Annotated in this window: 51 protein-coding genes, 1 tRNA gene and 1 pseudogene (2 of these 53 running past the window's edge); 32 read left to right on the plus strand and 21 right to left on the minus strand. The window is 70.1% G+C overall.

Features of this window, described 5'->3' with window-relative positions; translation table 11 throughout:
- The 4 genes from AB0O21_RS00255 to AB0O21_RS00270 form a co-directional block, all read left to right on the plus strand.
- A protein-coding gene (locus AB0O21_RS00255; protein ID WP_365164308.1) for a low molecular weight protein-tyrosine-phosphatase crosses the window boundary here: on the plus strand, positions 1 to 228 show its 3' end. The gene continues 270 nt to the left of window position 1, outside the view; only the last 228 of its 498 coding nucleotides appear in the window; its start codon lies beyond the left edge, outside the window; it ends in the stop codon at positions 226 to 228.
- Positions 225 to 1,388 carry a cystathionine gamma-lyase gene (locus AB0O21_RS00260; RefSeq protein WP_365164311.1) on the plus strand — a complete coding sequence of 388 codons (1,164 nt, stop codon included), beginning with the start codon at positions 225 to 227 and terminating at the stop codon, positions 1,386 to 1,388. The genes AB0O21_RS00255 and AB0O21_RS00260 overlap by 4 nt, the downstream gene beginning before the upstream one ends.
- A 193-nt stretch (positions 1,389 to 1,581) precedes the next feature.
- On the plus strand, positions 1,582 to 2,478 hold the full coding sequence (locus AB0O21_RS00265; protein ID WP_365164314.1) for a LysR family transcriptional regulator: 897 nt from the start codon (positions 1,582 to 1,584) through the stop codon (positions 2,476 to 2,478).
- A 59-nt stretch (positions 2,479 to 2,537) separates the two neighbouring features.
- A complete protein-coding gene (locus AB0O21_RS00270; protein WP_365164316.1) occupies positions 2,538 to 3,017 on the plus strand; it encodes an NUDIX hydrolase in 480 nt (159 codons plus the stop codon).
- A gap of 37 nt (positions 3,018 to 3,054) precedes the next feature.
- Here the strand turns inward: AB0O21_RS00270 and AB0O21_RS00275 are convergent, their stop codons facing one another.
- Positions 3,055 to 4,242 (minus strand): globin domain-containing protein, encoded by a 1,188-nt coding sequence (locus AB0O21_RS00275; RefSeq protein ID WP_365164319.1) that lies wholly within the window; start codon positions 4,240 to 4,242, stop codon positions 3,055 to 3,057.
- A 143-nt stretch (positions 4,243 to 4,385) separates the two neighbouring features.
- Positions 4,386 to 5,036: an HAD-IB family phosphatase gene (locus tag AB0O21_RS00280; protein ID WP_365164322.1), complete on the minus strand. Its 651-nt coding sequence runs from the start codon at positions 5,034 to 5,036 to the stop codon at positions 4,386 to 4,388.
- Positions 5,037 to 5,174: 138 nt separating this feature from the next.
- On the opposite strand from AB0O21_RS00280, the gene AB0O21_RS00285 reads away from it, so the two are divergent.
- From AB0O21_RS00285 to AB0O21_RS00295, 3 genes are read left to right on the plus strand one after another with little or no spacing between them, the layout of a single operon-like run.
- Positions 5,175 to 6,062: a GNAT family N-acetyltransferase gene (locus AB0O21_RS00285; protein WP_365164325.1), complete on the plus strand. Its 888-nt coding sequence runs from the start codon at positions 5,175 to 5,177 to the stop codon at positions 6,060 to 6,062.
- A 14-nt stretch (positions 6,063 to 6,076) separates the two neighbouring features.
- Positions 6,077 to 6,538, plus strand: coding sequence for a GNAT family N-acetyltransferase (locus tag AB0O21_RS00290; RefSeq protein WP_365164327.1), 462 nt, complete (start codon positions 6,077 to 6,079; stop codon positions 6,536 to 6,538).
- Positions 6,539 to 6,595: 57 nt separating this feature from the next.
- The gene (locus AB0O21_RS00295; protein ID WP_365164330.1) at positions 6,596 to 7,771 is read left to right on the plus strand and encodes a winged helix DNA-binding domain-containing protein; all 1,176 of its coding nucleotides are present in this window, start codon (positions 6,596 to 6,598) and stop codon (positions 7,769 to 7,771) included.
- 9 nt (positions 7,772 to 7,780) lie between these two features.
- On the opposite strand, the gene AB0O21_RS00300 is transcribed toward AB0O21_RS00295, so the two are convergent.
- Both AB0O21_RS00300 and dnaB read right to left on the minus strand, forming a co-directional pair.
- Positions 7,781 to 9,166 (minus strand): serine hydrolase domain-containing protein, encoded by a 1,386-nt coding sequence (locus AB0O21_RS00300; protein ID WP_365164332.1) that lies wholly within the window; start codon positions 9,164 to 9,166, stop codon positions 7,781 to 7,783.
- A gap of 9 nt (positions 9,167 to 9,175) precedes the next feature.
- On the minus strand, positions 9,176 to 10,657 hold the full coding sequence (gene dnaB, locus AB0O21_RS00305; protein ID WP_365165390.1) for a replicative DNA helicase: 1,482 nt from the start codon (positions 10,655 to 10,657) through the stop codon (positions 9,176 to 9,178).
- Between the two features lie 452 nt (positions 10,658 to 11,109).
- Between dnaB and AB0O21_RS00310 the strand changes: the two genes are divergently transcribed.
- Positions 11,110 to 12,447, plus strand: coding sequence for an MATE family efflux transporter (locus AB0O21_RS00310; protein WP_365164334.1), 1,338 nt, complete (start codon positions 11,110 to 11,112; stop codon positions 12,445 to 12,447).
- A gap of 70 nt (positions 12,448 to 12,517) precedes the next feature.
- Here AB0O21_RS00310 and rplI read toward each other — a convergent pair whose 3' ends face one another.
- The 4 genes from rplI to rpsF form a co-directional block, all read right to left on the minus strand.
- Entirely contained in the window at positions 12,518 to 12,964 is a 447-nt protein-coding gene (gene rplI, locus AB0O21_RS00315) for a 50S ribosomal protein L9 (protein WP_365164337.1), read from the minus strand.
- 18 nt (positions 12,965 to 12,982) lie between these two features.
- Positions 12,983 to 13,219, minus strand: a complete 237-nt coding sequence (gene rpsR, locus AB0O21_RS00320) for a 30S ribosomal protein S18 (protein ID WP_005315025.1) — start codon at positions 13,217 to 13,219, stop codon at positions 12,983 to 12,985.
- A 43-nt stretch (positions 13,220 to 13,262) separates the two neighbouring features.
- A complete protein-coding gene (locus AB0O21_RS00325) occupies positions 13,263 to 13,859 on the minus strand; it encodes a single-stranded DNA-binding protein (protein WP_365164339.1) in 597 nt (198 codons plus the stop codon).
- A gap of 72 nt (positions 13,860 to 13,931) precedes the next feature.
- A complete protein-coding gene (rpsF, locus tag AB0O21_RS00330; RefSeq protein ID WP_015034882.1) occupies positions 13,932 to 14,222 on the minus strand; it encodes a 30S ribosomal protein S6 in 291 nt (96 codons plus the stop codon).
- A gap of 249 nt (positions 14,223 to 14,471) precedes the next feature.
- Between rpsF and AB0O21_RS00335 the strand changes: the two genes are divergently transcribed.
- The 3 genes from AB0O21_RS00335 to AB0O21_RS00345 all read left to right on the plus strand — a co-directional run bounded on the left by AB0O21_RS00335 (position 14,472) and on the right by AB0O21_RS00345 (position 17,114).
- On the plus strand, positions 14,472 to 14,786 hold the full coding sequence (locus tag AB0O21_RS00335) for a hypothetical protein (RefSeq protein ID WP_365164341.1): 315 nt from the start codon (positions 14,472 to 14,474) through the stop codon (positions 14,784 to 14,786).
- 140 nt (positions 14,787 to 14,926) lie between these two features.
- Positions 14,927 to 16,045, plus strand: coding sequence for a peptidoglycan bridge formation glycyltransferase FemA/FemB family protein (locus tag AB0O21_RS00340; protein ID WP_365164343.1), 1,119 nt, complete (start codon positions 14,927 to 14,929; stop codon positions 16,043 to 16,045).
- A 37-nt stretch (positions 16,046 to 16,082) separates the two neighbouring features.
- Positions 16,083 to 17,114 carry an alanine racemase gene (locus tag AB0O21_RS00345; protein ID WP_365164345.1) on the plus strand — a complete coding sequence of 344 codons (1,032 nt, stop codon included), beginning with the start codon at positions 16,083 to 16,085 and terminating at the stop codon, positions 17,112 to 17,114.
- A gap of 36 nt (positions 17,115 to 17,150) precedes the next feature.
- Here AB0O21_RS00345 and AB0O21_RS00350 read toward each other — a convergent pair whose 3' ends face one another.
- Positions 17,151 to 18,611, minus strand: a complete 1,461-nt coding sequence (locus tag AB0O21_RS00350) for a glycosyltransferase 87 family protein (protein ID WP_365164347.1) — start codon at positions 18,609 to 18,611, stop codon at positions 17,151 to 17,153.
- A gap of 98 nt (positions 18,612 to 18,709) precedes the next feature.
- Complete coding sequence (locus AB0O21_RS00355; protein ID WP_365164349.1) at positions 18,710 to 21,142, minus strand: transglycosylase domain-containing protein; 2,433 nt, start codon at positions 21,140 to 21,142, stop codon at positions 18,710 to 18,712.
- Between the two features lie 424 nt (positions 21,143 to 21,566).
- Between AB0O21_RS00355 and AB0O21_RS00360 the strand changes: the two genes are divergently transcribed.
- From AB0O21_RS00360 to AB0O21_RS00370, 3 genes are all read left to right on the plus strand, one after another.
- Positions 21,567 to 22,169: a PadR family transcriptional regulator gene (locus tag AB0O21_RS00360; RefSeq protein ID WP_069921079.1), complete on the plus strand. Its 603-nt coding sequence runs from the start codon at positions 21,567 to 21,569 to the stop codon at positions 22,167 to 22,169.
- Between the two features lie 49 nt (positions 22,170 to 22,218).
- Entirely contained in the window at positions 22,219 to 23,301 is a 1,083-nt protein-coding gene (locus AB0O21_RS00365) for an inositol-3-phosphate synthase (protein WP_189737960.1), read from the plus strand.
- 106 nt (positions 23,302 to 23,407) lie between these two features.
- Positions 23,408 to 24,676, plus strand: a complete 1,269-nt coding sequence (locus AB0O21_RS00370) for an MFS transporter (RefSeq protein ID WP_365164351.1) — start codon at positions 23,408 to 23,410, stop codon at positions 24,674 to 24,676.
- A 45-nt stretch (positions 24,677 to 24,721) separates the two neighbouring features.
- On the opposite strand, the gene AB0O21_RS00375 is transcribed toward AB0O21_RS00370, so the two are convergent.
- Entirely contained in the window at positions 24,722 to 26,164 is a 1,443-nt protein-coding gene (locus AB0O21_RS00375; protein ID WP_365164353.1) for a CCA tRNA nucleotidyltransferase, read from the minus strand.
- 186 nt (positions 26,165 to 26,350) lie between these two features.
- Between AB0O21_RS00375 and AB0O21_RS00380 the strand changes: the two genes are divergently transcribed.
- From AB0O21_RS00380 to trxA, 7 genes are all read left to right on the plus strand, one after another.
- On the plus strand, positions 26,351 to 28,606 hold the full coding sequence (locus AB0O21_RS00380; protein WP_365164355.1) for a DUF6049 family protein: 2,256 nt from the start codon (positions 26,351 to 26,353) through the stop codon (positions 28,604 to 28,606).
- Positions 28,607 to 28,652: 46 nt separating this feature from the next.
- Positions 28,653 to 30,827, plus strand: a complete 2,175-nt coding sequence (murJ, locus tag AB0O21_RS00385; protein ID WP_365164357.1) for a murein biosynthesis integral membrane protein MurJ — start codon at positions 28,653 to 28,655, stop codon at positions 30,825 to 30,827.
- A 117-nt stretch (positions 30,828 to 30,944) separates the two neighbouring features.
- Positions 30,945 to 32,669 (plus strand): protein kinase family protein, encoded by a 1,725-nt coding sequence (locus AB0O21_RS00390; RefSeq protein WP_365164359.1) that lies wholly within the window; start codon positions 30,945 to 30,947, stop codon positions 32,667 to 32,669.
- 13 nt (positions 32,670 to 32,682) lie between these two features.
- Positions 32,683 to 33,384 (plus strand): RNA polymerase sigma factor SigM, encoded by a 702-nt coding sequence (gene sigM / locus AB0O21_RS00395; protein WP_365164361.1) that lies wholly within the window; start codon positions 32,683 to 32,685, stop codon positions 33,382 to 33,384.
- Positions 33,381 to 34,352, plus strand: a complete 972-nt coding sequence (locus AB0O21_RS00400) for a hypothetical protein (protein ID WP_365164364.1) — start codon at positions 33,381 to 33,383, stop codon at positions 34,350 to 34,352. The genes sigM and AB0O21_RS00400 overlap by 4 nt, the downstream gene beginning before the upstream one ends.
- Before the next feature lie 123 nt (positions 34,353 to 34,475).
- Complete coding sequence (trxB, locus tag AB0O21_RS00405; protein WP_365164367.1) at positions 34,476 to 35,435, plus strand: thioredoxin-disulfide reductase; 960 nt, start codon at positions 34,476 to 34,478, stop codon at positions 35,433 to 35,435.
- 50 nt (positions 35,436 to 35,485) lie between these two features.
- Positions 35,486 to 35,827, plus strand: coding sequence for a thioredoxin (trxA, locus tag AB0O21_RS00410; RefSeq protein WP_365164370.1), 342 nt, complete (start codon positions 35,486 to 35,488; stop codon positions 35,825 to 35,827).
- 68 nt (positions 35,828 to 35,895) lie between these two features.
- Here the strand turns inward: trxA and AB0O21_RS00415 are convergent, their stop codons facing one another.
- From AB0O21_RS00415 to rpmH, 9 genes and pseudogenes are all read right to left on the minus strand, one after another.
- A complete protein-coding gene (locus AB0O21_RS00415; RefSeq protein WP_365164373.1) occupies positions 35,896 to 36,519 on the minus strand; it encodes a GNAT family N-acetyltransferase in 624 nt (207 codons plus the stop codon).
- Positions 36,520 to 36,603: 84 nt separating this feature from the next.
- On the minus strand, positions 36,604 to 37,692 hold the full coding sequence (locus AB0O21_RS00420) for a ParB/RepB/Spo0J family partition protein (RefSeq protein WP_365164375.1): 1,089 nt from the start codon (positions 37,690 to 37,692) through the stop codon (positions 36,604 to 36,606).
- The gene (locus tag AB0O21_RS00425) at positions 37,689 to 38,774 is read right to left on the minus strand and encodes a ParA family protein (protein WP_365164377.1); all 1,086 of its coding nucleotides are present in this window, start codon (positions 38,772 to 38,774) and stop codon (positions 37,689 to 37,691) included. The genes AB0O21_RS00420 and AB0O21_RS00425 overlap by 4 nt, the downstream gene beginning before the upstream one ends.
- A gap of 264 nt (positions 38,775 to 39,038) precedes the next feature.
- Positions 39,039 to 39,779: a 16S rRNA (guanine(527)-N(7))-methyltransferase RsmG gene (gene rsmG, locus AB0O21_RS00430; RefSeq protein ID WP_365164380.1), complete on the minus strand. Its 741-nt coding sequence runs from the start codon at positions 39,777 to 39,779 to the stop codon at positions 39,039 to 39,041.
- Between the two features lie 75 nt (positions 39,780 to 39,854).
- Positions 39,855 to 40,367, minus strand: coding sequence for a R3H domain-containing nucleic acid-binding protein (locus tag AB0O21_RS00435; RefSeq protein WP_365164382.1), 513 nt, complete (start codon positions 40,365 to 40,367; stop codon positions 39,855 to 39,857).
- Between the two features lie 15 nt (positions 40,368 to 40,382).
- Positions 40,383 to 41,486, minus strand: coding sequence for a membrane protein insertase YidC (gene yidC / locus AB0O21_RS00440; protein ID WP_365164385.1), 1,104 nt, complete (start codon positions 41,484 to 41,486; stop codon positions 40,383 to 40,385).
- A 30-nt stretch (positions 41,487 to 41,516) separates the two neighbouring features.
- Positions 41,517 to 41,771 (minus strand): annotated as a pseudogene (yidD, locus tag AB0O21_RS00445) (membrane protein insertion efficiency factor YidD); the annotation flags it as partial.
- Positions 41,768 to 42,142, minus strand: a complete 375-nt coding sequence (gene rnpA, locus AB0O21_RS00450) for a ribonuclease P protein component (protein ID WP_365164387.1) — start codon at positions 42,140 to 42,142, stop codon at positions 41,768 to 41,770. The pseudogene yidD and the gene rnpA, both read right to left, overlap by 4 nt.
- Before the next feature lie 21 nt (positions 42,143 to 42,163).
- The gene (gene rpmH / locus AB0O21_RS00455; RefSeq protein WP_018547628.1) at positions 42,164 to 42,301 is read right to left on the minus strand and encodes a 50S ribosomal protein L34; all 138 of its coding nucleotides are present in this window, start codon (positions 42,299 to 42,301) and stop codon (positions 42,164 to 42,166) included.
- A 355-nt stretch (positions 42,302 to 42,656) separates the two neighbouring features.
- Here rpmH and dnaA point away from each other — a divergent pair, with 355 nt between their 5' ends.
- The 11 genes from dnaA (at position 42,657) to AB0O21_RS00510 (ending at position 56,837) form a co-directional block, all read left to right on the plus strand.
- Positions 42,657 to 44,450 carry a chromosomal replication initiator protein DnaA gene (gene dnaA / locus AB0O21_RS00460; protein WP_365164389.1) on the plus strand — a complete coding sequence of 598 codons (1,794 nt, stop codon included), beginning with the start codon at positions 42,657 to 42,659 and terminating at the stop codon, positions 44,448 to 44,450.
- Between the two features lie 887 nt (positions 44,451 to 45,337).
- Positions 45,338 to 46,468: a DNA polymerase III subunit beta gene (gene dnaN / locus AB0O21_RS00465; protein ID WP_365164391.1), complete on the plus strand. Its 1,131-nt coding sequence runs from the start codon at positions 45,338 to 45,340 to the stop codon at positions 46,466 to 46,468.
- A 44-nt stretch (positions 46,469 to 46,512) separates the two neighbouring features.
- Positions 46,513 to 47,535 carry a phosphogluconate dehydrogenase (NAD(+)-dependent, decarboxylating) gene (gnd, locus tag AB0O21_RS00470; protein WP_365165393.1) on the plus strand — a complete coding sequence of 341 codons (1,023 nt, stop codon included), beginning with the start codon at positions 46,513 to 46,515 and terminating at the stop codon, positions 47,533 to 47,535.
- A gap of 64 nt (positions 47,536 to 47,599) precedes the next feature.
- Entirely contained in the window at positions 47,600 to 48,736 is a 1,137-nt protein-coding gene (gene recF / locus AB0O21_RS00475; RefSeq protein WP_365164393.1) for a DNA replication/repair protein RecF, read from the plus strand.
- Positions 48,733 to 49,287, plus strand: coding sequence for a DUF721 domain-containing protein (locus AB0O21_RS00480; protein ID WP_365164396.1), 555 nt, complete (start codon positions 48,733 to 48,735; stop codon positions 49,285 to 49,287). Before recF ends, AB0O21_RS00480 begins: the two co-directional genes overlap by 4 nt.
- A 366-nt stretch (positions 49,288 to 49,653) precedes the next feature.
- Positions 49,654 to 51,672 (plus strand): DNA topoisomerase (ATP-hydrolyzing) subunit B, encoded by a 2,019-nt coding sequence (gene gyrB / locus AB0O21_RS00485; protein WP_365165395.1) that lies wholly within the window; start codon positions 49,654 to 49,656, stop codon positions 51,670 to 51,672.
- A gap of 41 nt (positions 51,673 to 51,713) precedes the next feature.
- The gene (gene gyrA / locus AB0O21_RS00490; RefSeq protein WP_365164398.1) at positions 51,714 to 54,326 is read left to right on the plus strand and encodes a DNA gyrase subunit A; all 2,613 of its coding nucleotides are present in this window, start codon (positions 51,714 to 51,716) and stop codon (positions 54,324 to 54,326) included.
- Positions 54,327 to 54,329: 3 nt separating this feature from the next.
- Complete coding sequence (locus AB0O21_RS00495) at positions 54,330 to 54,950, plus strand: DUF3566 domain-containing protein (RefSeq protein ID WP_365164400.1); 621 nt, start codon at positions 54,330 to 54,332, stop codon at positions 54,948 to 54,950.
- A 100-nt stretch (positions 54,951 to 55,050) separates the two neighbouring features.
- Positions 55,051 to 55,124 (plus strand) — tRNA-Ile (locus tag AB0O21_RS00500).
- A gap of 145 nt (positions 55,125 to 55,269) precedes the next feature.
- Entirely contained in the window at positions 55,270 to 55,404 is a 135-nt protein-coding gene (locus tag AB0O21_RS00505) for a DLW-39 family protein (protein ID WP_208809277.1), read from the plus strand.
- A gap of 122 nt (positions 55,405 to 55,526) precedes the next feature.
- Positions 55,527 to 56,837 (plus strand): hypothetical protein, encoded by a 1,311-nt coding sequence (locus AB0O21_RS00510; RefSeq protein WP_365164402.1) that lies wholly within the window; start codon positions 55,527 to 55,529, stop codon positions 56,835 to 56,837.
- Here AB0O21_RS00510 and AB0O21_RS00515 read toward each other — a convergent pair.
- Positions 56,824 to 57,671, minus strand: the 3' portion of a protein-coding gene (locus tag AB0O21_RS00515) for a serine/threonine-protein kinase (protein ID WP_365164405.1). Its footprint extends 463 nt past the window's final position; 848 of the gene's 1,311 nt are visible here — the last part of the coding sequence; the start codon falls outside the window, past its right edge; it ends in the stop codon at positions 56,824 to 56,826. The genes AB0O21_RS00510 and AB0O21_RS00515 overlap by 14 nt on opposite strands.

The raw sequence follows: 57,671 nt of genomic DNA on the forward strand, positions 1-57,671 counted from the left end.
CACCTGCGGGACCTCCGGATGCTCGCGCCCACGCCGGAGGACGCCGCCAAGGTCCGCCTTCTGCGGTCCTTCGACCCGGCGGCCACCGCCGCGGAAGGCGACGTACCCGACCCCTACTACGGATCGCTCGACGGGTTCGAGGAGTGCCTGGAGCTGGTCGAGGCGGCAACCCCCGGACTCCTGGACGCCGTACGCGAGGCCCTGGCCCTGAAGGAGCACAGCGCGTGAACGACCATCCGCACACCGACGGAACCGCGGCGGCCCGGCTCGGCGACGGCACCCTCGCCGTCCGCGCCGGGCTGCCCGCACCCGTCAAGAACGAACCGACCCTGCCCGGACCGGCCTTCGCCGCCCACTTCCACCTGCCCGGCGACGTCGAGGGCCCGTACACCTACGGCCGCGACACCAACCCCACATGGACCCTGCTGGAGCAGGCGATCGGGGAACTGGAAGCCCCCGGCCAGGACGTGCACACCGTGGTCTTCGCCTCCGGCATGGCCGCGGTCTCCGCCGTACTCCTCTCCCAGGCCCGCCACGGCGACACCGTCGTCCTGCCCGACGACGGCTACCAGGCACTGCCGCTGCTGCGCGAGCAGCTGGAGGCGTACGGAATCCACGTGCGCACCGCTCCGACCGCCGACGAGGCCCAACTCACCGTCCTCGACGGGGCCCGGCTGCTGTGGATCGAGACCCCCTCCAACCCGGGCCTCGACGTCTGCGACGTAAGCCGCCTGGTGGACGCCGCACACGCCGGCGGAACCCTGGTCGCCGTCGACAACACCCTGGCGACCCCGCTCGGGCAGCGGCCCCTGGAACTCGGCGCGGACTTCTCCGTCGCCAGCGGCACCAAGGGGCTCACCGGCCACGGCGACCTGCTGCTCGGGTACGTCGTCTGCCGGGACGCCGCACTCGCCGCCCTCGTCCGCCGCTGGCGGAAGATCGTCGGCGCGATCCCGGGCCCCATGGAGGCCTGGCTCGCCCACCGTTCCCTCGCCACCATCCAGCTGCGCGCCGAGCGCCAGTGGGCCAACGCGCTGGCCGTCGCCGGGGCCCTGACCGGCCGCGCCGAGGTCACCGGGCTGCGCTACCCGGGCCTGGCCACGGACCCCTCCCACAAGACGGCAGCCCGCCAGATGCGCGGCTTCGGCTCGGTCGTCTCCTTCACCCTGCCCGACCGCGCGCACGCGGAACGGTTCATGAGCGCTCTACACCTGGTCGAGGACGCCACGAGCTTCGGCTCGGTACGGTCCACCGCCGAACGGCGCGGACGGTGGGGCGGCGACGCCGTCCCAGAGGGGTTCATCCGCTTCTCCGCCGGCGCCGAAGACACCGAAGACCTGGTCGCGGACGTCCTGCGGGCCCTCGAATCGGCCGGTGGCGGCAGCTGAAAGGACCGTGGAAAGCGGTCCGAGCCTCCCCCCTCATGGCTCGGACCGCCGCGGGTCCATCGCGGGAGAAACACCGTCGAGAACCACCCGACAAGGCTAATTGACTCTGCGTCAGAGTCCAATCACGGTAGCGACAGGGGCCTATCCGCAGATTTATGGTTGAAGGCCCCCACCGAGAGGTCGAGGTGCCGCCATGGACCTGACTCTGCTGCGCACCTTCGTCGCCGTCCACCGGGCCGGGTCCTTCACCCGCGCCGCCGCCCTCCTCGGACTGTCCCAACCCGCCGTCACCTCCCAGATCCGCACCCTCGAACGCCAGCTGGGACGCCCCCTCTTCCACCGCCGCGCCCGCGGCGTCACCCCCACCGCCGTGGGCGACGAACTCGCCCACAAGGCCGCCCCGCACCTCGACGCCCTCCTGCGGATCACCGAGACCGAGCGCGAGTCCGCCGGAGCGTTACGCACCCTCCACGTCGCCGGACCCCCCGAATTCCTGGGCCTGCGGGTCCTGCCCGCCCTCGCGCCTCTGGTCGGCCAGGGCCACACCCTGCGCGCCACCCTGCACCCCGGCGCCGAGGAGGCCCTCGACGGCCTCGCCGCCGGCCACCACGACCTCGTCGCCACCACCGCCCGCCCGCGCGGCGGCCTCTTCACCGCCACCGCCCTGTGCGACGAGGAGCACGTCCTGGTCGCCGCGCCCTACTGGGCCGCCCTCGTCGACCGGGACCGGCTGCGCGAGGAAGGCCCCGCCGCGCTCGACGGCATCCCGCTCGTCGAGGTCCACGAGAGCCTGCCCCTCGCCACCCGCTACTGGGCCGCCGTCTTCGAGGTACCGCCCGCCTCCGCCGCCACCGTGGTCGCACCCGACCTGCGCGCCGTACTGGAATGCGTACAGGCCGGCGCCGGACTCGCCGTCATCCCCCGCTACCTGTGCCAGGACGCCCTCGACAGCGGCCGGATCGTCGCCCTGTCGGAGCCCGCGGTCCCACCGCTGCGCACCTGGTTCCTCGTCGTACGGGCCGGCAGCCTCGCCCTCGCCCATCTCGCACGGGCCCACGAACTGCTGCTGCGCGCCGCCGCGCACTGGTGAGCTCCCGTTCGAGACGCCTGGCGCGTTTCAGAAGCGGAGTCGTGGGCCACTCTTCTCCCATGACCGAACGTCCCGTGGTCAAACGCACCGCCCGCGCGATCCTGCTCGACGGTGACGACCTGATCCTCATCAAGCGCACCAAGCCCGGCGTCGATCCCTACTGGCTCACCCCCGGCGGGGGAGTGGAGTCCTCGGACACCACCGTCGTCGACGCCCTCCACCGAGAGGTCCACGAGGAACTCGGCGCGAAGATCACCGATGTGGTGCCCTGCTTCGTCGACACCGTCGAGCACATCGCCGACGGGGGAGTCACCGGCGTGAAGGTGCAGCACTTCTTCGTCTGCCACCTCGAATCGATGGACCCGACCCAACGGCACGGACCCGAGGTCGACCAGCCCGAGGGCGAGTACGAGATCGTCCGCGTGCCCTTCAGCCGCGTCGGCATCGCCGCCGTCCACCTCGTCCCGCTGTCCCTGCGCCACTACCTCGACGGCAACATCGAGGGGGTCCGCGCCATGCACGCTCCCGACCTGGGCTGAACCGGGGCCCGGCACCGGCGGGACGCGCCCGCCGGTGTCAGCCCGCGACGCCCGCGAGCTCCTCCACGGCGTCGTGCCGGATCCGCTCGTCGGGGATCCCGATCCGCCTGAGCTCGTCCACCCCGTTGCGGATCATCGCGGGCGGCCCCGAGATGTACGCGTCGTACGAACTCCACGGCCCGTGCTCGCCGACCGCCTGCGGCAGCTGCCCGGCCAGACCGTCGCCGACCACCGGGCGCACCGACAGCCACGGATGCGTGCGCTGCAACCCCAGCAGGGTGTCCTTGTCGTAGAGGTCGTGGTCGCTGCGCGCCCCGTAGAACACCTCCACCGGCCGCCGCTCCCCGTGCTCGGCCACGTCCTCGATCAGCGCCTTGATCGGGGCGATGCCGGTGCCGCCGCCCAGGCACAGCATCCCGTTGTCCGTGGTGTGGTCCACGATCATCGACCCGGCCGGCGGCCCCAGTCGCAGCACGTCCCCCGGGCGGGCATGGCGCACCAGCGCGTTGGAGACCCAGCCCGCCGGAACGGCCTTGACGTGGAAGGACAGCAGCCCGTCGGCGCGCGGCGCCGAGGCGAAGGAGTAGTGCCGCCACACCCGCGGCCACCACGGGGTCTCCAGGCTCGTGTACTGGCCGGCGAGGAAGGGGTACGGCTGGTCGGGACGGACCGTCAGCACCGCGATGTCCGGGGTGCGCAGATCGTGCGAGACCACCTCCGCGTGCCACCACGCCGGCGCCTTCGCCTCGTCCTGCGCCGCCGCGTCGATCATGATCTGGGAGATCGCGGTGTACGCGCGCACCCAGGCGGCCTCCGTCTCCGGCCCCCACGTCTCCTGCGCGTACCGGGCCAGCGCCCCGATCAGGGCCTCGCCCACCGCAGGGTAGTGCCCGGCCATGGTGCCGTACTTGCGGTGGCCCGTGCCCAGCCGGCGCAGGTAGGGGGCGAGCACAGCCGGATTGTCGATGTGCTCGGCGGCGGTGAGCAGCGCCTTCAGCAGCCGGTCCCGCTGCACGTCCATCGCTGCGGGGAACATGCCCCGGACCTCCGGGTGCCCGGTGAACACCAGTGCATAGAAGTACGAGGTCACCCGGTCGGCCACGGGCGCGATCTCCGCGAGGGTCCGGCGGATCAGCACGGCGTCGGGTGAGGCCTCGGGCGCCGCGCCCTCACCGGGTATCCGGGCCGTTCCCCGTCTGGCCGATCTGGTGGGCGGAGCGTCCATGCGGTGCCTCGCTTCGGGCATCTCGGTCGGGTATGCACGCGCCACGGCCTGTGAATCCGTGGTTCCGGGCTTCACAGCGTGCCAGCCGACTCAGAGGCCTGCGGGGAAATGCGGAAAATCCGCGTTTCGAACCCACTTTCCCCTTAAGATGCCTCAACTCCCGGGCGTGCCACCCCTACGAGCTGATATGCCTCTCGAAGGTCCCTGCCCTCGTACACATGGGTCGCGCGCTCCGCCAGATACGGCCGGGCGTTGACCGCCACCGAGACCGGCACCGCCTCGAAGAGCTTCACGTCGGTCGACGAATCCCCGTACGCGACACAGTCGCCCCGCCGCACCCCGAACCGCTCGCACAGCCGGTCCGCCACCGTGACCTTCCCCTCCGGCGTCAGAATCCCGGCCGCCTCCACGGGCCGGGTGAACGGCACCTCCGGGAAGACCGAGCCGTGCGCCGCATGCGCACCCCACTCCAGGAGCAGCTCCACGAAGAAGGACGGAGACAGCGAGATCACCGCGCAGTAGTCCCCGCGCTCCCGGATCTCCCGCCACACGTCCCGGATGCCCGCCAGCCAGGGCGACCCCTCGAACGCCGCCCGGACGTGCGCGGGCGTCAGGTCCGCCCAGAGCGCGTGGGCCCCCACCGAGAACTCGTGCGGACCGATCTCACCCGCACCGAAGGACCGCTCCAGCTCGGCGATCTCGGCACCCACGCCAAGCTGACGGGAGATCTCGACCGGCGCCGCCGAGCCGTACATCAGCGTCCCGTCGAGGTCGAAGAGGTGCAGGAGGGTCATAACCGTCGAGGCTAGCCGCCCGTGATGTTTCACGTGAAACATCGACCTGTTTCGGGCCGATGTTTCACGTGAAACATCGCCCTGGTTCAGCCTCCAAATCCCCTGGACGACTCCCGGCCGGTGATCCACTCTGGGCCGGTGACACCACCACACATCACCGATCTGCCGATCCGGGCGCTGACCGTGGACGATCTCCACCGCTGCGCCGACCTGTCAGAGGACCGCGGCTGGCCCCGCGAAGACCACAAGTGGGGACTGCTCCTCGCCGCCGGAAACGGCTACGGCATGGACGCCCCGGACGGCCGGGGGCTCGCGGCCGCATGCATCGTCACCCCGTACGGCCAGGGCCACAGCGGACCGGAGCTCGCCGCCATCGGGATGGTACTGGTCGCCGACCGCTACGCCCGCCAGGGCCTGGGCCGCCGCCTGATGCGGCACGTCTGTGACGACGCCCTCAAGGGCGTCCCCCTCACCCTGCACGCCACCCCCTACGGCCGGCCCCTCTACGAAGAACTCGGCTTCCACACCACGGGCAGCGCCGAGATGCTGAAGGGCACCTTCCGGCCCGGTCCCGCAGAGCCCGCGCGGAGCTCCGCTTCGGTCCGCCCGGCCACCGGCGAGGACATCCCGCGCATTCTCCGCCTGGACTCCGAAGTCTTCGGCACCGACCGGACCCACATGATCACGAGACTTCCCGCCTTCGCGGACCGGGTACTCGTCGCCGAGGACGCCCACGGCGACCTCACCGGCTACGCGGCGATCTGGCCGAACATGGAGACCCACGTCATCGGCCCGCTCATCGCCCGCGACACCGCCGACGCCCGGGCACTCGTCACCGCCCTCGCGGCCTCGACCGACCGGCCGCTGCGCACCGACGTCGACGTACGCCACCAGGAGCTGATCGGCTGGCTCAAGGACCGCGGCCTCGGTTCCGTCGGCCTCAACGCCGTCATGACCCGGGGCCTCCCCGGCCTGCCCGGCGACTGGACGCGCCGCTGGGCACCGCTGACCGTGGCCGCGGGCTGAGAGAGGACACCCCCATGACCGACACATCCGAGCTCACCATCCGCCCCGCCGTCGAGGCCGATCTGCCCGACATCGTCGCGATGCTCGCCGACGACCCGCTCGGCGCCACCCGCGAATCCCCGGACGACCTCACCCCGTACCGCACGGCCCTGAAGCGCCTGGCCGACGACCCGAACCAGCACCTGGTCGTCGCCGTCCGCGCGGACCGGGTCGTCGGCACCCTCCAGCTGACGATCGTCCCCGGCCTCTCCCGCAAGGGATCCACCCGCTCCATCATCGAAGGCGTCCGCGTCCACGCCGACGAGCGCGGCAGCGGCCTGGGCACCCGCTTCATCGAATGGGCCGTCGAGAAGTCCCGCGCGGAGAACTGCGACCTCGTCCAGCTCACCTCGGACGCGACCCGCACCGACGCCCACCGTTTCTACGAGCGGCTCGGCTTCGCCGCCTCCCACGTCGGATTCAAACTGCAGCTCTGACAGGGCACACCGGCAGGCCGGGCCGCACTGTCCGCGGCCCGGCCTACGATCGGGAGGATGAGCCCGAGCCTCCCCCTCGTCACGACTGCCGAGCGCCGCCACCGGCTCGGCCGACGCCACCGGCTGGCCCCCTCGGCCCGCGCCGCCACGGTCGCCCAGGCGGCCGACGCCGTGGTCGCCCTGCACGCCACCGACGCCGCGACCCTCTTCCTCTCCGCCCGCGCCCGGCTGGCCGAGAGCGGACCCGACACCATCGAGCGGGCGCTGTACGAGGACGTCAGCCTCGTGCGGCTGCTCAGCATGCGCAACACGCTCTTCGCCGTCTCCACCCAGCTCGCCCCGCACGTGGACTCCTCCACCGCCCGCGGAATCGCCGTCAAGGAGCGCCGCACCCTCCTCAAGCACCTCGACGAGGACGGACAGGGCCTCGACTCCGACTGGCTGGCCCGGGCCGAGGCCGCCGCCCTCGACGCACTCGACGCCGGCGGCCCCTGCACCGGCAGCCAGCTGTCCGCGGCCGTGCCCGCCCTGCGCCAGAAGATCACCATCAGCCGCGGCAAGAAGTACGAGGCCGAGCAGGGTGTCGCCACCCGGGTCATCCGCCTGCTCGCCGCCGACGGCCGGATCCGCCGCGACCGCCCGCGCGGATCCTGGACCTCGAGCCAGTACCGCTGGGTCCACACCGAGCCGTGGCCCGCCGTACCGGCCGCCGAGGCCCGCGCCGAGATCGCCCAGCGCTGGCTGTACGCCTACGGCCCGGCCACCGAGGCCGACCTCAAGTGGTGGACCGGCTGGACCCTCACCGACGTCCGCAAGGCACTGGCCGCCGTCGGCCCCGAGCAGGTCCGCCTCGACGACGGCAGCACCGCGCTCGTCGGCCCCGGCGACACCGCGCCCGAACCGGCCGGCGAGCCCTGGGCCGCCCTGCTGCCCGCCCTCGACCCGAGCGGCATGGGCTGGGCCGACCGCGGCTTCCACCTCGATCCCGCCCACAAGAGCGCCCTCTTCGACTACGCCGGCAACATCGGCCCCACCGTGTGGTGGAACGGGGAGGTCATCGGCGGCTGGGCCCAGCGCGCCGACGGCGAGATCGTCTGGCGGCTCCTGGGCAGCCCCGGCCCCGCCGCCGAGAAGGCGGTCACCGCCGAGGCCGCCCGGCTCGCCGCATGGGTGGGGGAGGCCCGCATCACCCCGCGCTTCCGCACTCCGCTGGAGCGCGAACTCGTCGCCTGAGCGGAGCCGTCAGCCGATGCCCCGCCAGCCCTGCGGGTCCACCCCGCCGGGCACCGGGGCCTCGGCGTCGTACGGCTCCCGCGTGAACACGAAGGACGCCAGATCGAGGTGGCTCACCGAGCCGTCCTCGCGGCGCACCGCCCGCAGCGTCTCACCCGCGTAGTAGCCGGACAGTCCCGTCCAGCTGCCGTCCGCCTCGGCCCGGAACCGCGCCGAACGGCCGGCCCCGCCCACCGGCCCCAACTCCAGCGACCCGTCCGCCTTCAGCCGCACCGCCTGCGCCGACGTCCCCCAGTACCAGGGGCCGCACAGTTCCAGCGCCACCTGATCGGCCTCCGGGAACGGCCGCCACGGCTCCGGGATCCGCGGCTCGGCCTCCGCGACGATCCCCACGAGGTCCGCGGCCACCGTCAGCGCCGGCACGCCCGAGGTGCAGTTCGCGAGCACCACCGCCGCCACGTCGTCCGCCTCGCTCAGCAACAGCCCCGCGACGAACCCGGGCAGCGATCCGCTGTGGCCCGCCAGCCGCCGCCCGCCGTCGGCCACCAGCTGCACGCCCAGTCCGTAGCCGAGCTCGGCGATACCCGGCTCCGGCGGAGCAGCGGCCGTGCGCATCTCGCGTACGGACTCCGCACCCAGCACCCGCTCGTCCCCGCGCAGCAGGAAGTCCGCGAACCGCGCCAAGTCCCTGGTCGTGGACCACAGCTGACCGGCCGGCGCCATCAGCCCCAGGTCCTCCAGCGGCTCCGGCATCATCACGTCCGCCCAGGGATGCACCGCCCAGCCGCCCGCGTGCGGCGCCCGCGGCCGCCCGCTCGTCCGGCTGAGCCCGAGCGGCTCCAGCACCTCGGCCCGCAGCACCTCTTCCCACGGCTTGCCCCGCACCGCCTCGACGAGCGAACCCAGCAGCGTGTAACCGGGGTTGGAATAGTGGTGCCGGCGTCCGGGCACGTGCACGAACGGCTCGGCACCGAGTACGTCGGCCAGTTCGGGCCGCAGGTCACCGGGCGTGCGCTCCCACCACGGGCCGGGCGTCTCGGCCGCCAGCCCACCGGTGTGCGCCAGCAGTTGGGCGATCGTCACCTCGCCTGCCCCGGTCCCCGGCAGGTGCTGCTCCAGCCGGTCCGCGAGCGTGAGCAGCCCCTCGTCGCGCAGGCGCAGCACCAGAACGGCCGTGAAGGTCTTGCTGATCGACCCGATCCGGTACTGGACGTCGCCGTCCGGCCCGTGCCCCTCCACACAGGTCCGGGAACCCTCCCAGACCACCTCCCCGCCCCGCACGACGGCGGCCACGACGGACGGCGCCCGCCCCTCGCTCTGCGCGACGGCGAGCCGGTGCCTCAGCGCGCGCCGGGTGGCGGGGAGAAGTTCCAGGTCCTCAGAGAGCTCATCCATGATCGGATGCTACGTGTTGGCCATGTCCACGAACCGCGAATAGTGGCCCTGGAAGGCCACGGTGATAGTGGCCGTGGGGCCGTTGCGGTGCTTCGCCACGATCAGGTCGGCCTCGCCCGCGCGCGGGGACTCCTTCTCGTACGCGTCCTCGCGGTGCAGCAGGATCACCATGTCGGCGTCCTGCTCGATGGAGCCCGATTCACGCAGGTCGGAGACCATCGGCTTCTTGTCGGTGCGCTGCTCGGGGCCACGGTTCAGCTGGGACAGCGCGATCACGGGGACCTCGAGCTCCTTCGCCAGCAGCTTGAGGTTTCGGGACATGTCCGAGACCTCCTGCTGGCGGCTCTCGGGACGGCGCGAACCACCCGACTGCATCAGCTGGAGGTAGTCGATGACCACGAGGGAGAGGTCGCTGCGCTGCTTGAGCCGACGGCACTTGGCCCGGATCTCCATCATCGACAGGTTGGGGGAGTCGTCGATGTACAGCGGGGCAGCGGAGACGTCCGGCATCCGGCGGGCCAGCCGGGTCCAGTCGTCGTCGGTCATCGTTCCCGAGCGCATGTGGTGCAGGGCCACCCGGGCCTCCGCCGAGAGCAGGCGCATCGCGATCTCGTTGCGCCCCATTTCGAGGGAGAAGATCACGCTGGGCAGGTTGGCCTTGATGGAGCAGGCGCGGGCGAAGTCCAGCGCGAGGGTGGACTTGCCCATGGCGGGACGGGCCGCGATGACGATCATCTGGCCGGGATGCAGACCGTTGGTGAGGGAGTCGAGGTCCGTGAAGCCGGTCGGGACGCCCGACATCTGGCCGCTGCGGGACCCGATCGCCTCGATCTCGTCGAGCGCGCCCTCCATGATGTCGCCGAGCGGCAGGTAGTCCTCGGAGGTCCGCTGCTCGGTGACGGCGTAGATCTCGGCCTGGGCGCTGTTGACGATCTCGTCGACGTCGCCGTCGGCCGCGTATCCCATCTGCGTGATCTTCGTACCGGCGGCGACCAGCCGGCGCAGCACAGCCCGCTCGTGGACGATCTCCGCGTAGTACTCGGCGTTCGCCGCCGTCGGCACGGACTGCACCAGCGTGTGCAGGTACGAGGCCCCGCCGACCTTGCTGATCTCGCCGCGCCGGGTCAGCTCGGCGCCGACGGTGATCGGGTCGGCCGGCTCGCCCTTGGCGTACAGGTCGAGGATGGCCTGGTAGATCGTCTCGTGGGAGGGCCGGTAGAAGTCGTGGCCCTTGATGACCTCGACAACGTCGGCGATGGCGTCCTTCGACAGCAGCATGCCGCCGAGCACCGACTGCTCGGCGTCGAGGTCCTGCGGGGGGACTCGCTCGAAGCCGCCACCGCCGCCACCGCCGCTGCCGCCGCCGTCCCAGGAGCCGCCCTCGCGGCCCCGGTCGTGCTGCTCGTCGCCGCGGCCGCGGCCCTCACTGTTACGGCGCGGACGGGCGGGCAGACGGTCACCCGGACCGCTGTCGGCCCAGGGGTCGTCCATGGGCTCGGGCATGCTCACCGGGCCGCCTCCTCCCGTCCGCAAAGCGGACCTCGCCGTGCCACTCTTTCTACGTCACGGCTCTGACATTTGGGGCACCCGAATCGGCTGTCGGCGAGTCGGGCAACGCACCACGGTAGGGCCGCGAGCGGCGTCAGCCAATCTTGTTATCCACAGGCTGTGTGGATGAGGTGTGGACGACGGCGCCAATGCTGTGGGTAAGTCCTCGGAAGCTGTGCACGGACCGGGGGACGACGCTGTGGACAAAATCACCTGCCCCACCCACACACACCACCTGACCTGCGAATTCTCCCTTGAACAGGATCCCGGCGGAAAAATCTTGGCCACTGTCTCAAGATCACCGCGAATGAGGCCGAACGAAGGCCCCGAACGACGCCAAGGTAAGGATCCAATGACCCTTGCATCTATTACCTGTGGAAGATTAGATTGAGCCCATGACACAGGCCCCCCCAGCACCGAAGAGCGCGCCGAGACAGCACGACCGCGAGATCTTCGCACTCGCCGTCCCCGCCTTCGGCGCACTCGTCGCCGAACCCCTCTTCGTACTGGCCGACAGCGCCATCGTGGGACACCTCGGCACACCCCAGCTGGCCGGCCTCGGCATCGCCGCCGCCCTGCTCACCACCGCGGTGAGCGTCTTCGTCTTCCTCGCCTACGCCACCACCGCGGCCGTCGCCCGCCGGGTCGGCGCCGGCGATCTCCCGGCTGCCATCCGGCAGGGCATGGACGGCATCTGGCTCGCCCTCCTGCTCGGCGTGGCCGTCATCGCCGTGGTCCTGCCCACGGCCCCCTGGCTCATCTCCCTCTTCGGAGCCTCCGACACCGTCGCCCCGTACGCGGTGACCTATCTGCGGATCTCCGCCCTCGGCATCCCGGCCATGCTCATGGTCCTCGCCGCCACCGGCGTCCTCCGCGGGCTCCAGGACACCCGCACCCCGCTCTACGTCGCCATCGGCGGCTTCACCCTCAACGCGGGCCTGAACGTCGCCCTCGTCTACGGCGCCGGGCTCGGCATCGCCGGCTCCGCCTGGGGCACGGTCATCGCCCAGTGCGCCATGGCCGCCGCCTACCTCGTCGTGGTCGTACGCGGGGCCCGCCGACACGGTGCGTCCCTGCGCCCCGACGCGGCGGGCATCCGCGCCTGTGCACAGGCCGGGGCACCGCTGCTCGTCCGCACGCTGTCCCTGCGCGCCATCCTGATCATCGCGACCGCGGTCGCCGCCCGGCTCAGCGACGCCGACATCGCCGCCCACCAGATCCTGCTCGCGCTGTGGAGCCTGCTCGCCTTCGCGCTGGACGCCATCGCCATCGCGGGACAGGCGATCATCGGCCGCTACCTGGGGGCGGGGGACACCGAGGGCGCCAAGGCCGTCTGCCGACGCATGGTGCAGTGGGGCATCGGATCGGGCATCGTGCTCGGTCTGCTGGTCGTCCTGGCCCGCCCCCTGCTGATCCCGCTGTTCACCACCGATCCGGCCGTCGAGAGCGCCATCCTGCCCGCCCTGCTGGTCGTGGCCGTCTCGCAGCCCGTCTGCGGCGTGGTCTTCGTCCTCGACGGCGTCCTGATGGGCGCGGGCGACGGCCCCTACCTGGCCTGGGCCATGCTGCTGACGCTCGCCGTGTTCACTCCGGCCGCCCTACTCGTCCCGGCCCTGGGCGGCGGCCTGACGGCCCTGTGGTGGGCCATGACGCTGATGATGCTGGTCCGCATGGCGACCCTCCAGCTGCGCGCCCGCTCGGGCCGCTGGCTGGTCGCGGGGGCCACCCGGTAGGCGATGTTTCACGTGAAACAACGGCGAAGGGCCGCACCCCAGCGGGGTGCGGCCCTTCGCGTTGCAGCCCTTAGGCGGCGACGACCTCGATGCCCACGTTCGCGGCCACGTCGGCGTGCAGACGCACGGAGACCTGGTACGAACCGAGGGTCTTGATCGGGGAGCCCAGCTCGACGCGGCGCTTGTCGACCTTCGGGCCACCCGAAGCCTCGATCGCCGTGGCGATGTCGGCCGGGGTCACGGAACCGAAGAGACGACCGGCGTCACCCGCGCGGGTGGCCAGACGGACCTTGACGCCCTCGAGCTTGGCCTTGACCTCGTTGGCCTGCTCGATGGTCGCGATCTCGTGGATCTTGCGGGCGCGGCGGATCTGCGCCACGTCCTTCTCGCCACCCTTGGTCCAGCGGATCGCGAAACCACGCGGGACCAGGTAGTTGCGAGCGTAACCGTCCTTGACGTCGACGACATCGCCGGCGGTGCCGAGGCCAGTGACCTCGTGGGTCAGGATGATCTTCATTAGTCGGTCACCCTTTCCTTATCGCGCGGTGGACGTGTAGGGCAGCAGCGCCATCTCACGGCTGTTCTTGACGGCCGTGGCGACGTCACGCTGGTGCTGCGTGCAGTTGCCGGTAACGCGGCGGGCACGGATCTTGCCGCGGTCGGAAATGAACTTCCGCAGCATGTTCGTGTCCTTGTAGTCCACGTACGCGGTCTTGTCCTTGCAGAACGCGCAGACCTTCTTCTTAGGCTTGCGCACAGGCGGCTTCGCCATTGTGTCTCTCCTGTGTGATCAAGAAGTGGGGTTGCGAGCTGCCCTAGAAGGGCGGCTCGTCCGAGTAGCCACCGCCGGAGTTGCCGGAGTTTCCGCCCCAGCCACCCCCGCCGCCGCCCTGCTGCTGGCCACCGGCCGGCGCGCTGGACGCCCACGGGTCGTCGGAGGGAGCTCCGCCGCCCTGCTGCTGGCCGCCACCGGGGGCTCCGCCCCAGTTGCCGCCGCCGCCACCCTGCTGCTGACCGCCGCCGCCGTAACCACCCTGGCCACCGCGACCGGTGGTCTTGGCGACCTTGGCCGTGGCGTTCTTCAGGCTGGGGCCGACTTCCTCGACGTCCAGTTCGTAGACCGTGCGCTTGACACCCTCACGGTCTTCGTACGACCGCTGCCTCAGCCGGCCCTGCACGATGACGCGCATGCCTCGCTGGAGGGACTCGGCGACGTTCTCCGCCGCCTGCCGCCACACCGAGCAGGTCAGGAACAGGCTCTCGCCGTCCTTCCACTCGTTGGTCTGACGGTCGAAGGTGCGGGGGGTGGACGCGACACGGAACTTCGCGACCGCCGCACCCGAGGGGGTGAAGCGCAGCTCGGGGTCGTCGACGAGATTGCCGACGACCGTGATGACGGTCTCGCCTGCCATGGATGAACCTCTCGGCGGGGATTGCTGCTGGGCTGCTGTGCTACTCGATCCCGATTACCGCTGAACCGAAGTTCAGTGGGTCTCGGGGCGAAGGACCTTGGTCCGGAGAACCGACTCGTTCAGGTTCAGCTGTCGGTCGAGCTCCTTGACGACCGCAGGCTCGGCCTGGAGGTCGATGACCGAGTAGATGCCCTCGGGCTTCTTCTTGATCTCGTAAGCGAGACGACGACGGCCCCAGGTGTCGACCTTCTCGACCTTTCCGTTGCCCTCACGGACGACGGAGAGGAAGTTCTCGATCAGCGGGGAGACAGCGCGCTCCTCGAGATCGGGGTCGAGGATGACCATCACTTCGTAGTGACGCATGTGGAACCCACCTCCTTTGGACTCAGCGGCCACGGTCGTTCCGTGGCAGGAGGGTCGTGATGCGTGCGCACGGCGTCTGAGACCAGACACCGCGCAGCTGTACAGACTACCTGCTCGACTCCTTCCGGTTGAAATCCGGCGCCGAGGGGACACAATCTGTATCCATCGGGTGTGCTCGGTGCTAAAGCCCCCGGCCCCTGCCGGAGGCGGCCCGCAGCACCGCTCTGCCAAGCCAGGAGGTGCCTTCCGATGGCACAGGCCATGCGACCCCAGTCCACGCCCCAGCCGATCTCCCTCTTCTCCACCGACGGCAAGCCCCACCCGCTCCAGGACACCCTGATGGCGGCCACCCTGGTCCTCGGAGCCGTGGCGTTCATCACGGCGTTCTTCCACGACCTGCACCTGCTCACCTCGTGGGCCGGGCTGATCGGAATCCTGACCGGCGCGTACGGACAGTTCGTCTCCGTCACGACACGCGAGCGCTTCGCACTGATCATCGGCCTTGGCGCGTCTGCCATCGGCTTCTTCCTCGGCATGTTCCACGGCGGCCTCTTCGGCGGCTGACCGGCTCGAGCGGGACACCCCTGCGACGGGGCGTCGGCCGAGCACCGGCCGGCGCCCGGCCCGTCCCCCAGATGGGTGGCGCCCCCGTCGCAGTAGGCTTCGCGCCATAGCCAGCGAAGCCGCCGGAGGAGACACCCCGCATGAGCCTGTCCCTGAGCACCATCAGCCGAGAGCAGCATCTGGCCTATCTCCAGAGCCTGCCTTCGGCTAGCCACTGCCAGGTCCCGGCATGGGCCGACGTCAAGAACGAGTGGCGCTCGGAGAACCTCGGCTGGTTCGACAAGTCCGGTGAACTCGTCGGCGCCGCACTCGTGTTGTACCGCCAGCTGCCCAAGGTGAAGCGGTACCTCGCGTACCTCCCCGAGGGCCCGGTCATCAACTGGTACGCCCCGAACCTGGAGGAGTGGCTCCAGCCGATGCTGGCCCACCTCAAGCAGCAGGGCGCCTTCACCGTGAAGATGGGCCCGCCCGTCGTCATCCGCCGCTGGAACGCCACCGCCATCAAGGCCGGCATCCAGGACCCCGAGGTCAAGCGGCTGCGCGACGTGGAGGCCTCGCACATCGAGCCCCGCGCCTTCGAGGTGTCCGACAAGCTGCGCCGCATGGGCTGGCAGCAGGCCGAGGACGGCGGCGCCGGCTTCGGCGACGTCCAGCCGCGCTACGTCTTCCAGGTGCCCCTGGCCAACCGCTCGCTGGACGATGTCCTCAAGGGCTTCAACCAGCTGTGGCGCCGCAACATCAAGAAGGCCGAGAAGGCCGGCGTCGAGGTCGTCCAGGGCGGCTACGACGACCTGCCGACCTGGCAGCACCTGTACGAGATCACGGCCGAGCGCGACAAGTTCCGCCCGCGCCCGCTCAGCTACTTCCAGCGCCAGTGGACGGCCCTCAACTCCGAGGACCCCAACCGGATGCGGCTGTACATCGCCAAGCACGAGGGGGAGCCGCTGGCCGCCGCCACGATGCTCACCGTCGGCCAGCACGTCTGGTACTCGTACGGCGCCTCCGCCAACCACAAGCGCGAGGTCCGGCCTTCGAACGCGATGCAGTGGCGCATGCTGCGCGACTCCTACGCGCTCGGCGCCAGCGTCTACGACCTGCGCGGCATTTCTGACACGCTGGACGAGAACGACCACCTGTTCGGGCTGATCCAGTTCAAGGTCGGCACGGGCGGCGAGGCCGTCGAGTACGTCGGCGAGTGGGACTTCCCGCTCAACAAGGTGCTGCACAAGGCGCTCGACATCTACATGTCGCGCCGCTGACTCCACCCCCACCCCACACGAGAGGTTCCGGACGGGCATGGCGCTCACGCTCTACGTCGACACCGCGCGCTGGCGTGCGCACCAGAAGCAGGTCCAGGACCAGTTCCCCGGAATGGTCCCGGTCTGCAAGGGCAACGGCTACGGCTTCGGCCACGAGCGGCTGTGCGAGGAGGCGACCCGGATGGGCGCCGACATCCTCGCCGTCGGCACCACGTACGAAGCCGCCAGCATCAAGGACTGGTTCGGCGGCGACCTGCTGGTCCTGACCCCGTTCCGGCGGGGCGAGGAGCCGGTGCCGCTGCCGGACCGGGTCATCCGCTCGGTGGCCTCGCTGGACGGCGTCCGCGGCCTGGTCGGCGCCCGGGTGGTCATCGAGTGCATGAGCTCGATGCGCCGCCACGGCATCTCCGAGCAGGACCTGGGCCAGCTGCACGCGGCCATCGAGGACGTCCGGCTGGAGGGCTTCGCCCTGCACCTGCCGCTGGACCGCCCGGACGGATCGGACGCGGTCGAAGAGGTCATCGGCTGGATGGACCGGCTGCGCGCGGCCCGGCTGCCGCTGCACACCATGTTCGTCAGCCACCTGCGGGCCGAGGAACTGGCCCGGCTGCAGCAGCAGTTCCCGCAGACCCGGTTCCGGGCCCGGATCGGCACCCGGCTGTGGCTGGGCGACCACGAGGCAACCGAGTACCGGGGTTCGGTGCTGGACGTCACCCGCGTCGCCAAGGGCGACCGCTTCGGCTACCGCCAGCAGAAGGCGGCCTCGGACGGCTGGCTGGTCGTGGTCGCCGGCGGTACCTCGCACGGAGTGGGCCTGGAGGCCCCCAAGGCACTGCACGGCGTGATGCCGCGCGCCAAGGGCGTCGCCCGGGCCGGTCTGGCCACCGTCAACCGGAACCTTTCGCCCTTCGTGTGGGCGGGCAAGCAGCGCTGGTTCGCGGAGCCGCCGCACATGCAGGTGTCGATCCTGTTCGTGCCCTCCGACACGTCCGAGCCGAAGGTCGGCGACGAGCTCGTGGCGCACCTGCGCCACACCACCACGCAGTTCGACCGGGTGCTCGACGCCTGAGCCGGGCCGGGGCCCGTGGGCCCCGGTCCGTCCCGCTCAGTCCTTGGGGCCCGTGCCCCAGTCGACCCGCTGTCCGTCCGAGGGCGCCGCGTACCGCGGCGCCCTCGCGGCGTCCGACAGCACGAACACGTCCTCGGCGCCGTCCAGGACGCCGCCCGAGGGGTCGTCCACGCCGTCCCGGCGTACAACGTCGCGCTCGGGCAGCAGGATGTCGCGGACCACGACGGCGCACAGGTACAGGGTGGCCAGCAGGTGGGCGGTGATCGCCAGCTGGTAGCCCTCCACGGGCAGTCCCTGGTGCTTGTCCCCGCTGGTGGTGTAGGCGAGGTAGAACCAGATCCCGAGGAAGTAGACGACCTCGCCGGCCTGCCAGATCAGGAAGTCCCGCCAGCGGGGGCGGGCCAGTGCGGCGAGCGGGATGAGCCACAGCACGTACTGGGGCGAGTAGACCTTGTTGGCCAGGATGAAGGCGGCGACGACGAGGAAGGCCAGCTGCGCGAAGCGGGGGCGCCTGGGGGCCGTCAGGGTCAGCAGCGCGATGGCCCCGCACATCAGCAGCGTCAGCCCGGTCGCGTACGTGTTGGCGCCGTCCAGGGGGTTGCCGGAGCGCTGGGAGATCAGCAGCCACACGGAGCCGAAGTCGATGGGCCGCTCCTGGCTGAAGCTGTAGAACTTCGACCAGCCGTCCCAGGCGAGCAGCATGACCGGCAGGTTGACCACGAGCCAGGCGCCGGCCGCACCGAGGGCCGCGGCGCAGAACTCCCGCCACTTCCCGGCCCGCCAGCAGAGCACGAAGAGCACTCCGAGGAGCAGGACGGGGTAGAGCTTGGCAGCGGTGGCCAAGCCGATGAGGACGCCGAAGAGCACCGACCGCCCGCGGGACCACATGAGCATCCCGGCGGCCGTCAGGGCGATGGCCAGCAGGTCCCAGTTGATCGTCGCGGTGAGGGCGAAGGCCGGCGCGAGGGCGAAGAGCAGGGCGTCCCAGGGACGGCGGCGGTGGGTGCGGGCCACGCACACCGCGATGACGGCGGCGCAGGCCATGAGCATGCCCGCGTTGACCATCCAGTACATCTGCTCGCGGTGCTGCATGGAGCCGGTGCCCGGGGTCAGCCAGGAGGCGACCTCCATGAAGAGCCCGGTGAGCACCGGGTACTCCAGGTACTCCATGTCGCCGGGGAGCCGGTCGAAGTAGGGCGTCAGGTTGTCGGCGAAGCCGCGTGCCGCGAAGAGGTGCGGGATGTCGGAGTAGCAGGCGTGGGTGTACTGCGAGCCCGCCCCCTGGAACCACGCCCAGTCGTAGCAGGGCAGCTTCTGCACCATGCCGAGCGCGAACATGCCGATGGCGAGCAGCGCCACGACCCGGACCGGGCCCATCCAGTGCCCGCCGAGCCGTGCGTAGCGGCCCAGCGGGCCGCCGATGAACTCACTGCCGGCTGCGGCGACCTCGTCCTGCCGGGTGGGCAGTACGGGAGGCTCCTCGTGCACCTTCGTCATGGGGGTCATCCTGCCGTACCGGGCCGGACATGGGGGAAGGCCGTCGCACAGGGTGCGACGGCCTTCCTCTGTTCACCTGCCGGGACGGGCGGGGCCCGTCACTCGGGCGCTGTGAGCGTTCCGGTGGTGGTGCCGCCCGGGCGGCCCGGCTTGCCGGTGCTCGTCGACGTCGGCGATCCGCTGGGTCCGCCGTCGGTGCCCCCGATGAGCCCGCCCGAGGTGCTTCCGGTGGGCGTGGGGTCCGGGTCGCAGTACAGCTCCCACGGCTTGCAGGGCTTGCCGCTCCTGGAGGGCGAGGGGCGGCCGGACGGCGTGTTCGACGGCTGCATCGACGGGGACGGCGACGGCGACGCGGGCGCCGACGGGGTGGGGGAGGGGGCCCCGGAGGCGTCCGCGGTGACCCCGTACTTCTCGGCCTCGGGGAACTTCGTCACCGGAGTGCCCTTGACCGCTTCGCTCATGTACTCGGTCCAGATCTCGGCCGGGATGTCACCACCGTGGATGGAGGGGATGTCGCCGACGCCCTTCATGGACTGGAGCGCCTTGTCCTTCGAGTTGGGGTCGCTGCGGAAGAGGACGACCGAAGTGGACAGCTCCGGGGTGTAGCCGACGAACCAGGCCGACTTGTTCTCGTCCGTGGTACCGGTCTTGCCCGCGGCGGGCCGGCCCAGCTTCTTGACCTTGGTGGCGGTGCCGTTCTGGACGACGTTCTCCAGGACCTTGGTGATGTTGTCCGCGACGGCGTTGTCCATGGCCCGCTGGGCCTTGGTCGGCTCGAAGCCGGACAGCGGCTCGCCGTCCTTCTCGACCTTGATCACGGAGAACGGCTCGTGGTGCGTGCCGGAGGCCGCGAAGGTGGCGTACGAGTCGGCCATGCGGATGGCGCTGGGGGTGGAGGTGCCGAGCGCGAAGGAGGCGTCGTTGTCCTTGGCCATCGAATCCGGGAGCAGGCCCGTGGACTCGGCCACCTTGCGGACCTTGTCGTGGCCGACGTCGAAGACGAGCTGGGCGAACGGGACGTTGATGGACTTCTCCATCGCCTCGTTGAGGGTCACGTACCCGTAGGGGGTGGGGCTCTCGTTCTTCTGCTTGAACGGGGTGCCGTCCAGGCCGCGCAGCGGCCTGCCCTCACGGTTGTTGATCACGGTGAGGTCGTTGGCCTGGTACTTGCTGTCGGCGGAGATGCCCTTGCCGTTGGAGTTCTGGGTGCCGTACTGCATCGCGGCCGCGAGCACGTACGGCTTCCAGGTCGAGCCGACCGGCACACCGGTGGTGTTGGCGTTGTTGCTGAAGTACTTCTGGTCCCAGCCCGGACCGCCGTAGAGGGCCACGAGCGCCCCGGTCTTGGCGTTCACGGAAGCCGCGCCGAACTGGACGAAGGTGTCGGTGTCGGGGCGCTTCTTCTCGTCGATGAACCCGTTGCGGGTGTCCTCGACGGCCTTGGCCAGTGCGTCGACCTTCGACTTCTCGAAGGTGGTCGTGATCTCGTAGCCGCCCAGGGCCATCTGCTCGGCTGTGATGTTCTTGGTCTTCATCACGTACGCCTTGGCGGTGTCGACCAGGTAGCCGATCTGGCCGGTCATGCCGCGGGCCTGCTCCGACTCGACGCGGGCGGGGAAGTCCTTGTCGGTGTACTTCGCCCGCTCGGCCTTGTCCATCCGGCCCACCTCGACCTCGCGGTCCAGGACCCAGGCCCAGCGCTTCCGGGCGCGCTGCTCGTTGAGCTGGGGGGTGGCGGCCGCGCCGATGCCGCCGTCCGGGTTGTACAGGTTGGGGCCCTTGAGCACCGAGGCCAGGAAGGCGCACTCGGACGCGTTCAGGTCCTTGCTGTCCTTGCCGAAGTAGGCGCGGGCGGCGGCCTGGATGCCGTAGGCGTCCCGTCCGTAGTAGGCGGTGTTGAGGTAGCCGGCGAGGACGGTGTCCTTCTCCTCGGTGGTGCCCAGCTTTATCGCGATGAAGAGCTCGGTGACCTTGCGCTTGATCGTCTGGTCCGAGTCCAGGTACATGTTCTTCACGTACTGCTGCGTGATGGTCGAGCCGCCCTGGGTGGAGCCGCCCGTGGCCATGTTCCACACCGCGCGGGCGACGCCCATCGGGTCGACGCCCTTGTCCGTCTCGAAGGACTCGTTCTCCGCGGCGATCACCGCGTCCCTCATGGGCCGGGGGATGCTGGAGATCGGCACGATCTGCCGGTTCATCGAACCGCCGGTGGCCACCATCTGGGTGCCGTCGGACCAGTTGAAGACGTTGTTCTGCGCCTTGGCCGCCTTGTTCGGGTCAGGCGTGTCCACCATGGCGATGCCGATGCCTGCACCCGCGGTGATGATCGCGAAGCAGCCCAGGGCCGTACCGCCGACGAGCTTCCAGGACGGCAGGAAGCGCTTCCAGCCCTCCCGGTCCGACCGCGGGTAGTTGATCAGCCGCTTGTCGGGGAGGCCGCTGCCGCGCGCCGCCTTCGCGGCGCCCCTGCCCCGGCCACCGCCGGATCCTCTCTGGCCTGCCCGGCGCGCCTCCGACCGGCTGCCGTGCACGGAGGGTTCCGTATAGGGGCCGCTGGGTGACGCCGCGGGGACGTCACGTCCCGTCCCGGCGCCCCTGCCGGGGCGCTGCTGGGCGGCCCGACGGGCCGCGGCCCGCCCACCACTCTGGGGCTGCGACGGTTTGCGGCGGTGCTCGCTCATCGAACGACTACTCCTCGGGCAGGCGAGTGGCCTGGACGCGGCAGATGAATTCCGGTTCCCCCGGTGTCATGGCGCACAGACTACGCACGCTCAAAACCTGACCAGTGCCGAAGTTCACCCCAAAACAGGCAACTCGCCTCGTACGAATTGGTGATGTGATGCCGGTCACTACGCCACCACTTGTCGACTGAGTCGGCCCGTTCTATCGTCTGGATGTATCGAGCCGATACATCAGCTCGGTATAAAGACACAGGGTCGGAGGAGAGGCAGGCGGATGAGCAGGCGCTCAGGCATCCTCGAATTCGCCGTCCTCGGCCTGCTCCGCGAATCCCCCATGCACGGCTACGAGCTGCGCAAGCGGCTCAACACCTCGCTTGGGGTGTTCAGGGCCTTCAGCTACGGGACGCTGTACCCCTGCCTCAAGACGCTGGTCGCCAACGGCTGGTTGATCGAAGAGCCGGGCAACGCCCCGGAAGACGCGCTCGCCGCTTCACTCGCAGGGCGCCGCGCCAAGATCGTCTATCGGTTGACGGCCGCGGGGAAGGAGCACTTCGAAGAGCTCCTCTCCCACACCGGCCCCGACACCTGGGAGGACGAGTCCTTCGCCGCCCGCTTCGCCTTCTTCGGCCAGACCGAACGAGACGTGCGCATGCGGGTACTGGAGGGCCGCCGCAGCCGGCTGGAGGAGCGCCTGGAGAAGATGCGCGCCTCCCTGGCCCGCACCCGGGAGCGCCTGGACGACTACACGCTCGAGCTGCAGCGGCACGGCATGGAGTCCGTGGAGCGCGAAGTGCGCTGGCTGAACGAGCTCATCGAGAGCGAGCGGGCGGGACGGGATCGCAGACGACCCGGTCCGTCCGACGAAACTGAAAAATGAGGTCTGCATCTCGCAGACCTCGTCCGAGAACAAACAGGGAGCAACCGGAATGGGTTCGGTTCGCGTAGCCATCGTCGGCGTGGGCAACTGCGCCGCCTCGCTGGTGCAGGGCGTCGAGTACTACAAGGACGCCGACCCGGCGGCCAAGGTCCCCGGTCTGATGCACGTCCAGTTCGGCGACTACCACGTGCGTGACATCGAGTTCGTCGCCGCGTTCGACGTCGACGCGAAGAAGGTCGGCCTCGACCTTTCGGACGCCATCGGCGCCAGCGAGAACAACACCATCAAGATCTGCGACGTCCCGAACGCGGGCGTGACCGTGCAGCGCGGCCACACCTACGACGGTCTGGGCAAGTACTACCGCATGACCATCGAGGAGTCCGCCGAGGCTCCGGTCGACGTGGTCCAGGTCCTCAAGGACCGTGAGGTCGACGTCCTGATCTGCTACCTGCCCGTCGGTTCCGAGGACGCGGCGAAGTTCTACGCCCAGTGCGCCATCGACGCCAAGGTCGCCTTCGTCAACGCCCTCCCGGTCTTCATCGCCGGCACCAAGGAGTGGGCCGACAAGTTCACCGAGGCCGGTGTCCCGATCGTCGGCGACGACATCAAGTCGCAGGTCGGCGCCACCATCACGCACCGCGTGATGGCGAAGCTGTTCGAGGACCGCGGTGTCCGTCTTGAGCGCACCATGCAGCTCAACGTCGGCGGCAACATGGACTTCAAGAACATGCTGGAGCGCGACCGCCTGGAGTCGAAGAAGATCTCCAAGACGCAGGCCGTCACCTCGCAGATCCCCGACCGTGAGCTCGGCGAGAAGAACGTCCACATCGGCCCGTCCGACTACGTCGCGTGGCTCGACGACCGCAAGTGGGCCTACGTCCGCCTCGAAGGCCGCGCCTTCGGCGACGTCCCGCTGAACCTCGAGTACAAGCTCGAGGTGTGGGACTCCCCGAACTCCGCCGGTGTCATCATCGACGCCCTGCGCGCCGCGAAGATCGCCAAGGACCGCGGTATCGGCGGCCCGATCCTGTCGGCGTCCAGCTACTTCATGAAGTCCCCGCCGGTGCAGTACTTCGACGACGAGGCCCTGGCCAACGTCGAGAAGTTCATCAAGGGCGAGGTCGAGCGCTAGTCGAACCCCGAGGGGTCCTGTCGGACACCTGGACTTCGGCAGTTCTTCGCGGAGGGTCCCCGGGCAATGTGCCCGGGGACCCTCCGCGTATGTGACCCTTGCCCTCATGCCTGTCGTACGTGATCTGCGCGTACTCCTGCGCCTGAGGGACTTCCGCAACCTGCTCGCCGTACGACTGCTCTCCCAGGCAGCGGACGGCGCCTACCAGGTCGCGCTCGCCACGTACGTGGTCTTCTCCCCGGAGAAGCAGACCTCGCCCGCGGCCATCGCCTCGGCCATGGCCGTCCTGCTGCTGCCGTACTCGGTGATCGGCCCGTTCGCCGGGGTGCTGCTCGACCGCTGGCTGCGCCGGCAGGTCTTCCTCTACGGCAACCTGCTGCGGGCCTTCCTCGCCTGCGTCACCGGCATGCTGATCGTGGCGCACGTCCCCGACTGGCTGTTCTACGCCTCGGCGCTGTCCGTGACCGCGGTCAACCGCTTCGTCCTCGCCGGCCTGGCCGCCTCCCTGCCCCACGTCGTCGGCTCCGACCAGCTGGTCACCGCGAACGCCCTCTCCCCGACCGCGGGAACCCTCGCCGCGACCGCCGGCGGGGGACTGGCCTTCCTCGTCCGGCTGCTGGCCTCCGACTCCAACGCCGTGGTCGTCCTGGTCGCCGCCGCGTTCTACCTGTGCTCGGCGCTCGTCTCCCTGCGCCTGGCCATCGGCCTGCTGGGGCCCGACCACCCCCCGGGCGCGACCCACCCGTCCGTCGCCGAGGGAGTCGCCCTCACCGTCAGGGGCATGACCGAGGGCCTGCGGCACCTCGCCTCGCGCGGGGAGGCCGCCCTGGCGCTCACCGCGATGACCATGATGCGGTTCTGCTACGGGGCGCTGACCGTCATGCTGCTGATGCTCTGCCGCTACTCCTGGTCGGACAACGAGGCCGACGGGCTGGCGCTGCTGGGCATCGCGGTCGGAGCCTCCGCGGCCGGATTCTTCGCGGCCGCGGTGGTGACCCCGTGGCTGGTCGGCCGGCTGGGGACCCTCGGCTGGATCACCGCCTGCTCCGCGGCCGCCGCGGTCCTGGTCCCGGCGCTCGGCCTGTCCTTCGCCTTCGGGCCGATGCTGGTCGCCGCGTTCGTCCTCGGCCTCGCCACCCAGGGAGCCAAGATCGCCACCGACACGGTCATCCAGTCCCGCGTCGACGACGACTACCGCGGCCGTGTCTTCTCCGTCTACGACGTGCTGTTCAACGTCGCGTTCGTCGGCGCGGCAGCGGTGTCCTCGCTGATGCTCCCCGCCGACGGGCGGTCCGTGGTCCTGATCCTCGCCGTGGCCGCCCTCTACGCGGCGACCGCGATACTGCTGAGCCGCCGAGCGCGACGTTTCACGTGAAACAGGAAACGATGTTTCACGTGAAACATCCACGCCCGCCGCGGATCAGGCCTGCGCGGCCCACCACTCCTTGAGGGCGGCGATCGCCGCCTCGCGCTCCATCGGGCCGTTCTCCAGCCGCAGCTCCAGCAGGAACGCGTAGGCCTTCCCGATCAGCGGACCGGGACCGACGTCCAGCACCTGCATGATCTCGTTGCCGTCCAGGTCGGGCCTGATCGCGTCCAGCTCCTCCTGCTCCTTCAGCTGGGCGATCCGCTCCTCCAGCCCGTCGTAGGTACGGGAGAGCGCGTTGGCCTTGCGCTTGTTGCGCGTCGTGCAGTCGGACCGGGTCAGCTTGTGCAGGCGCTCCAGCAGCGGTCCGGCATCACGGACGTAGCGCCGCACCGCGGAGTCGGTCCACTCCCCGTCGCCGTAGCCGTGGAACCGCAGGTGCAGCTCCACCAGCCGCGACACGTCCTTGACCATGTCGTTGGAGTACTTCAGAGCCGTCAGCCGCTTCTTGGTCATCTTCGCGCCCACCACCTCGTGGTGGTGGAAGGAGACCCGGCCGTCGACCTCGAAGCGGCGGGTACGGGGCTTGCCGATGTCGTGCAGCAGCGCCGCCAGCCGCAGCACCAGGTCCGGACCGTCCTCCTCCAGCGCGATCGCCTGCTCCAGCACGATCAGCGAGTGGTCGTAGACGTCCTTGTGCCGGTGGTGCTCGTCACTCTCCAGCCGCAGCGCGGGCAGCTCGGGCAGCACCCGGTCGGCCAGCCCCGTGTCCACGAGCAGGCCCAGACCCTTGCGCGGGTGGGCGGACAGCACCAGCTTGTTCAGCTCACCCTGCACCCGCTCCGCCGAGACGATCTCGATCCGGTCGGACATCGCCTCCATCGCCGCCACGACCTCCGGGGCGACCTCGAAGTCCAGCTGAGCGGCGAACCGCGCCGCCCGCAGCATCCGCAGCGGGTCGTCGGAGAACGAGTCCTCCGGCGTACCGGGGGTGCGCAGGACACCGGCGGCCAGGTCCTCCAGGCCCCCGTGCGGGTCGATGAACTCCTGCTCCGGCAGGGCCAGGGCCATGGCGTTGACCGTGAAGTCACGCCGGACCAGGTCCTCCTCGATCGAGTCGCCGTAGGAGACCTCGGGCTTGCGCGAGGTACGGTCGTACGCCTCCGAGCGGTACGTCGTCACCTCGATCTGGAAGCCGTTCCGCTGCGCCCCGACCGTGCCGAAGGCGATGCCGACGTCCCACACCGAGTCGGCCCACGGGCGGACGATCTTCAGCACGTCCTCGGGGCGGGCATCGGTGGTGAAGTCGAGGTCGTTGCCGAGACGCCCGAGCAGCGCGTCGCGGACGGACCCGCCGACCAGGGCGAGGCGGAAGCCCGCCTCCTGGAATCGGCGGCCGAGCTCGTCGGCGACAGGGGCGACCCGCAGCAGTTCACTGACCGCGCGGCGCTGCACCTGACTCAGGGCACTGGGGTTGTCTTCATTGGCGTTCGGCACAACAGAAAAGGGTACGTGCCCGGCTCGCCGGGGGCTTCCCCGTTTCACGGCCACCCCGGTACGCCGGCGGCCCGGGGTGGAGCCGATCATGTGGAGCAAGGCGCGGCACTCGCGCACAGCGGGCCTCGTTACCATGCGTGGACGCAACGACGACGACCACTGACACTTCGAGGGACGGGCTAGCGCGTGGCAGAGGCGGCAGACATCCAGGGAGCGTCCCCCGCTCCTGTCCGGCGCCGCTGGCTGCGGCGCACGATGGTCCTGCTCGCCGGGACCCCCGTGCTCGCCGCCCTGGTCTACTCTCCCGCCACGAAGGCCGAAGCGGCCCAGGGCTCCTCGGTCGACGTCCAGCTCATGTCCATGGCCCCCGCCGCCCCGGTCAAGGGCGACACCCTCACCATCGAGGGCGTCGTGGTCAACAACGGCTCCGAGACCATCACCGACGCTCACGTGGGCCTGCGCGTCGGACCCCCGCTCGCGGACCGCTCCTCCATCGACGACGCCGCGGAGCGCACCGGCTTCCGGGCGGGCAGCGACCCCGGCGAGATCGACTCGGCCTACGCCGTCAAGATCGACGCACTGCCCTCGAAGGTCGGCCGGCCGTTCACCCTCACCGTCCCGGTCAACAAGCTGGAGCTGGACAAGGACGGCGTCTACCAGCTCGGCGTCTCCCTGTCCGGGGTGACCGACAGCCGCCCGTCCGAGCAGGTCCTCGGCATCAAGCGGACCTTCCTGCCCTGGCAGCCGGAAGCCGCTGGCACGCGCGCCCAGCTCGCCTACGTATGGCCGCTGATCTCCACCACCCACGTGACCGCCGAGACCGGCTCGGACGACGTCCAGACCCCCGTCTTCCTCGACGAGTCCCTCGCCGAAGAGCTCAAGCCCTACGGCCGCCTGGGCCAGATGGTCTCGCTCGGCAAGGAACTCCCCGTCACCTGGGTCATCGACCCCGACCTGCTGGCCACGGTCGACGCGATGGCCAAGGGCTACCGGGTCCGCGTCCCGGGCGGCAAGCCCGTCCAGGGCAAGAACAAGGCCGTCGCCGAGCAGTGGCTGAGCTCCCTGGAAGCCGCGGTCCAGGGCAAGAAGGTCGTCGCCCTGCCCTTCGCGGACCCGGACCTCGCCTCCCTCGCCCACCGCGGCAAGGACGTCTCGGGAACCCTGGGCCAGCTGCGGCCCGCCACCGACAAGGCGAAGCAGGCCGTCGAGACCGTCCTGCACGTCCCCGCGTCCACCGACTTCTCCTGGCCCGTGGACGGCGCCATCGACCCCTCCATCGTGAACGTCGCCACCTCGGCCGGCGCCCACAACGTCCTCACCCGCAGCGACAGCCTCCAGGAGAGCGGCGCCCTCGGCTACACGCCCTCCGCCGCCCGGCCCATCGGCGCCGGCACCACTGCCGTCGTCGCGGACGCCGACCTCTCCACCGCCTTCGAGGGCGACATGCTGAGCGCCGCGAACTCCACGCTCGCCGTACAGCGCTTCCTCGCCGACAGCCTCGCCCTCAACCTGCAACCGACCGGGGAGCAGCGCAGCCTCGTCGTCGCCCCGCAGCGGATGCCCACCGTCAGCCAGGTCCAGACGATGGCCGCCGCCCTGCGCGGCCTCCAGGCCGGCCGCTGGACCCAGCCCTCCGACCTCGAAGCGGCCGCCGCGGCCAAGCCCGACCCCGGGGCCACCACCCAGGTACCGGGCGCCGGCCAGTACCCCGAGGACCTGAGCAAGCAGGAACTGCCGGTATCGGCCTTCGAGCAGATCCGCACCACCCAGAAGACCCTCGACCAGTTCAAGGTCATCCTCACCGCGCCCGAACGCGTGGAGATCCCCTTCGGCAACACCACCAACCGGGAGATGTCCACCTCCTGGCGCGGCCGCCCCGAAGAGGCCCGGCTCTACCGGGACCAGGTCCAGGAGTACCTGATCGGCCTGACGCAGAAGGTCAAGGTCGTCCCCAAGTCCGACGCCACCCTGTCCGGACACAGCGCCACCATCCCGGTCAGCGTCCAGAACAGCCTCGTCCAGGACGTCCACGACCTCGTCCTGCGGGTCAAGTCCGCCAACCCGACCCGCCTGATGTTCAGCGACAGCGAACAGCCGGTCAGCGTCCAGGGCGACCACACCCAGACCGTCAAGTTCACCGCCAACGCCACCGCGAGCGGCCCCGTCGAGGTCACCGCACAGCTCTTCACCAAGGACGGCGTCGCCTACGGCGAACCGCGCAAGTTCACGGTCGAGGCCACCGAGATCACCCCCACTGTCATGCTCGTCATCGCCGGCGGTGTCCTCCTCCTCGTCCTGGCAGGCATCAAGATGTACGCGAGCCGCAAGCGCGTGGCGGCCCGCACGGCCGCCGAGGAGAGCACGCAGCAGAGTGACGAGTCCCCGGACACCGGACCGCAAAGCACCGACGGGTCCGGCACGGGTGAGACAGTGGACCGTTGAGCGATACCGTGGCCGGTCGGCCTGGGGACGATGAGGTGGGGTTTCGATGAACGCGCCGTACGACGGTGACCGCGCGCAGGGCACTGGCGGGCCCGCGCCCTCCCAGGGCACTGCCCCGGGCACCCCGGTGCCCGGGCAGGTTCCCGCGCCTGCGCCCGCGCCGGACCGTGACCCGTATGTCCAGGACGCCTACGACAACGACCCGTACCGGGCGCAGGACCTGTCCGCCCAGGACCCGGTCGCCGAGGTCCTCTACGACCGCGCCGCGCACCCCCCGCCGCCGCCCGGCACCTACCAGGAGCCCGGCCCGCTGTACGCGGCGCCGACCGCGCCCTCGTACTCGCCCGACCCGCGCGTGTGGGCCCAGACCCCGCCGCCCGAGCCGGACGGCCCCTCCCGCCACCTGCCGTACGGCGACCACGCCACCACCACCCAGTTCGTCGGCGTGGACTCCCTCGTCACCAAGGCCGCCGACGAACAGTCCGAGCCCGACGCCTTCGCGCACCTCTACCGCGACCAGGAAGCGGCCCCCCGGACCCCCGCCGAGGACGCCCCGGTCGCCGCACCGGCACCCGCCAAGCCCGCCGGCCGCGCCGCCGGACTCCTCAAGTCCAGCGCCCTCATGGCCGCCGGCACGATCGTCTCCCGCATCACCGGCTTCCTGCGGACCCTGGTCATCGCCGGTGCCATCGGCGTCGGCACCTTCAACGACACGTACCAGATCGCCAACACGCTGCCCACGATGATCTACGTGCTGGTCGGCGGCGGCGCCCTCAACGCGGTCTTCATCCCGCAGCTCGTGCGGGCCATGAAGAACGACAACGACGGGGGGGAGGCCTACGCCAACCGGCTGCTGACCCTCGTCGTGGTCCTGCTGGCCGCCATCACCACCATCTGCGTCCTGGCCGCTCCGGTCTTCATCACGATGATGTCGCCGAAGATCGCTTCCGACCCCGCCCAGATGGACGTCGCGGTCGCCTTCGCCCGCTACTGCCTGCCCACCATGTTCTTCATGGGCGTCCACGTGGTCCTCGGCCAGATCCTCAACGCCCGCGGCCGCTTCGGCGCGATGATGTGGACCCCGGTCCTCAACAACATCGTGGTCATCGCCACCTTCGGCGCCTTCATCTGGGCCTTCGGCGGCTTCACCACCTCCGGCGTCAACGCCACCACCGTCACCCCCGAAGGCGTCCGCCTGCTGGGCCTGGGCACCCTGCTGGGCCTCACCGTCCAGGCCCTCGCGATGCTGCCCTACCTGCGCGACGCCGGCTTCAAGCCGCGCCTGCGCTTCGACTGGAAGGGCCACGGCCTCGGCAAGGCCGCCCGCCTGGCCAAGTGGACGTTCTTCTTCGTCCTCGCCAACCAGATCGGCCTCGTCGTCGTCACCCAGCTCGCCACCTGGGCCGGATCCGTCGCCGAGAAGCAGGGCCACCCCGGCACCGGCATCACCGCCTACAACTACGCGCTGCTGCTGTGGCAGATGCCGCAGGCCATCATCACCGTCTCCGTCATGACGGCCGTCCTGCCCCGCATCTCCCGCTCCGCCCACGACGGCGACGCCGCCGCCGTCCGCGACGACATCTCCTACGGCCTGCGCACCTCCGCCGTGGCGATCGTCCCCTGCGCCTTCGCGTTCCTCGCCCTCGGCGTCCCCATGGCCACCCTGCTCTACGCCGGCTCCGGCGCCGGCGCACAGAACATCGGCTACGTCCTGATGGCCTTCGGCCTCGGACTGATCCCCTACTCCGTCCAGTACGTCGTCCTGCGCGGCTTCTACGCCTACGAGGACACCCGCACGCCCTTCTACAACACGGTCATCGTCGCCGCCGTCAACGCGGCAGGCTCCGCGGCCTCCTTCTTCGTCCTCCCCGCCCGCTGGGCCGTCGTCGGCATGGCCGCCGCCTACGGCCTCGGCTACGCCGTCGGCGTCGGCGTCGCCTGGCGCCGCCTGAAGACCCGCCTCGGCGGCGACCTCGACGGCGCCCACGTCGCCCGCACCTACGCCCGCCTGACCGGCGCCTGCGTCCCCGCCGCCGCGGTGGCGGGAGCCGTCGCCTACGGCATCACCCAGGCGCTCGGCAGCGGAGTCGGCGGCTCCGCCGCAGCCCTCATCGCCGGCGGGATCGCCCTGGCCGCCGTCTTCCTCCTCGCCGCCAAGCGGATGCGGATCGAAGAACTCAACGCGATGGTCGGAATGGTCCGCGGGCGTTTGGGGCGCTGATGCGCACAACCGTCACCCCCCTTCGTGTGTCGTGCATAGCGTCGGACTGTGGGCACAATTGGCATGGCTTCGCAGACTGGCCGACAGCGCGCAACGGATGGGGAGGCGGGAACGACGGTGGCGGAACGTAGCACGGCTGCCGTCGACGTGGCCGACAACAGCGGCGACGAGCCGCTCGCCGCTCAGGCGGCACAGGCCACGGCCGACGGGGTAGACACCCAGAACGGACAAGCCGCGGACGGACCCATGCCCGAAAAGGACGGCGAACGCAGCAGCGCGGCCCCCGCGGCCGCACCCGAACTCCACAGCGGCCACAAGCTCGCCAGACGCTACCGGCTCGAAGAGTGCGTCACCCGTGTGGACGGATTCAGCAGCTGGCGTGCGATGGACGAGAAGCTGCGCCGCGCCGTGGGAGTCCACCTGCTCCCCGCCGACCACCCCCGGGCCCGCTCCGTCCTCGCCGCCGCCCGCTCCTCCGCCCTGCTCGGCGACCCCCGGTTCGTCCAGGTCCTCGACGCCGTGGAAGAGAACGACCTCGTCTACGTCGTCCACGAGTGGCTCCCCGACGCCACCGAACTCACCGCGATCCTCGCCGCCGGCCCCCTGGAACCCCACGAGGCCTACCAGCTCGTCCACCAGGTCTCCCAGGCCATGACCGCCGCGCACCGCGAAGGCCTCGCCCACCTGCGCCTGACGCCCAGCGCCATACTGCGCACCTCCACCGGCCAGTACCGCATCCGCGGCCTCGCCGTGAACGCCGCCCTGCGCGGCATCACCAGCGAGACCCCGCAGCGCGCCGACACCGAGGCCATCGGCGCGCTCCTGTACGCCGCCCTGACGCAGCGCTGGCCGTACGAGAACGACGCCTACGGCCTCACCGGCCTGCCCAAGGGCGTCGGCCTGATCGCCCCCGACCAGGTGCGCGCCGGAGTCCACCGGGGCCTGGGCGAGCTCGCCATGCGCGCCCTCGCCAACGACGGCGCCACCGCCTCCCGCCAGGAACCCGCCTGCACCACCCCCGAGGAGCTGGCCAAGGCCGTCGCCGCGATGCCCCGCATCCGGCCCCCGGAGCCCGCCTTCACCGCCCCGCCCGAGTACCAGCACACCACCTACCAGCAGGGCAGCTACGGCCGGCCCGGCCCCGCAGGCGTGTCCACCGCCCAGAACCTGGCCGTCGCACCCCCGCCGCCCCCGCTCCAGAGCCGCACCGGCCGCGCCCTGAAGTGGGGCGTCGCCGCCCTGCTCATCGCCGCCCTCGGCCTGGGCAGCTGGCAGCTCGCGGACACCCTCCTGCGCGGCAACCAGGGCAGCACCGGCAGCACCCCCACGCAGAACGACTCCGACGACACCCCGCCGAAGCCTGACCCGGGCAAGCCGCTACAGATCAAGAACGTTTCCGAATTCACTCCGCACGGGGAGGCGACGAAGCCGAAGGACGTCCCCAAGACTGTGGACGGCAACGACTCGACCGCCTGGATCACCCCCCAGTACTTGACCTTCGCCAACTTCGGCAACCTGGACGAGCGCGCCGACGGCAGCGGCATCATCGTCGACCTGGGCAAGGTCCAGAACGTGTCCGGGATCGACATAGACCTCAACGTGCCCGGACAGACCATCGAGGTCCGCGCGGCAGCCCCCGAGGCGTCCTCTCCGCGCTCCCTGTCCGACTTCTCGCAGGCGATCACCAAGCTGGAGCGCACCGAGAGGAAACTCCAGGGCACGATCGAGACCCCGGTCCGTACCCGTTTCGTACTGATCCACATCACCGAGCTGCCCTCCGACGGCGCTGGCGGCTACCGCGGCGGGATCAACGAGATCAAGGTGCTCGGCCCGGATTCCTGACCACGGGGGCGTGATGCGAGAAGGAACCACCGAAGGCGGCAGCGACCAGGAGCTCCTGGCGCTGCACGCCGCCGGCGATCCCGATGCTTTCGGTGAGCTCGTCCGCAGGCACCGGGACCGGCTGTGGGCCGTGGCCCTGCGCACCCTCGGGGACCGGGAGGAGGCCGCCGACGCCGTGCAGGACGCCCTGGTCTCCGCCTACCGCGCCGCCCACACCTTCCGCGGGGAGTCCGCCGTCACCACCTGGCTCCACCGCATCACCGTCAACGCCTGCCTCGACCGCGCCCGCAAGGCCGCCTCCCGCAGAACCGCACCCCTCGACGACACGGACCGCCTGGAGCGCCTCCTGGAGCCCCACGAGTCCGCCGAGGCACCCGCGGAGCGCCAGGACCTCCATCGCCAGCTCCTGGCCGCCCTCAGCACCCTCCCGGCCGAACAACGGGCCGCGCTCGTCCTCGTCGACATGCAGGGATACTCCGTCGCCGAAGCCGCCCACGTCCTCGACGTGCCCACCGGCACCGTGAAAAGCCGGTGCGCACGCGGCCGCGCGAAACTCGTCCCGATGCTCACTCATCTGCGCACGAATGCCGGGGATAACACCACCGCCGAGGGGGGAAGGAACCGGACGCCGGGGAGTCCCGTCCCACCAGCGACAGAACCCCGGCAGCACAACCCAGACGCAGACCCAGTGAAGGGCGGAGGTGGACGACCGTGAGCCCCACAACCGGCAGGACCGGCACGATCCGGCACCCGGACGTCTCGGAGATCTCCGACCTCACCGAAGGACTCCTCTCCCCGTCGCGCACCGCCGAAATCCGCGGCCACCTCGACGACTGCGCGCTGTGCGCCGACGTCCGCGCCTCCCTCGACGAGATCCGCGCCCTCCTCGGCACCCTCCCCGGACCGGCCCGGATGCCCGTGGACATCGCCGGCCGCATCGACGCGGCCCTCGCCGCCGAGGCACTCCTCGACGCCACCACGCACCAGGTCGCGGACAGGCACAGCGGCGACCAGGACAGCACCACCGCACCGAAGACCCGGCCCCGCGCCGCCAACGCCGCCGCCGACGCCGCCGCCGATGTTTCACGTGAAACATCCGGCGCCCGACCCGCCGGTCACCCGGTCGGCGCAACCGGCCCCGGGCGGCGCCGCGCCCGCCGCCGGATCGCGGTCATCACCGGCCTGGCCACCGCCGCGGCCTGCGCCCTCGGAATCTTCCTCTTCGGCGAGATCTCCGGCCCCCCGCCCCACGACACCGCCGCCCGCACCGGTACCTCCAGCGCCGACAGCGGCACCTCCACCGGCACGTACACGGCCCAGGGCCTCCAGGACAGCGTCCACCGCCTCCTCCTGCTCCCCGTGCCGAGCTCCAGGACCGTCCCGGAGGAGCAGAACAACAGCTTCGGGGCCGAGGAGAACAGCCCTCCCACCGCAGAGCTCGCCCACGGCGACCGCCACGCACCGGCCTCCGTCCCCGCCTGCGTCCACCAGGCCACCGACCGCACCGACGCCCCGCTCGCCGCCCAACGCGGCAGCTACCAGGGCATCCCGGTCTACCTCCTCGTCCTGCCCCACCCCGGCGACCCCGCGAACGTCGACGCCTACCTCGTCGACACGGCCTGCGAGACCACCGGCTCGCCCACCGGAAAGCTCCTCCTGACCCGCACCTACCCCCGAAGCTGACCCATTCAGGTCGGCAGGGGACAGGCGGGGAATGCAGGCGCCGTAGGATCCGTTGGGTGGGGTGAGAGTCCGCACCGGCCCCCGGTAGGCAGCACGCAGTCCGCAGAGACGAGGAAGAAACCCGTGAGCGACGTACGAAACGTGATCATCATCGGCTCCGGGCCGGCCGGTTACACAGCCGCCCTGTACACCGCACGCGCTTCGCTCAAGCCGCTGGTCTTCGAAGGCTCCGTCACCGCCGGTGGCGCCCTGATGAACACCACCGAGGTGGAGAACTTCCCCGGTTTCCAGGACGGCATCATGGGGCCGGACCTCATGGACAACATGCGCGGCCAGGCCGAGCGCTTCGGCGCCGAGCTGATCGCCGAGGACGTCGTCACCGTCGACCTCACCGGTGACATCAAGAGCGTCACCGACTCGTCCGGCACCGTGCACCGCGCCAAGGCCGTCATCGTCACCACCGGCTCCCAGCACCGCAAGCTCGGCCTGCCCAACGAGGACGCCCTCTCCGGACGCGGCGTCTCCTGGTGCGCCACCTGCGACGGATTCTTCTTCAAGGACCAGGACATCGCCGTCGTCGGCGGCGGCGACACCGCGATCGAGGAAGCGACCTTCCTCTCCCGGTTCGCCAAGTCCGTGACGATCGTCCACCGCCGCGACAGCCTGCGCGCCTCGAAGGCCATGCAGGACCGCGCCTTCGCCGACCCGAAGATCTCGTTCGCCTGGGACAGCGAGGTCTCCGAGATCCACGGCGAGCAGAAGCTCTCCGGTCTGACCCTGCGCAACACCAAGACCGGTGAGACCAGCCAGCTGCCCGTGACCGGCCTCTTCATCGCCGTCGGCCACGACCCGCGCACCGAGCTGTTCAAGGACCAGCTGAAGCTCGACGAGGAGGGCTACCTCAAGGTCGACGCCCCCTCCACCCGCACCAGCGTCACGGGCGTCTTCGGCGCCGGCGACGTCGTGGACCACACCTACCGTCAGGCCATCACCGCCGCGGGCACCGGCTGCTCCGCCGCCCTCGACGCCGAGCGCTTCCTCGCCGCCCTCGCGGACGCCGAGAAGGCCCACGCGACCGTCTGACCACTCACCAGCCCCACCCCACACCCCGCAGGAAGAAGAAGGAGGCCGCTGTGGCCGGCACCCTCAAGAACGTGACCGACGCTGACTTCGACGCCGAGGTCCTCAAGAGCGACAAGCCCGTACTGGTGGACTTCTGGGCCGCCTGGTGCGGCCCGTGCCGCCAGATCGCGCCGTCCCTCGAGGCCATCGCCGCCGAGTACGGCGACCAGATCGAGATCGTCAAGCTCAACATCGACGAGAACCCGGCCACCGCCGCCAAGTACGGCGTCATGTCCATCCCGACGCTGAACGTCTACCAGGGCGGCGAGGTCGCCAAGACCATCGTCGGCGCGAAGCCGAAGGCCGCCATCCTGCGCGACCTCTCCGACTTCGTCGAGGTCAAGACCGCCTGACGCGTCGCTGTTTCACGTGAAACGGGGCCACCCCTCCAGGGGCGGCCCCGTTTCACGTATCCCGACGCTCACAGCGGACCCAGTGCCGGTTCCTTCCGCGCCCTGGCCCCGCCCAACAAGCGGTCCAAGGCCATCTCGACGTCTTCCTTCCACGACAGCGTCGTGCGCAGTTCCAGCCGCAGCCGCGGATGCGAGGGGTGGGGACGCACCGTCTTGAATCCCACCGCCAGCAGATGGTCGGCCGGGAGCAGGCAGGCCGGCCGCTCCCACCGCGCGTCCCCGAACGCCTCGATCGCCTTGAAGCCCCGCCGCAACAAGTCCTTCGCGACCGTCTGAACCATCACCCGCCCCAGACCCTGCCCCTGATACCCCGGCATGATCCAGGCCGTGATGAGCTGCACCGCGTCCGGGGACACCGGGCTCGTCGGGAAAGAGGCGGCTCTCGGTACATAGGCGGGCGGCGCGTACAGCACGAACCCCACCGGAATCTCGTCCACGTACACCACCCGGCCGCAGGACCCCCAGTCCAGCAGGACGGCGGAGATCCACGCCTCCTTCTCCAGCTCCGGGGTACCCGCCTTCACGGCGGCCGCACCGGTGACGGGATCCAGCTCCCAGAACACGCAGCTCCTGCAACGCCTGGGCAGGTCCTGGAGGTTGTCCAGCGTGAGCGGTACCAGCCGACGACCCATGACCACATCGTAAGCACTGCCCCCTGCTTCTTCGAGTGCGGACATCTCGAAGAAGCAGGGGGCAGCAACAGGAACAGGCGGGTACTACTCCCCGGAAAGACCCTGATCCAGCACCCGGCCCTCGCCCGGCGCCAGCGTCCCCAGAATCCGCTCCAGATCCTCCATCGACGCGAACTCGACGGTGATCTTGCCCTTCTTCTGACCCAGGTCCACCTTCACCCGCGTCTCGAACCGGTCCGACAGCCGCGTCGCCAGCTCACTCAGCGCCGGAGACACCCGAGCACCCGCACGCGGACCCTTCGGCTTCACCTTGCTCGACGGCTCCGAAGCCATCAGCGTCACGATCTCCTCGACCGCACGCACCGACAACCCCTCGGCCACGATCCGGTGCGCCAGCCGGTCCTGCTCCTCGGAGTCCTCCACCGACAGCAACGCCCGCGCGTGACCCGCCGACAGCACACCCGCCGCCACCCGGCGCTGCACCGACGGCGACAGCTTGAGCAGCCGCAGCGTGTTCGACACCTGGGGACGCGAACGCCCGATCCGGTCCGCCAGCTGATCGTGCGTGCACTTGAAGTCCTGCAGCAGCTGGTCGTACGCGGCCGCCTCCTCCAGCGGGTTCAGCTGAGCCCGGTGCAGGTTCTCCAGCAGAGCGTCCAGCAGCAGCTTCTCGTCGTCCGTCGCCCGGATGATCGCCGGAATGCTCTCCAGCCCGGCCTCCCGGCACGCCCGCCAGCGCCGCTCACCCATGATCAGCTCATAGCGGCCCGGCGTCGACTGCCGCACCACCACCGGCTGAAGCAGACCCACCTCCTGGATGGAGGTCACCAGCTCGGCCAGCGCGTCCTCGTCGAACACCTCACGCGGCTGCCGCGGATTCGGCGTGATCGCGTCCATCGGAAGCTCCGCGAACGTCGCTCCCGCCACCACATTCGCCTCGGGCTCCGCCGCCGGCTCACTCACCGGTGCGGCAGCGACCGATGTTTCACGTGAAACATCGGCCTGCGCCAGCGAAGCCAGCTTCGCCGCCGCGACCCCCCGTTCCGAAGTCAGCACCGGCACCGCCGACGGAGAAGTCGACCCGGCACCGATCACCGGCGGCGTCTTCTCCTGCGGGGCCGCGGGGATCAGCGCACCGAGCCCCCGCCCCAGGCCTCTACGTCGCTCGCTCACTGGTTCCCCTCCGCCACACTCTGCGTGCTGTTCAGGCCCGCGCCCAGATGGGCATGCTGGGCGTCGTACTGCATTCCGACCCCGCGATACGCGATCTCCCGCGCCGCCTCCAGATAGGAGAGGGAACCACTGGAACCCGGGTCATAGGTGAGCACCGTCTGCCCGTAACTCGGCGCCTCCGAGATGCGCACCGACCGCGGGATGCTCGTCCGCAGCACCTCCTTGCCGAAGTGCGTACGGACCTCCTCCGCCACCTGCGAAGCCAGCCGGGTCCTGCCGTCGTACATCGTCAGCAGGATCGTCGACACGTGCAGCCCCGGGTTCAGATGCGCCCGCACCAGATCCACATTGCGCAGCAGCTGCCCCAGGCCCTCCAGCGCGTAGTACTCGCACTGGATCGGGATCAGCACCTCCGCGCCGGCCACCAGCGCGTTCACCGTCAGCAGCCCCAGCGAAGGCGGGCAGTCGATCAGGATGTAGTCCAGCGGCTGCTCGTACGCCTGGATCGCCCGCTGGAGCCGGCTCTCCCGCGCCACCAGCGACACCAGCTCGATCTCCGCACCCGCCAGGTCGATCGTGGCCGGAGCACAGAAGAGCCCCTCCACGTCCACCACCGGCTGCACGACCTCCAACAGGGGCCGGCTGTCCACGAGCACGTCATAGATCGACGGCACGTCCGCGTGGTGGTCGATGCCCAGCGCCGTCGAGGCATTGCCCTGCGGATCGAGGTCGACCACCAGAACCCGCGCCCCGTGCAGGGCCAGCGAGGCCGCCAGGTTCACGGTCGTCGTGGTCTTGCCCACGCCGCCCTTCTGGTTGGCCACCACGATGACCCGGGTCTGCTCCGGCCGGGGAAGCCCCTCACCGGCACGCCCCAGCGCCTCTACCGCCAGCTGGGCGGCTCGGCCGATCGGGGTGTCGTTGTCTACAAGGGGCGACGATGTTTCACGTGAAACATCCTCGCCCGGCGATTCAGAGCGGGGACCGGGGACCGGATCGGCCATCGGCCCCGCGAGGTTGGCGTCGGACCGCACGGTGTCACTCTCCTCGACATCAGGCTCGCGATGAACAGAGCCTGCCATGTCACCCGGGTCGCGAACCAGCGGGGCCCTTACTCCTGTGGATGAATCCACCGATGTGGACAACTCCGTCCCCCTCGCGTCCTTCTTGTGGCGGGGGGACGCAGCCGCACGACCGCGGCTGATGATTCCGTGCAGCAGAGAGCGACGTTTCACGTGAAACACGATGCCCGGACGGAGTCTTCAGCCCGCTACGACACTCCGAAATCCATACCTATAGGGCCCAACACAGCCGAAAACGCCGCCCGAACCCCACACACCACACCCTCAGCGGCGCCGACGCGTGCGGCTCACCCGGGCCGCCTTAGCCCGCTTGGCCGCAAACCTCACCCCGCCGGGGCTCTCCCCGACCTCGCACCGCACCACCGTGGACAAGGGATCCACCACACCCTCACCCACCTGAAGCACCGAGGTCTTCACCACACCGAGCTTCGTCAGCGCGGTCTTCGCGCTCACCAGCTCCTCCTCGGCGGTGTCACCCTTCAGCGCCAGCATCTCCCCGTACGGACGCAGCAGCGGCACACCCCAGCCGGCCAGCCGGTCCAGCGGGGCCACCGCACGAGCCGTCACCACGTGCACCGGCTGCAGCTTGCCCAGAACCTCCTCGGCCCGCCCACGCACCACCGTGACGTGATCCAGACCCAGCAGCTCCACCACCTCCTGAAGGAAGGTCGTCCGCCGCAGCAGCGGCTCGAGCAGCGTGATCTTCAGATCCCGGCGCACCAGAGCCAGCGGGATACCGGGCAGACCCGCGCCCGAACCCACATCGCACACGGTGACACCATGAGGCACCACCTCCGACAGCACAGCGCAGTTCAGCAGATGCCGCTCCCACAGCCGCGGCACCTCACGCGGCCCGATGAGGCCCCGCTTGACTCCCGCGTCCGCCAGCAGCTCCGCGTACCGCACAGCTTCCGGGAAAAACTCACCGAACACCGCACGCGCCTCTTCGGGCGCCGGGGGAAGCTCAGCTGCCTCCGTCACGGGGACCGTCCTTCCGTACCGCATGGTTTCTCACATGCCAGGCTGACAAACATCGGCCCCGCCTGCGACACAGACGGGGCCGAACACTCTCGCTACCGATCAGGCCGGGAGCACAACGACGAAGCGCTGCGGCTCCTCGCCCTCGGACTCGCTGCGCAGACCCGCGGCCGCCACGGCGTCGTGGACGACCTTCCGCTCGAACGGCGTCATCGGAGCGAGCTTCAGCGGCTCACCGGACGCCTTCACGTCCGCCGCCGCCTTGGCGCCCAGCGCCGCCAGCTCCTCGCGCTTCTTCGCACGGAACCCGGCGATGTCCAGCATCAGCCGGCTGCGGTCCCCGGTCTCCCGGTGCACGGCAAGGCGGGTCAGCTCCTGCAGAGCCTCCAGAACCTCACCGTCACGGCCCACGAGCTTCTGCAGGTCACGGCTGGCCGAGTCACTGACGATCGACACCGCGGCCCGGTCGGCCTCGACGTCCATGTCGATGTCACCGTCCAGGTCGGCGATGTCCAGCAGACCCTCGAGGTAGTCGGCCGCGATCTCACCCTCCTGCTCGAGGCGGGTCAGGGTGTCGCCACCCTCAGCGGCGGCGGTGGTGGTGCCTTCCGTCACGGGAGGGACTCCTTCTTACTTCTTGGGAGAGGGCTTGGTGGGCGACTGACGCTGCGACTTCGACTGCCGCTTCGGCTGCTGCCGCTTCGCGGCACCGCCGCTCGCCGCGTCCGAATCCGCCGTGGCCTCGGAACTCTTGATCACAGAGCCGTCCGTCTGGGCGGCCAGCCCCTGCTTGGTCAGGGCCGTGATGAACTTGCGCTCGTTGTCGTTGCGGTCCGGGCCCTTGGCCACGATCGCCGCGACGACCTTCTTCTTACCCTTCCCCTTGACCTCACCGTGCGAGCTGATGTGCTTCAGCAGACGGGTCAGGTACTGGTCCTGCGCCTTGCTGCCCGGCGTCGGGTTCTGGTTGATCACGTACATCTGCTGACCCATGGTCCAGACGTTCGTGGTCAGCCAGTAGACGAGGACACCGACGGGGAAGTTGATGCCCATGACCGCGAAGATCACGGGGAAGATGTACATCAGCATCTTCTGCTGCTGCATGAACGGCGTCTTGACGGAGAGGTCGACGTTCTTCTGCATCAGCTGGCGCTGCGTGTAGAACTGCGACAGCGACATCATGATGATCATGATCGCGGTCACGATGCGCACATCGGTGATCGATGCGCCCAGGCTCGCGACCTTCTCGGCGCTGTCCGTGAACTTGGCGGCGATCGGCGCACCGAAGATCTCGGCCTCACGCGCGCTGTTCACCAGCTGCTGGTTCAGCACGCCGATGGTCTCGCCGTTGGCGATGTTCGCCAGCACGTGGTACAGCGCGAAGAAGAACGGGGACTGCGCCAGGATGGGAAGGCACGAGGAGAGCGGGTTGGTACCCGTCTCCTTGTACAGCTTCATCATCTCTTCGGACTGGCGCTGCTTGTCGTTCTTGTAGCGCTCCTGGATCGCCTTCATCTTCGGCTGGAGCGCCTGCATGCCGCGCGTCGCCTTGATCTGCTTCACGAAGAGCGGGATCAGACAGATGCGGATCAAGATCACCAGGGACACGATGGACAGGCCCCAGGCCCATCCACTGTCCGGCCCGAAGACCGCCCCGTACAGGCTGTGGAACTGGACGATGATCCACGAGACAGGTGTGGTGATAAAGCTGAACAGACTGGCAATCGTGTCCACTAATCAGGCTCCTTGAGCATTGCGAGATCTACGCAACGCACTGCGCAGCTGCTCGTGCCAACGCGGGCGTTTACGAGGTGGGACATGGTCCACACCACCCGGGGACCACGGATTGCACCGCAGGATCCGCCAGGCGGTCAGCACCGTCCCCTTCACCGCACCATGCCGGTCGATGGCCGTGTACCCGTAGTGCGAGCACGAGGGGTAATAACGGCACACCGGCCCGAGCAGCGGACTGATCGTCCACTGGTACAGCTTGATCAAAGCGAGCAGCGGGTACTTCATCGAGCCACGCCTCCCAGGAGCCGCACCAGAGCGGCGTCCAGGTCCCGGGCGAGTTCGTCAGGGCCGGCATCACCCGCTCCGGGCAACGCTCGTACCACCACCAGGCTACCGGCGGGCAGCTGCGACAGCCGCTCGCGGACCAGATGCCTCAGACGGCGCTTCACCCGGTTACGTATGACGGCATTGCCGACAGCCTTGCTGACGACGAAACCCGCACGCGTCGAGGGATCTGTCTCCCCCGGCTCGTGCGGGTCCGTTGCACCGCTGGTACGTAGGTGGACGACGAGGAGCGGGCGACCAGCCCTACGCCCTCGGCGTACCGCGCTCGCGAAGTCCTCGCGCCGCCTCAGCCGATTCTCGGGAGACAGCACGACGTCACGACTTCCGCGTATTTACGCGGAAAGGGCGGCGCGGCCCTTGCTGCGACGGTTCGCCAGGATCGCGCGACCGGCACGGGTGCGCATCCGGAGACGGAAGCCGTGGGTCTTGGCACGACGGCGGTTGTTCGGCTGGAAGGTGCGCTTGCTCACTCGGGGGCTCCAGAGAATGAATCGTTGTGGCGGGACATCGCCTGGCTGTCACCGTGCGCCCACGAGGAAACTCGCGTGTTCGCCCGAGTGGCACCGCTAAACGATCACAACCAGTGATCTTCGCCCATCGGTAGGCAGGCGGCAGCAGCCATCGACAACTCGACCTCGTTACGGTACGCGCGGCTACGCCATCCGGTCAAACCGAGCCGACATGGCCCCACACTGTGCACAGCCTGTGGACAACGACTTGAACCGTACCCATAGGCCTGACTACCGTTGCCTGATCCCGGATTTTTTGTCCCGACCGTCCCAAAGAACCACACATTCGTGGGACCCCTGTGAGAGAGCGTGCCCTGTGGCTGACGTACCTGCCGATCTTGCCGCAGTGTGGCCAAGGGTGCTCGAGAAGCTCCTCGGGGAGGGACAGCCGGGCATCGAGCCCAAGGACAAGCAGTGGGTCGAACGGTGCCAGCCCCTGGCACTCGTCGCCGACACCGCACTCCTCGCCGTCCCCAACGAGTGGGGGAAGCGCGTACTCGAAGGCCGGCTCGCCCCGCTGATCAGCGACGCGCTCAGCCGCGAATGCGGCCGCCCCATCCGGATCGCCATCACCGTCGACGACTCCGCCGGCGAGCCCGCGCCCTCCGCGCCGCCCGCCCAGCAGCCCGGCCCGTACGAGCCCTACGGCGCCCAGCGCCCCGGCAACGGCGACGACCAGCTCCCCATCGCCCGTCCCGCCTACCCCGAGTACCAGCAGCCGCGCCCCGAGCCCGGCGCCTGGCCCCGCGGCGGCCAGCAGGACGACTACGGCTGGCAGCAGCCCCGCCTCGGCGGCTTCCCCGAGCGCGACCCGTACGCCACCCCGCAGCCGGGCTACCTGCAGCAGCCCGAGCCGCCCGCGTACGACCAGGGCTCCTACGAACCGCAGCAGCAGCCGTACGAGCCGTCCCCGTACGAGCAGGCGAAGTACGAGTCGTCGAAGTACGAGCAGCAGGCGTACGAACCCCAGCAGTACGAGCAGCAGTCCTACGAGGCGCCCGCACCGCGCCAGGCCCCGGGCCGGCCCGCGGCCCCGCCCGCCCCGTCCGGCGGCTCCACCTCGGGCCCGCTGGAGCCGACCGCCCGGCTGAACCCCAAGTACCTCTTCGACACCTTCGTCATCGGCGCCTCGAACCGCTTCGCGCACGCCGCCGCGGTCGCCGTCGCCGAGGCGCCCGCGAAGGCGTACAACCCCCTCTTCATCTATGGGGAGTCGGGCCTCGGCAAGACGCACCTGCTGCACGCCATCGGGCACTACGCGCGGAGCCTGTACCCCGGCACCCGCGTGCGGTACGTGAGCTCCGAGGAGTTCACCAACGAGTTCATCAACTCCATCCGCGACGGCAAGGGCGACGCCTTCCGCAAGCGCTACCGCGAGATGGACATCCTGCTCGTCGACGACATCCAGTTCCTCGCGAGCAAGGAGTCGACGCAGGAGGAGTTCTTCCACACCTTCAATACGCTCCACAACGCCAACAAGCAGATCGTCCTCTCCTCCGACCGGCCGCCCAAGCAGCTCGTCACCCTGGAGGACCGGCTCCGCAACCGCTTCGAGTGGGGCCTGATCACCGACGTCCAGCCGCCCGAGCTGGAGACCCGTATCGCGATCCTGCGCAAGAAGGCCGTCCAGGAGCAGCTCAACGCCCCGCCGGAGGTACTGGAGTTCATCGCCTCCCGCATCTCGCGCAACATCCGCGAGCTGGAGGGGGCGCTGATCCGGGTCACGGCGTTCGCCAGCCTGAACCGGCAGCCGGTCGACCTGGGCCTGACCGAGGACGTCCTCAAGAACCTGATCCCCGGCGGCGAGGACAGCGCGCCCGAGATCACCGCCACCGACATCATGGCGGCCACCGCCGACTACTTCGGGCTGACCGTGGACGACCTGTGCGGCTCCTCGCGCAGCCGGGTCCTGGTCACCGCCCGGCAGATCGCCATGTACCTGTGCCGGGAGCTCACCGACCTCTCGCTGCCGAAGATCGGGGCGCAGTTCGGCGGCCGCGACCACACCACCGTCATGCACGCGGACCGCAAGATCCGCGCCCTGATGGCGGAGCGGCGCTCCATCTACAACCAGGTCACCGAGCTCACCAACCGCATCAAGAACGGCTGAGACGGGGCCTGAGCCGAGCCCGAGCCCGCCCTGAGACGGGCCGGAACGAGGTCTTCAAACGCATCCAGAGGGCGCTCCCGGACCACAACGGGGGCGCCCTTCTTCGTCCGTGCGCCCCTGGTCTGTTCGAATACGCCCCCTGGAGGACAACTCATCCACAGATTCGGGGACTTTCTTCCGTCCACACCCTGGGGACGCGCTCCGTCACCCACAATCTGTCCACAGGGACCTTGCCTGAGCCCCCATCAGAGCAGGTCAGAACCCTGTGGAATTGTGCGCAAGCGTCATCCACAGGCTGTGGACAGAATATTCATCCACAGGACTGTCCACGTCGTTGTCCACCGACAGCCCACAGGTTCGCGGATGCTGTGCACAGGATCCGATGTCTTCTCCACACCGTTGTCCACTGTTCGGCAACGCGCCACCCTCTCTCACCGCCCGGAGTGAAAGCCGTCACACGGAGGTGGACGTTTGGGTTGTGGAGTACTGGGGGAAAGCTGGGGACACACCTGTGGAGTAGTCGGGGGTCCCTGGGGACAGCCTGTGCAGAAGTTTTCGTTCTCCACAGAGACACCGTGTTGTCCACCGGTGCCACCCACAGGGTGTGGGGATAAAAAACGCGGGGTGACCTGCGCAAACAGGGTTATCCACCGTTTCCACAGGCCCTACTACTACCCCCATAGAGAGTTAGCCCGGTTTCGGTTTTCAAGCAGGTCCTGTGCACAACTCGGTGGGCGGCCCTCCCCGACACCTCGCTCCCGACTTGACCGCCGGCAGCGACGACTGTCGGCGCCGTACGTCAGACTGGTCCCCGGCATCGGTCGAGGCATCGACGAGCCGACGACGAAGGCCGGCAGACGAGCGAGCAACAGCAGGAGGCGGTTCCGGTGAAGATCCGGGTGGAGCGCGACGTACTCGCGGAGGCAGTGGCGTGGGCCGCACGCAGCCTCCCGGCCCGGCCGCCGGTGCCCGTTCTCGCGGGCCTGCTGCTGAAGGCCGAGGAGGGCACCCTGTCCCTCTCCGGCTTCGACTACGAGGTCTCGGCCCGGGTCTCCGTCGAGGCGGACGTCGAGGAGGACGGCACCGTCCTGGTCTCCGGCCGGCTGCTCGCCGACATCTGCCGCGCCCTCCCCAACCGGCCGGTGGAGATTTCCACAGACGGTGTACGGGCGACCGTGGTCTGCGGCTCCTCGCGATTCACACTCCACACCCTGCCTGTGGAGGAGTACCCGGCGCTGCCGCAGATGCCGACCGCGACCGGCACCGTGCCCGGTGAGGTCTTCGCCTCCGCCGCCGCCCAGGTCGCCATCGCCGCCGGCCGCGACGACACGCTGCCCGTGCTGACCGGTGTGCGCATCGAGATCGAGGGCGACCGCGTCACCCTGGCCTCCACCGACCGCTACCGCTTCGCGGTCCGCGAGTTCCTGTGGAAGCCGGAGAACCCGGAGGCCTCCGCCGTGGCCCTGGTGCCCGCGAAGACGCTCCTCGACACCGCCAAGTCGCTGACCAGCGGTGACACCGTCACCCTGGCGCTGTCCGGCTCGGGCGCCGGTGAGGGACTCATCGGTTTCGAGGGTGCCGGCCGCCGCACCACCACCCGCCTCCTCGAAGGCGACCTGCCGAAGTACCGCACGCTGTTCCCGACGGAGTTCAACTCCATCGCCGTGATCGAGACCGCCCCGTTCGTCGAGGCCGTCAAGCGCGTGGCCCTCGTCGCCGAGCGCAACACCCCGGTCCGCCTCAGCTTCGAGCAGGGCGTGCTGATCCTGGAAGCCGGTTCCAGCGACGATGCACAGGCTGTGGAGCGCGTGGACGCCAAGCTGGAGGGCGACGACATCTCGATCGCCTTCAACCCGACCTTCCTGCTGGACGGCCTGAGCGCGATCGACTCGCCCGCCGCGCAGCTCAGCTTCACCACGTCGACCAAGCCGGCGCTGCTCAGCGGCCGCCCGGCGGTCGACGCCGAGGCCGACGAGGCGTACAAGTACCTGATCATGCCCGTCCGTCTCTCCGGCTGATTCTTCGCAGGTCAGGCCCGGTTTCGCGCCCCGCGAGACCGGGCCTGAGCACGTTCGGGGCAGCCGGCGGGGGTGCCGCGCGCCCCGTCGAGCCGGACGGCTCGGCCCGGCGTAGGCTCGGGCCCTGGGATGCCCTCCGGGAAGCAGGAGGGCCCCGGCAAAGACGGCCACAACGCTTAAGGAACCACCTGATGGAGCTTGGTCTCGTCGGTCTCGGCAAGATGGGCGGCAACATGCGCGAGCGCATCCGCCGCGCAGGCCACACCGTCATCGGATACGACCGCAACCCGGACCTCGCCGATGTCCACAGCCTGCGGGAACTTGTGGACAGCCTGCAGGCCCCCCGCGTGGTGTGGGTGATGGTCCCGGCGGGTGCGGCGACCCAGTCCACCGTCGACGAGCTCTCCGAGCTGCTGTCGCCCGGCGACATCGTGGTCGACGGCGGCAACTCGCGCTGGACCGACGACGAGAAGCACGCCGAGGAGCTGGCGGCCAAGGGCATCGGCTTCGTGGACTGCGGCGTCTCCGGCGGCGTGTGGGGCCTGGAGAACGGCTACGCGCTCATGTACGGCGGCGACAAGGAGCACGTCGCCGTGGTCCAGCCGGTCTTCGACGCCCTCAAGCCCGAGGGCGAATTCGGCGCCGTGCACGCCGGCAAGGTGGGTGCGGGCCACTTCGCGAAGATGGTCCACAACGGCATCGAGTACGCCATGATGCAGGCCTACGCCGAGGGCTGGGAGCTGCTGGAGAAGGTGGACTCGGTCACCGACGTCCGCGAGGTCTTCCGCTCGTGGCAGGAGGGGACGGTCATCCGCTCCTGGCTGCTGGACCTGGCCGTGAACGCCCTCGACGAGGACGAGCACCTGGAGCAGCTCCGCGGCTTCGCGCAGGACTCGGGTGAGGGACGCTGGACGGTGGAGGCGGCGATCGACAACGCCGTGCCGCTGCCCGCGATCACGGCCTCGCTGTTCGCGCGGTTCGCGTCGCGTCAGGACGACTCCCCGCAGATGAAGATGATCGCCGCGCTGCGCAACCAGTTCGGCGGCCACGCGGTCGAGAAGAAGTAGCTCCACCGCAGCACGACAGCAGCACAGAGCAGAGCAGCAGGAAGCCGGGGGAGGTCGGCGCCGTATGCATGTTTCGCATCTCTCGTTGGCCGACTTCCGCTCGTACGCCCGGGCCGAGGTTCCCCTCGACCCGGGCGTCACGGCTTTCGTGGGTCCCAACGGCCAGGGCAAGACGAACCTCGTCGAGGCGATCGGCTACCTGGCGACCCTGGGCAGCCACCGGGTCTCCTCGGACGCCCCGCTCGTGCGGATGGGGGCGGACCGGGCGATCGTGCGCGCCGCCGTCACCCAGGGGGAGCGGCAGCAGCTGGTGGAGCTGGAGCTGAATCCGGGGCGGGCGAACCGGGCCCGGATCAACCGGTCCTCGCAGGTCAGGCCGCGGGACCTGCTGGGGATCGTACGGACGGTGCTGTTCGCGCCGGAGGACCTGGCGCTGGTGAAGGGCGATCCGGGGGAGCGCCGGCGGTTCCTGGACGAGCTGGTCACGGCGCGGTCGCCGCGGATGGCGGGCGTCCGGTCGGATTACGAGCGGGTGCTGAAGCAGCGGAACACGCTGTTGAAGTCGGCGGCGATGGCGCGCCGGCACGGGGGCCGGTCGATGGACCTGTCCACGCTCGACGTGTGGGACCAGCACCTGGCGCGGGCGGGCGCGGAGCTGCTGGCGCAGCGGCTGGATCTGATCGGGACGCTGCTGCCGCTGGCGGACAAGGCGTACGAGCAGCTCGCGCCCGGCGGCGGCCCGCTGGGGCTGGCGTACAAGTCCTCCGCGGGCGAGGCGGTGGACAGCGGTGCGGCGCGGACCCGTGAGGCGGTCTACGAGGTGCTGCTGGCGGCGCTGGCCGAGGTGCGCAAGCAGGAGATCGAGCGCGGGGTGACCTTGGTGGGGCCGCACCGGGACGACGTGGTGCTGCGGCTGGGGGAGCTGCCGGCGAAGGGGTACGCGAGTCACGGGGAGTCGTGGTCGTACGCGTTGGCGCTGCGGCTGGCCTCGTACGAGCTGCTGCGCTCGGAGGGCGCGGAGCCGGTGCTGATCCTGGACGACGTGTTCGCGGAGCTGGACGCGCGGCGGCGTGAGCGGTTGGCGGAGCTGGTGGCCGGCGGTGAGCAGGTGCTGGTGACGGCGGCGGTGGACGATGACGTTCCGGGTGTGCTGGTGGGGGCGCGGTTCGGGGTGTCCGGCGGTGAGGTGACCCGGCTGTGAGCGGTGCTGTGAGCGGTCAGGAAGGCGATCGGGGCGAGGAGCGGCGCAGGGCGCCGGAGCCCTCCGGGGTGGATCTGGCGCGGCAGGCGCTGGCCGCGGCGCGGGAGCAGGCGCGGGCCCGGGGGAACGCGGCGGGCGGGAAGAAGCGGCAGCAGGGTCCGGGGCTGCGTTCGGGGGCCCGTGCGGACGGCCGGGATCCGATGCCGTTGATGGCGGCGCTGGACCGGCTGCGCACGGAGCGCGGCTGGGAGATGCCGATGGCGGTGGCGGGCGTGATGGAGCGCTGGCCGGAGATCGTCGGTCCGGACATCGCGGCGCACTGTGAACCGGAGCGGTACGAGGACCGTGAGCTCCTCGTGCGGTGTGATTCCTCGGCGTGGGCGGCGCAGCTGAAGCTGCTGGCGCCGCAGCTGGTGGCGCGGCTGAACGCGGATCTGGGGCAGGGGACGGTCCGGCTGATCAAGGTACGGGGCCCTGGGGGCGGGCGGCCGAAGGGCTACGGGCCGTGGCGGGCGCCGGGTTCCTCGGGCCCGGGGGACACGTACGGGTAGCCCCGGGGCTCCGCCCCGGACCCCGCGCCTCAAACGCCGGCGAGGCTGGATTTGTCCCCGGCTGGGGCTGGATTGCGTCCGTGCGGGCCGGATGGTGCGGGTGGTGTCCCTCACGGTAGTGGGAGGTTGACAGGCCGAAGCGCTGGATGCCCGTGTGAGCCTCTTTGAGCCCCTGCCCGGATATGGGGAGTCGGAGAGTAGAGGTTCAGGGCGGCACATGCGGACTCAGGTACCGGCAAACCCCCATTCATGTCGGTGGTACCGGTAGACTGGAGGAGAATCCCGCTTTCGCGGGGTCACGCAGACAACGCAGATCGACGCGGCCGCTCCCGCCGGTGCCTCAGCTGGTCCGGAGTACGGGCTGCGCTGTGCCAGAAAGGGCGCTTCGTGGCCGATTCCGGCGACTCCAACGAGAAGAATTACGACGCCAGTGCGATCCAGGTCCTCGAGGGCCTGGACGCGGTCCGCAAGCGGCCCGGCATGTACATCGGCTCGACCGGTGAGCGAGGTCTGCACCACCTGGTCCAGGAAGTCGTCGACAACTCCGTCGACGAGGCCATGGCCGGGCACGCGGACACGATCGATGTGACGATCCTCGCCGACGGCGGTGTCAGGGTGGTCGACAACGGTCGAGGCATCCCGGTCGGCATCGTGCCGTCCGAGGGCAAGCCGGCCGTCGAGGTCGTGCTGACCGTCCTGCACGCGGGCGGCAAGTTCGGCGGTGGCGGCTACGCCGTCTCCGGCGGTCTGCACGGTGTCGGCGTGTCCGTCGTGAACGCCCTGTCGACCAAGGTCGCGGTCGAGGTCAAGACGGACGGCCACCGCTGGACCCAGGACTACAAGCTGGGCGTGCCGACGGCCCCGCTGGCCAAGAACGAGGAGACCGACGAGCACGGCACGTCGGTGACGTTCTGGGCCGACGGCGACATCTTCGAGACGACCGAGTACTCCTTCGAGACGCTGTCGCGGCGCTTCCAGGAGATGGCGTTCCTCAACAAGGGCCTGACCATCACGCTGACCGACGAGCGCGAGTCGGCCAAGGCGACGGTGGGCGCGGAGTCCGCCGAGGAGACCGACGAGCCGCAGGCGCGCACCGTCAAGTACTTCTACGAGGGCGGCATCGTCGACTTCGTGAAGTACCTGAACTCGCGCAAGGGCGAGCTCGTGCACCCGACGGTCATCGACGTCGAGTCCGAGGACAAGGAGCGGATGCTCTCGGTCGAGATCGCGATGCAGTGGAACTCGCAGTACACGGAGGGTGTGTACTCCTTCGCGAACACGATCCACACGCATGAGGGCGGTACGCACGAGGAGGGCTTCCGTGCGGCGCTGACGGGTCTGGTCAACCGGTACGCGCGTGACAAGAAGCTGCTGCGCGAGAAGGACGACAACCTGGCGGGCGAGGACATCCGCGAGGGTCTGACGGCGATCATCTCGGTGAAGCTGGGCGAGCCGCAGTTCGAAGGCCAGACGAAGACCAAGCTGGGCAACACGGAGGCGAAGACCTTCGTGCAGAAGGTCGTCCACGAGCACCTGAACGACTGGTTCGACCGCAACCCGGTCGAGGCGGCGGACATCGTCCGCAAGTCGATCCAGGCGGCGACGGCGCGCGTCGCGGCCCGCAAGGCGCGTGATCTGACGCGTCGCAAGGGTCTGCTGGAGTCGGCGTCGCTGCCGGGCAAGCTGTCCGACTGCCAGTCGAACGACCCGACGAAGTGCGAGATCTTCATCGTCGAGGGTGACTCCGCAGGCGGCAGCGCGAAGTCCGGCCGCAACCCGATGTACCAGGCGATCCTGCCGATCCGCGGCAAGATCCTGAACGTCGAGAAGGCGCGGATCGACAAGATCCTGCAGAACACCGAGGTCCAGGCGCTGATCAGTGCCTTCGGTACGGGTGTGCACGAGGACTTCGACATCGAGAAGCTCCGTTATCACAAGATCATCCTGATGGCGGACGCCGACGTCGACGGCCAGCACATCAACACCCTGCTGCTGACGTTCCTGTTCCGCTTCATGCGTCCGCTGGTCGAGGCGGGTCACGTGTACCTGTCGCGTCCGCCGCTGTACAAGATCAAGTGGGGCCGGGACGACTTCGAGTACGCGTACTCGGACCGCGAGCGCGACGCGCTGGTGGAGCTCGGCAAGCAGAACGGCAAGCGGATCAAGGAAGACTCGATCCAGCGCTTCAAGGGTCTGGGCGAGATGAACGCCGAGGAGCTGCGCGTCACCACCATGGACGTGGACCACCGCGTGCTCGGCCAGGTCACCCTGGACGACGCGGCGCAGGCCGACGACCTGTTCTCGGTGCTGATGGGTGAGGACGTCGAGGCGCGGCGTTCCTTCATCCAGCGCAACGCCAAGGACGTCCGCTTCCTCGACATCTGAGTCGGCCTCTGCTGACCGCCTGAAAGGATCTTTGACCAGCGATGGCCGACGAAACCACTCCCACCGCCGAGAACACCGAAGAGGACCAGCCCGTGCTGCGGATCGAGCCCGTCGGGCTCGAGACGGAGATGCAGCGCTCCTACCTCGACTACGCGATGTCCGTCATCGTCTCGCGTGCGCTGCCCGACGTCCGGGACGGTCTCAAGCCCGTCCACCGTCGTGTGCTGTACGCGATGTACGACGGCGGCTACCGGCCCGAGAAGGGCTTCTACAAGTGCGCCCGTGTCGTCGGCGACGTCATGGGCACGTACCACCCGCACGGTGACTCCTCGATCTACGACGCCCTGGTCCGCCTGGCGCAGCCGTGGTCGATGCGGATGCCGCTGGTGGACTCCAACGGCAACTTCGGCTCTCCGGGCAACGACCCGGCGGCCGCGATGCGCTACACCGAGTGCAAGCTGATGCCGCTGGCCATGGAGATGCTCCGGGACATCGACGAGGAGACCGTCGACTTCCAGGACAACTACGACGGCCGCAACCAGGAGCCGACGGTCCTGCCGGCGCGGTTCCCGAACCTGCTGGTCAACGGCTCCGCCGGTATCGCGGTCGGTATGGCGACGAACATCCCGCCGCACAACCTGCGCGAGGTCGCGGCCGGTGCCCAGTGGGCGCTGGAGCACCCGGAGGCCTCGCACGAGGAGCTCCAGGACGCGCTGCTCGAGCGGATCAAGGGCCCGGACTTCCCGACGGGCGCGCTCGTCGTGGGCCGCAAGGGCATCGAGGAGGCGTACCGGACCGGTCGCGGCTCCATCACGATGCGCGCAGTGGTGGAGGTCGAGGAGATCCAGAACCGCCAGTGCCTGGTGGTGACGGAGCTTCCGTACCAGACCAACCCGGACAACCTGGCGCAGAAGATCGCCGACCTGGTGAAGGACGGGAAGATCGGCGGCATCGCCGACGTCCGTGACGAGACCTCCTCGCGCACCGGTCAGCGTCTGGTGATCGTGCTCAAGCGCGACGCCGTCGCCAAGGTCGTGCTGAACAACCTGTACAAGCACACCGATCTGCAGACGAACTTCGGCGCGAACATGCTGGCGCTGGTGGACGGCGTGCCGCGCACGCTGTCGATCGACGCGTTCATCCGGCACTGGGTGCAGCACCAGATCGAGGTCATCGTCCGGCGGACGAAGTTCCGGCTGCGCAAGGCGGAGGAGCGCGCGCACATCCTGCGCGGCCTGCTGAAGGCGCTGGACGCGATCGACGAGGTCATCGCGCTGATCCGGCGCAGCAACACGGTCGAGATCGCGCGCGAGGGCCTGATGGGCCTCCTCGAGATCGACGAGATCCAGGCGAACGCGATCCTGGAGATGCAGCTGCGGCGCCTGGCGGCCCTGGAGCGGCAGAAGATCGTCGCGGAGCACGACGAGCTCCAGGCGAAGATCAACGAGTACAACGCGATCCTGGCCTCGGAGGAGCGCCAGCGTCAGATCGTGAGCGAGGAACTGGCGGCGATCGTCGAGAAGTTCGGCGATGACCGGCGGTCCAAGCTGGTGCCCTTCGACGGTGACATGTCCATCGAGGACCTGATCGCCGAAGAGGACATCGTCGTCACGATCACGCACGGCGGTTACGTCAAGCGCACCAAGACCGAGGACTACCGCTCGCAGAAGCGCGGCGGCAAGGGCGTGCGCGGCACGAAGCTGAAGCAGGACGACCTGGTCGACCACTTCTTCGTGTCCACCACGCACCACTGGCTGCTGTTCTTCACGAACAAGGGCCGCGTCTACCGGTCCAAGGCGTACGAGCTTCCGGACGCCGGCCGGGACGCGCGCGGGCAGCACGTGGCGAACCTGATGGCCTTCCAGCCGGACGAGAAGATCGCGCAGATCCTCGCGATCCGCGACTACGAGGCGGCTCCGTACCTGATCCTGGCCACCAAGGGCGGCCTGGTGAAGAAGACGGCGCTGAAGGACTACGACTCGCCCCGTTCGGGTGGTGTGATCGCGATCAACCTCCGGGAGACCGAGGACGGCAGCGACGACGAGCTGATCGGTGCCGAGCTGGTGTCCGCCGAGGACGACCTGCTGTTGATCAGCAAGAAGGCGCAGTCGATCCGCTTCACGGCGACCGACGACGCGCTGCGTCCGATGGGCCGCGCGACCTCGGGCGTGAAGGGCATGAGTTTCCGCGAGGGTGACGAACTGCTCTCCATGAGCGTGGTCCGGCCCGGTACGTTCGTCTTCACCGCGACCGACGGCGGCTATGCCAAGCGCACGCCGGTCGACGAGTACCGCGTCCAGGGTCGTGGCGGTCTGGGCATCAAGGCCGCGAAGATCGTGGAGGACCGCGGGTCTCTCGTGGGCGCGCTCGTGGTGGACGAAAGTGACGAAATCCTCGCCATCACCCTGGGCGGTGGTGTGATTCGTACGCGCGTCAACGAAGTCAGGGAGACCGGCCGTGACACCATGGGCGTCCAGCTGATCAACCTGGGCAAGAAAGATGCCGTGGTGGGCATCGCTCGTAACGCCGAAGCCGGCCAGGAGGCCGACGAGGCGGACGAGACCGAAACCGAGACTGGGACCGAGGCGGCCGAAGGACAGGCCGTCGAGGCCGCCGAGGGCACGCAGCCTTCGGCCGGGGAGCACGAGGAGTAAGTCGTGAGTGGAGCCACGGGCGCCGGACCGGCCAAGACTGGAGCGAACGGTGCCCGTGGCCCTGCCGCGGACTCCCAAGGGGGAACCGTGACGGACACCCGAGGACCGCAGCCGGAGGCCGGCGCGGGGCCCGCGCAGCCGCCGTACCAGCCGCCGCAGGCCTACCCGGCCCCCCAGGGTCCTGGCGCGCCCCGCCCGGGCGGGGGCCCCTCCGCGCAGCGCAAGCCGCGCACGGGGGTCCGTACGGCCCCCCGGACGCGCAAGGCGCGGCTGCGGGTGGCCAAGGCCGACCCGTGGTCGGTGATGAAGGTCAGCTTCCTGCTGTCGATCGCGCTGGGCATCTGCACGATCGTGGCGGCGGCGGTGCTGTGGATGGTCATGGACGCGATGGGCGTCTTCTCGACCGTCGGCGGCACGATCAGCGAGGCGACCGGATCGAACGAGAGCAACGGCTTCGACCTCCAGTCGTTCCTGTCGCTGCCGCGCGTTCTCATCTTCACGTCGGTGATCGCGGTCATCGACGTGGTGCTGGCGACGGCGCTCGCGACGCTCGGCGCGTTCATCTACAACCTGTCGGCGGGCTTCGTCGGCGGTGTGGAGCTGACGCTCGCCGAGGACGAGTGACCTGCGCAGACGTTGCGTGGGAACCGATTTTGGAGCTACCGCGTCTGTGCGCTAATCTTCAGGAGTCAGCGCGCAGCGCGGGAGCGCGGCGCAGACGGATGGGGCTATAGCTCAGTTGGTTAGAGCGCATCCCTGATAAGGATGAGGCCACAGGTTCAAATCCTGTTAGCCCCACAGTGTCGAAGACCCCCAGGCCCAAGGCCTGGGGGTCTTTGCCGTTGGGCCAGTTGGTGGTCCGACAGGTCACCGAACGGTATCGGTCCGTGTGTATTGTTGGGCGTCAGAAGTCCCCTACGTCAACGAAAGACGAGGTCGCGCGGTGAAGAAGCTGCTCCTGGTCGCACTGGCCGCCATCGGCGGGCTCCTCGTGTACCGCCAGATCCAGGCGGACCGCGCCGAGCAGGACCTGTGGACGGAGGCAACCGACTCCGTGCCCTCTGGTTCCGGTGTGTGAGACCGAAGGCTGATCTCATGAAGCCCCGGCTGCCGCTGCGGCCGGGGCTTTGTGCTGTTCTGTGACGAAAACTTACGTTATGCAAAGATTTGGCTTGCGCTAGCAAACTCGGGGTGGGCGTGATGGGTCGGGTACGGACGACGATGGGGGCGGCGGCCCTGGCACTGGCGGTCGCGGGTGCGCCCGGGGTGGCGCGGGCTTCGGGGACGGCGCCCGAGCCGCTGCCGACGTACCGCGTCGCCGACGGCGCGAAGCAGGTCGAGGGCAAGCCCTCCACGGCGGACGCTCCGGAGCTGGTGGCCGGGAACGCCTACACCGACAAGCTAGGCCCCGGGGAGCGCGTCTACCGGCTCGTGCTCAAGCAGGACCAGTCCAACGTGTACGTCTCCGCCGTGGTGCGGCCCCGGCCCGGCGCCAAGATCTCCTACGGCGACGGCATCGACGTGGGCGTCATGACCACCGCCGGGCGCTCCTGCCCGGCCTCCAACGGCCACGCCACCTTCGGCTACGACGCGGCGCCGCTCAGCGCCGTCGGCGTGCGCTGGGGCGCGGAGGACACCGACTGCGCGCCCGGCGGCGTCTACTACGTGAAGGTCACCCGCACCTCGGCCAAGGGCTCGGACCAGAGCGAGTGGCCGCTCGAACTACGGGTGCAGCGCGAGCCCGGCCGCGGCCCCGGCGGCCCCACGGCCGCACCCAGCACCTGGCCCTCGGGGGCCGCCACCCTGCCCGGGAACCAGGCGGTGGGGCGCAGCGGCGGCACCGGCTTCAACGACGCCCGGGCGCTGGGCCCCGGGGTGTGGCGCGACGAGCTGCGGCCCGGGCAGACCCGCTGGTACCGGGTGCCGCTGGACTGGGGGCAGCAGCTGGGCCTGGGCGCCGAGCTGGCCGCCGCCAGGCTGACCAAGCAGTACGGCTCGGCCTCCGGCGGGCTGGCCGTCTCGCTCTACAGCCCCTACCGGGGGCTGGTCTCCTACGAGGACGCCTCCTACGACGGCAAGCAGGCCGGGGTCACGCTGGGGAAGACCGCGCCGGTGGCGTACGAGAACCGCTTCGCCAGTGACAAGGAAGTGCAGCGCGCCTCGATCGCCGGCTGGTACTACGTCGCGGTCACCATGGGGGAGAAGGTCGCCGAGTTCACCGAGGACGCGACCCCGGTGCCGCTGACCCTGCGCCTGGACGTCATCGGCACCCCGGCCAAGGCGCCCGCGTACAAGGAGAACCTGGCCGCGGGCGGCTTCGGGGTCGATGCGCAGGACCGGGAGGCCGCCGAGCAGGGGCTGACCGCCCCGGAGGCCGCCGACGCCGCCGGGAACGCTTCGGTGATGCGGGTGGTGGCGGGCGCCGGCTTCGGCACCGGGACGGTGCTGCTGCTGGTGCTGGGCGGCTGGATCCTGCTGGGACGGCGCGGCCGCGCGGCTACATCTGCGTGAGGGCCCAGACGCCGACCGCGAAGCAGACCAGCGCCGCCGCGAGCAGCGCGGCCACGGCCTTCGGGGGCGGCGGGGCGATACCGCCGGCCGCCCGGGCCGGCGGGGCGGCGGGGGAGTGCGGGGCCGGCGGGGCCGCTGAGCCCGGCGGCGGCAGGTGGAAGCTCCCCGTCTCCGAGGGGCCGTACGCGGGCGCCTGCGCGGGGACGGCAGCGTAGGGGTACGGGGCGGTCGGGACCGGCTGGGCCGGGTGCGCCATCGGGGCCGTCGCGGCCGTGCCCCGCGGGTCGGTGCGCGTGGACTCCGCGGCCATCGTGACGGAGGCGGAACCGCCCTCCGGGTACGCGCCCGCCGCGCCCGCCGCGGGCGCCATGCCGGCCATGCCCGAAGCGGGCGACTGCGGAGCGGCCGCCGCTGCGTTCAGCGGCCCGGCGGGGCCGAAACCGGCCGGGAGCGGCCCGAGTTGGTCGAACACCTCCACCGGGTCCTCGCCCGGGGCGGGCGGCGGCAGCAGCTCCACGGCCTCGGCAAGGGCCCTGCGCGCCCCTGTGGCCGTCTTGAACCGGCTCTGGGGGTCCGGCTGCAGCAGAGCCGCCAGGACCTCCCACAGCGGCGCGGGGACGCCTTCGGGGGCGCCGGGGGTGCCGTGCGCGAGGAAGTGCTCCACCAGGGCCTGGGAGTCGGGCTTGCGCCCCTCCAGCAGGTACAGGCCGACCAGCCCGACGGCGAAGAGGTCGGCGGGGAAATCGGGCTCCGCACCGAGGAGTTGCTCGGGAGCGAAGTAACCCGGCGTGCCGACCACGTAGTTGGTCTCGGTCAGCCGGGGCTCGCCCTTGC

This window comes from Streptomyces sp. NPDC091371 (assembly GCF_040684275.1).
Lineage (GTDB): Bacteria > Actinomycetota > Actinomycetes > Streptomycetales > Streptomycetaceae > Streptomyces.

Bases quoted from the DNA above. Each gene is read 5' to 3' on its own strand.
- murJ (WP_365164357.1), top strand. From the start codon at position 28,653: ATGAACGCGCCGTACGACGGTGACCGCGCGCAGGGCACTGGCGGGCCC.
- rplI (WP_365164337.1), bottom strand. From the start codon at position 12,964: ATGAAGATCATCCTGACCCACGAGGTCACTGGCCTCGGCACCGCCGGC.
- AB0O21_RS00325 (WP_365164339.1), bottom strand. From the start codon at position 13,859: ATGGCAGGCGAGACCGTCATCACGGTCGTCGGCAATCTCGTCGACGAC.
- rpsR (WP_005315025.1), bottom strand. From the start codon at position 13,219: ATGGCGAAGCCGCCTGTGCGCAAGCCTAAGAAGAAGGTCTGCGCGTTC.
- AB0O21_RS00370 (WP_365164351.1), top strand. From the start codon at position 23,408: ATGCCTGTCGTACGTGATCTGCGCGTACTCCTGCGCCTGAGGGACTTC.
- AB0O21_RS00310 (WP_365164334.1), top strand. From the start codon at position 11,110: ATGACACAGGCCCCCCCAGCACCGAAGAGCGCGCCGAGACAGCACGAC.
- AB0O21_RS00290 (WP_365164327.1), top strand. From the start codon at position 6,077: ATGACCGACACATCCGAGCTCACCATCCGCCCCGCCGTCGAGGCCGAT.
- AB0O21_RS00425 (WP_365164377.1), bottom strand. From the start codon at position 38,774: ATGGCAGGCTCTGTTCATCGCGAGCCTGATGTCGAGGAGAGTGACACC.
- AB0O21_RS00265 (WP_365164314.1), top strand. From the start codon at position 1,582: ATGGACCTGACTCTGCTGCGCACCTTCGTCGCCGTCCACCGGGCCGGG.
- AB0O21_RS00280 (WP_365164322.1), bottom strand. From the start codon at position 5,036: ATGACCCTCCTGCACCTCTTCGACCTCGACGGGACGCTGATGTACGGC.
- AB0O21_RS00345 (WP_365164345.1), top strand. From the start codon at position 16,083: ATGGCGCTCACGCTCTACGTCGACACCGCGCGCTGGCGTGCGCACCAG.
- AB0O21_RS00510 (WP_365164402.1), top strand. From the start codon at position 55,527: ATGGGTCGGGTACGGACGACGATGGGGGCGGCGGCCCTGGCACTGGCG.
- sigM (WP_365164361.1), top strand. From the start codon at position 32,683: ATGCGAGAAGGAACCACCGAAGGCGGCAGCGACCAGGAGCTCCTGGCG.
- gyrA (WP_365164398.1), top strand. From the start codon at position 51,714: ATGGCCGACGAAACCACTCCCACCGCCGAGAACACCGAAGAGGACCAG.
- AB0O21_RS00295 (WP_365164330.1), top strand. From the start codon at position 6,596: ATGAGCCCGAGCCTCCCCCTCGTCACGACTGCCGAGCGCCGCCACCGG.
- AB0O21_RS00335 (WP_365164341.1), top strand. From the start codon at position 14,472: ATGGCACAGGCCATGCGACCCCAGTCCACGCCCCAGCCGATCTCCCTC.
- AB0O21_RS00300 (WP_365164332.1), bottom strand. From the start codon at position 9,166: ATGGATGAGCTCTCTGAGGACCTGGAACTTCTCCCCGCCACCCGGCGC.
- AB0O21_RS00360 (WP_069921079.1), top strand. From the start codon at position 21,567: ATGAGCAGGCGCTCAGGCATCCTCGAATTCGCCGTCCTCGGCCTGCTC.
- AB0O21_RS00270 (WP_365164316.1), top strand. From the start codon at position 2,538: ATGACCGAACGTCCCGTGGTCAAACGCACCGCCCGCGCGATCCTGCTC.
- dnaB (WP_365165390.1), bottom strand. From the start codon at position 10,657: ATGGACGACCCCTGGGCCGACAGCGGTCCGGGTGACCGTCTGCCCGCC.
- AB0O21_RS00350 (WP_365164347.1), bottom strand. From the start codon at position 18,611: ATGACGAAGGTGCACGAGGAGCCTCCCGTACTGCCCACCCGGCAGGAC.
- rpsF (WP_015034882.1), bottom strand. From the start codon at position 14,222: ATGCGTCACTACGAAGTGATGGTCATCCTCGACCCCGATCTCGAGGAG.
- AB0O21_RS00340 (WP_365164343.1), top strand. From the start codon at position 14,927: ATGAGCCTGTCCCTGAGCACCATCAGCCGAGAGCAGCATCTGGCCTAT.
- AB0O21_RS00275 (WP_365164319.1), bottom strand. From the start codon at position 4,242: ATGGACGCTCCGCCCACCAGATCGGCCAGACGGGGAACGGCCCGGATA.
- AB0O21_RS00365 (WP_189737960.1), top strand. From the start codon at position 22,219: ATGGGTTCGGTTCGCGTAGCCATCGTCGGCGTGGGCAACTGCGCCGCC.
- recF (WP_365164393.1), top strand. From the start codon at position 47,600: ATGCATGTTTCGCATCTCTCGTTGGCCGACTTCCGCTCGTACGCCCGG.
- rsmG (WP_365164380.1), bottom strand. From the start codon at position 39,779: ATGCGGTACGGAAGGACGGTCCCCGTGACGGAGGCAGCTGAGCTTCCC.
- AB0O21_RS00415 (WP_365164373.1), bottom strand. From the start codon at position 36,519: ATGGGTCGTCGGCTGGTACCGCTCACGCTGGACAACCTCCAGGACCTG.